Genomic DNA, 57671 nt, shown 5'->3' with positions numbered 1-57671 from the left:
GCGTATACCGGCCATAAAGCTCACCCGTACGTTGGTTTTTTACGGGTTGAGACAGAAAGGTATAGTCCATAAAGACAAAGGCATTTTTCAGGTTGCCTTCTTTAAAGCGGTACATGCCGCCTATTCTGGGCTCGTGGTAAACCACGCCGCCCGCAGTGATCTCTCCCAAATCGGTATCGGGCAGGGTCAGTTTTTCACCGAAAAGGTCAATCTGATAGCCCAGACGCACATAGGTTCGCATCACGGGCTCGTGTGCTTCCTCAGGCAGGGAAGAAGGGGGTTCAAGTACCAGCGGCTGAGGTTCAGAGCCATCAGAGGTTTCAACCTGCGCAAAAACAGGCTGAATCACAGCAAGAAAGCAAAAAACCAGACCCCAAAGCATTGCCTGTTTCAAGTTCACATCCTCAAATTAATCAGCAGTCTTGAATTACTATACAAGATTCCCCCTTAAGATTCAAAGCCTCAAATTCAAGAGCAAGATTTAGCCCAAACTTAAACAGCTTTGCCTGGAAAAATTCCCCTCAAATTTGCTATGAATAAACTATCGGTTCAAGGGGGAAGATTTCATGGCTGTACAGGAAGAGCAGATTTATCTGATTACCTATCTACAAAATGGCCTGCAGATGCGGGATCGTTTTTTTGAAGAAGCAGAACCTGCCCGGCAGCATTTTCACTTTCTCTCTCAGATGTTTCCTGAAGCGCAGGTCAAGCTGCACGAAATTTCACTGAAAAAAAGACTGAAACAAAACTGCTGCAGCGTCTGTTATTAAACCTCTCCAGCTTCTTTCGCATGATTGAAGCCGCCCCAAAGAAAAACACCCAGGGCCTTTCATCGGCTATACTGTAACTTCCTGATTCAATTCAAAAATTTACCTGGAAAATTGCATGCACCTTTTTCATCCTCACTTGGAAAGTTTTCAAACGCTCGACCCCCAAGCCCGTGAGCTGATGCGTAAAAGCATTGCTTTTTTTGAAAACAAAGGCCTTGCCAAAATCAAAGCCGATGATCGTGAGCGCGTGTGGTATGCAGATATTCTTGAATTTTTTAAGCAGGAACAGATTTTTGCAAACCTGCTCACACCAGAACCCTATGGCGAAAAGGGCGCCTGCTGGGATACCAACCGGATCTGCGCCTTTAACGAAATCTTGGGGTTTTACAGCACTTCCTATTGGTATACCTGGCAGGTCAGTATTCTCGGTTTGGGTCCGATTTGGATGAGCAGCAATGAGAAGGTCAAACGTCAAACAGCAAAATTCCTAAAAGCAGGCGGAATATTTGCCTTTGGGGTCTCCGAAAAAGAACACGGGGCAGATCTCTATGCCAGTGAAATGGCCCTGAGCCCAGACACACAGGGGCATTTTCTTGCCAATGGCCGCAAATATTATATTGGCAATGGCAACCAAGCCGCCTATGTATCCACTTTTGGCAAGCGAACAGACCAAAATGACTATGTATTTTTTGTAGCTGAAACCTCTCGACCTGAATATCTCTGCCATAAAAACCTGATCAATTCCCAAAATTTCATCGCTGAATTTGAACTAAAAAATTACCCTGTAAAGGCCGAAGAAATCCTCTCTTCCGGTGATGAAGCCTGGAATACAGTCTTGAACAGCATCAATATTGGCAAATTCAATTTGGGCTTTGCCGCCATCGGCATGTGTACCCATGCCTTTTATGAAGCCATCAACCACGCCTCGCACCGCCGCCTGTTTGACCACTGTGTCACTGATTTTGTGCATATCCGGCAATTGATGATGGATGCCTATTGCCGTCTGGTAGCCATGAAAGCCTTTTCCACCCGCAGCATTGATTATTTCAGAAACGCCTCAGCTGAGGATCGCCGTTACCTCTTGTATAACCCCATGGTCAAAATGAAAGTCACGACCCAGGGGGAAGAAGTCATGAATCTGCTTTGGGATGTGATTGCCGCCAAGGGATTTGAGAAAGAAACCTTTTTTGAAATGGCCGTCAGGGATATTCGCGGGCTGCCCAAACTTGAGGGCACGGTGCACGTCAATATGGCCTTGATTATCAAATTTATGAAAAATTATTTTTTTAATCCCCAGGCCTATCCTGAAATCAAGCCCGTGACCAGCCCCCGCAATGACGATTTTCTCTTTCAGCAGGGCAGCACCAAAGGCCTGAGTAAAATCCGCTTTCACGATTACCGTCAGACCTATGCCCGCAAAGATTTAGCCAATCTGCGTATTTTCAGAAAACAAATCAACAGGTTCCGGCAATGGTTGGTACTGGCTCCCCCCACACCTGAACAAATCAAAGATATAGATTTTCTCTTGATTGTGGGTGAATTGTTTACCCTGGTGGTCTACGGGCAATTGATTCTCGAAAACAGCCTGGGCTTAGAAGATGATCTCTTGGATCAGATTTTTGATTTTATGATTCGCGATTTTTCAAAATTTGCCCTGCAATTGTACAGCAAAACCAGCAGTACCAAACGTCAGCAATGGCTCAGCCTGCGCATGATTGCAAAACCCACGGTCAACCCGGAACGCTTCGAAAAGATCTGGAAAAACCAGGTCTTTGCCTTGAAAGACAGCTACACCATGCAAGGGGCCTAAACGCCCGCAGACCATTTAAACTTTTCGCCAGCGAAAGAGACTGGCTCCCAAACTGAGAAAAACCAGCGTCATGCTCAGCAAAAGCAGCAGAGTTCCTGAAACCTGCGCCAGGCCCGCGCCATCATTCATGACCTGGCGCATGCCACGAATCATATGGGTCAGGGGAAAGAGCAAAGCCAGCTTTTGCAGCCACTCAGGCGCACCCTCAAGTGAAAACCATACCTCAGAAAAAAACATCATCGGCCAGGTAAGTAGATTGATCAAGCCTCCGGCCAACTCTTCAGATTCCGTTCGCGCAGCCACCACCAAGCCCAGCGAAATCAGACTGGTCGACCCCAAAATAAACAGCAAAACCAAAGCCAACCACGAACCCCGCACTTCAAAATGAAACAAAAGCAGGGAGCCCCCGAACAGAATCAGGGTATTGCAGATTATTAAAAAGAGGCGAGAACTGAGTTGTGCCGCTAAAAACTCAAAGGCTGTCAGAGGTGTGGCGCTCAAACGTTTGAGCATGCCATTTTTTCGGTAGCGCACAATCACATAGCCCACCCCAAAAACCGCTGAGAACATGATATTCATGCCCAACATGCCTGGAAAAAACCAGTCAAGGTAGGGAACTTCCAAGCCTTTGAGGGTTTCTCGTCTGAAAAGTGGAGGGGGCGGCGGGCGCGCTTCCCGCACTTCCAATTCCCGAATCACGAGTTTTTCTGCCACGCTGCTTTTGGGCGAAGTTTCACTTAAAAAATAGACGGGGGGTTGAGGCGAAGTGTCTAAAACCAAATCCAGCTTGTGGTGCGCCAGCTTATCGCGGGCCTGCTCCAGATTTTCAATCAAAACCACCTCGATCAAGGGAAGGGTTTTGAGGGTGGCCTGCCATTGAACAGACTGGCTGCCCACCAGACCAATCTTGGCCTGGGCGGGGGGATGTTCACGATCAAAGGTAAAACTGAAACCCACCAGCATCAGAAAAGGAAAGAGAAAGCTCCAGGCCAAAGTGCCCCGATCGCGAATAAATTCGTAATTCCGGGCCACAAAGATACTCCAGAAACGCTCAAAGCTTTTGGAAAACTTATTCACGCAAACTCCGTCCTGTCAGCACCAAAAACACATCTTCGAGATTGGGCGTGTGAATGCTGATCTCGTTCAGGGCAATTTCTCTGCGCAAAAGTTCTTGGATACAGGCATTGGCCTCGGTTGCACGAATTTCAAGTCCCTGTTGGTGTTCCAGTACTGGCCAGGGAAAATCCTTCAGAGCCTGGGTCTGAGCGGGTAAAATCACCGAAACATAGGGGCAATGTTCTTGAATCAATTCACGGGGCGTTCCACTGGTTAAAATCAGGCCTTGATCCACAATCGCCACCCGATCACAGAGCAATTGGGCCTCATCCATATAATGGGTTGTCAAAACCAAGGTTTTTCCCCTGCGTTTGATTTCAAGCACTGCCTCCCAGAGATTGCGGCGGGCTTGCGGATCCATACCCGTGGTAGGCTCATCCAAAAAAACCAGATCGGGATCATTGAGCAGTGCCAAAGCCAATAAGAGACGCTGTTTTTGCCCCCCAGAAATTTTACGGTTATCGCGATCTAATAATTCTTTTAACTGACAGATTTCAATAATTTCGGCAAGTGGGGCCTGGCGTGTATACAAACGGTGAAAGGTTTTCAGGGTTTCACCCACGCTCAGATATTGGGGCAATTCTGTACTTTGAAATTGAATACCGACTTCTTCTTTAAAATGGGGGCCACGGGCAACGCCCTTATAGCGTATTTCCCCCGAACTGGGAGAGAGCGTATCTTCAATCATTTCAAGGGTCGTGGTTTTGCCCGCCCCGTTGGGGCCCAGCAAGCCCAAACACATGCCTTGCTCCAGCTCAAAACTGATGCCCCGCACGGCCTCCACCCCGCCAGGATAGACCTTGACCAAATTTCGAACCGAGAGCAGGGGCTCGCTCACACAGTTTCCTGCTGAAGTTTTCGGGCCTGGGCATCCTGTAAGAAAACAGCCAATTCCTGGCCGCCCAGCGAACTCTCAAACAGAAGATGTTTCTGTTGGCGCAAAGTTTGAATCCAGGCTTGGCGCAATTCAGGGTTTTGCGCCAGGGCCAGGGCCTGTGTGACATAGTCTTCAAGCGAAGTGGCCAGGCCCGTCTGTATGCCCAGGGTTTGATACAGGGCCTGTACCACCCGGCCCCTGAGAAATTCTCCTGGCCAGGAGACCATCGGCACCTCAGCCTGCAAAGCGAGATAGGCCGTGGTGCCCAAACCAAAGGGAAAAGGATCCAGAACCAGATCAAAATGGGGAAGCAATTCCTGAAAGCGCTCAGCACTTTGCCAGGGCAGAAGATGCATGCGTTCCGAATCTGGCCCCAAAAGCTCTTGCCAACGCGTCTTGAGAATGGCTGCAATCTCAGGCGATTGATCTTGAAAACAGAGGATTTGAGCCTCTGGATCTGCTGCGAGCAAGGCTGCAAAAACCTTGTCAAAACCGGGATGCAATTTAAACAGGGTGACAGGGCAGGCGTAAAGCCGGCCAGCGGGCAGACCTGTCTGAGCACGCTCGATCACAGGGTGCTGTGCTTGATTGGGGAAATTGACAAGGGGGTGATCTAAAAGTACAAGCGGCTCCTGGTAATGCTGCTGGGCATCAGGGCCTTCAAGCACTCGAGATGAAATAAAACCATCCAAACTCTTCAGACCCGAAGTCACAGGGTGACCCGGCAAGAGATACTGCAAGGGAGCCAGACGGTTCTGAGCCAATAAAAAGCCAAAGGGCTCCATGCCCAAATCTGTATAGATCAAGATATCCAGTTCTTGGGCCTGAATTTGTTCCTGGGCTTGAGCAAGTACTTCAGAAAGGGGCAAAACGGCAGCAATTGCTGCTTGAAATCTGCCCGGCATCAAGTCCTGACGCGAGCCTGGCACCTGAAACAAGAGATGAACAGTCCCTTTGGGAAAATTATTCAATACAGGCAAAAAGCACTGGGCAACTGAATGGGTATGAAAATAACGGGAAACCCAACCCACACGCAAATTTTTCTCGCGTGGGCGTTTTTCTTGCAAAGGGGAAAGCGCTGGCACATGGGGCTGAATCAAGCGGGCCAGACGCTGCATAATCTCGAGGTCGTTCTGGCCTTGATAGGCCAGGTAAAAAGGATACCAATCCATTTCATGCAGACGCCTGAAGCTCAAATTTGCCTGTTCGGCTTCAAGTGTCTCCAACTTGGCTGTCAATTGATCGCGCCATTGGTTCAATTCGGCTTCACTGCGATAGACCACAGGCAGATAAAAGGCACGCATCAAGGCAATGGTGCCATCCGGGTCGAGTTCATAGGCCTGATCAAGGCAGCCCAAGGCCTCACTGTCTCGCCCCAAACGCTGCAAACAGAAAGTCTTTTTGAGCAGGGCACTGACCCTCAAGGTGCCAGAATATTTTACAATCACAGAAAAAAGCGCTTCTGCTTGCGTAAAATCACCCTTAAGCAAAGCATTCATTCCGGTTTGAAAATAGGTTCTTTCCAGCGAAGCGTCAATGTTTAAAGCTTGAAGACAGTGATAGGCAAACAGATCATACTGCCCGAGCGGTAAAAACAGCTGACCGAGATTGAGATGGGCAGGGGCAAATTCGGAATTGATTTCAAGCGCCTTAAAAAAATAACCGCTGGCCAAATCTGGCAGCCCCTGCAGAGTGGCTATCACGCCCAAATTGTTATAGACCTCTTGAATAGCGGGGTCCAGCTCCAGCACATGGGTATAATGATCAATCGCGTTCTCGAAGTCTCCCCATTTTTGGCAGATTTCGCCCAAATGATACCAGGCTTCTTTACAGTCTGGATAATCGCGAACAATGGATTCAAAGGCCTGACGTGACGTCAGTATTTCGCCTGCTTGCAGCGACTTCAGAGCTTCAATAAACGAGGATTCCAAAGAGGGTATTTCAGATGCGTTCATGCAGGCATTATAACGCTATTTTCTCAATTGGTTTTTATGAAATTTGAACAGAAGGAAGGGAAATGCCTGCGGCACAATACAGAGGTTCAAAACTTTCACTTCAGTTTGAGGCCTTGATGACCCAAGAGATGAAAACAGCGTTGGTAACCAAGGCCTGTTCTGGATTTGGTTTTATACTGTCGAAAGGCACTTGAACAGAGGTTGGAGAATGGATCAACTCAATCGTCAAATTTTAGGCAAATTTTTAACGCAGTCAGAAAAAAACAGTCCTGAATCAAGCCTGACGTAACTCTTGAAGTGTCAGCAAGGCCTGCTTTTCTTCTCCCTGGAGTTGATAATCTCTGCTTGCAAGTTTTGCTTCCAGCAGGTTTTTCCACTCAATCGCCACTTGATTGCAGATCTTGAAGCGCTGCTCCAGCTCTGAATTGGGTTTGAGACTTGAACGCAAAAGATAACGACGGGAGAGCAGATACTCCCGCCAAAACTGGCGGTTTAAGACTTGCAGTGCTTCAGCCAAAACTGCAGCTTCACAATTTTCAGTGCGCAAGCGTGTCAACGCCACGATCAGGCCATTCCAATCACCGACTTCTCGCTTGGCCTGGGTCATGAAATCTGATTCCAATTCGGCCACATAGATACAGACATAGCCGATGGCCAAATACCCAGCCTGCAACATCAGCCCCCACCCCAAGGGACGGAGCAAAGGCAAAAAGCTCAAGCCGGCTCCCAGAACAAAATTCAGGATTAAAAAGGGTTTGAGCCAAGCAGGATACGCAATCTGCCTCATCGCCCTCCCCCAATAACACCCGCTGGCGGCTCCAGGTTTTTATCGTAAACCCAAAGCGTGTGCGGATATTTTTCAAAATAATTCCGCTCGTATTCCTTCATTTTGCCGGCCAAAATTCGGAAATTGAGATTGATCACATAAAAATACGAAGGGCCATAATCAGGCGTGGTTTTGGATACTCTGCCATCACAGAGGAAATGGCTTGAAAAGCCACAGCCATAATACAGACCCAAATAGAGTACCAAGGGCCAGAACTGGTGTTGGTAACAAGACATCCACAGGGCCCAGGGCAAGAGGGGAATGGAAACAAAGGAACCGAAAAAATGCATTCGCAAGACATCCTGATTGAGATGCAAATAGAGAAAATAGTCTTCAAAATTATCAAAATCGGCATAACTATAAGTATTGATATGTTTTTGCCGAAAAGCACGTGAGGTAGTGGCTTTCATTCTCCCTGCCTCACAGTTTGCAGCTCAGGGGCAATCCGCAACGCCGAAAAGCGGTAAAGCAAGGTAAACAAAGCGGCATTGCCCACTGAAAGTGCCCCATATAGCAGAGGGATCCAACTGATCTGTAGAACGGTTTCACGGGGAAGATTGAGGCTGATAATCGCAAAAGCCAAGGGTGCGTTTTGAATCCCTGTTTCAAAGGAGAGCGTGCGGGCAATCCGCTGCTCAAAGTGCAGGCCCCGACTGAGTAAATGCGCAAAGAAAATACCACTCAAACTCAAGAGCCCTGTCGCCACAAAGACACGCAGGTCTTCTTTTTGTAAAAGCTCAAGAATTTTGGGCCCCCAAATCACCAACATGATGCCAATCGAAACATAGCCGATCCAAGCTCCCACTCTTTCTGTTCGCTTTGCCCACCCTTCAGATTTTGCACGTATCAAATAGCCAATCCCAGCGGGCAGAAGAGCGGCAAAGAGGGTGACGATTAAATTAGGCAAAGGCAGCTGCAAAGAGCCCGAAATACCCAATGAACCTCCAAACAAGGCCAAGAGCAGAGGAGTCATGAAAAAAGCCAGGCAGGTGGTCAGAGAAGTCAGAAAAATACTCAAGCTGACATCTGCCTTGGCAAAATAGGTGAACATATTCGAAGTGGTTCCGCCAGGGCAAGTGGCAATCAGCAGCAAAGTGCCCGCAGCAAGTGGTGGCAGGTTCAAGGTCAAAATCCAGACACAGGCCAAACTGGGAAGCAAAAGATATTGCAGGCCCAAACCTGCCAGAATCGCTTTTTTGTCTTGCCACACGGCAAGAATATCTTTTTTTTCAATCGAAGCCCCAATGCCAACGCTCAAGCAGAAAAAAGATAAAAAAAGCAAAACCTGTTCAAGAGAACTGAGCATAAAATCCTATTTTTCATCACTTCTTGGAATGAACCAGTGTACACAGCTTTTATCAGGGGCGGCAAACCCTGAAATCTTCAAACGGCTTCTCAATGCAGATTTTTCAGAGCCGCCAAGGCCTGCGCATGATCTGGCTGCCAACTCAGCAATTGCTGAAAAATCTCTCGGGCTTGGGCCTCTTGATGCAGCGCAAGATATGACAACCCCAGATTATAGGCTGCATTGACATAAGCTGGCTTATTTTTTAAGGCTTTCTCAAGCAAAGGCATAGCTTTTCCAGGCTCCCCATTGGTCAAGAAGAGGGAACCTAAATTATAAAGCACGACAGGGTTATTGGGCTCAAGTTCCAAGGCTGTTTTGAAATGCTTTTGAGCCTCTTCTATCTCATAGGCCTGGAGCAAAACCTGCCCCAAGTCGTTGAGCAAGGCGACTGAATGGGGGGTTTTCAGCAATTCATTCCGCAGCCAAACCTGCTTATATTCCTGCTGAAAATAGGCATTCTTGCGTGAAAAGGGGTCAATTTGAAATAATTCCTGATAATAGTTTAAAAGCCGGGAGTACTCTTTCGAAGAAGTGTAATAGCCAATCAAAGCAATGAGTGCACTGCTCCGCTCAGCGGGGTAGCGATCATAAATCGCCTGAAAAAGAAGCAAAGCCTCATCGGCTTGCCCCATACTCATCTTTAGATTGCCCTTTTCAAACATCAGATAGGGTCTCATGCTCTGATAATCTTCACTTCTGTCAATCCAGGCCAGCCCCCTATCTAAAGCTTGTATGGCCTCTTTTGTTTTTTTCTGCTTTTCTAGAATTTTTGCGCGTTGGGTATAAATAGTGGGGTACTCAGGGGAGACTCTCTCTGCCTGATCCAAAGCTGCCAAGGCCTGCTCTGTTTGGCCCATTTGCTCCAAATCTTGGGCAAGCAAAACATGGTTAAGGGCTTTGTCCGGATATTTTTGAATCGTTTTCTGAATCACTTCGAGCGAGCGCTTTTGGATCTCAGCCATGCGTTCAGGCTGTTTCATACGACGATAGTAAGAGTATAGATTTTTGAAGTTGCTGTGAGCCATGATCGGAATCCAAGGACTGTCTGGGTCAATGCTCAAACCGAGTTCGATTTGTTGTCGCGCCAGTTCAGGTTGGTTTTGACGCACATAAATCTGCGCCAATTGCAAAGGGATCACGGGATTATCCGGCAAAGCCTGACCTGCCTGTTTTAAAAGTGCAAAGGCTTCGGCAAAATCTGGCTGATCTTGCTCAAACAATTCATAAAGCACGTGCATTCCCAAGGAAAAAGCGATTTCAGGAGCATTTTGCTCTGCTCCTAAACGCTGTAGCAAAGATTTTAATTCAGCAGATGAAATCATTCTGTTACTGATTTCAATCGAAGCTTGATCTCGCAAATTAATATAGCTCAAGACCAATTCAGTATTGCCAGGAAAAACCTCTAAGGCTTCTTTCAGAAGTGCTTCTGCCTGGGTGTCAAGCTTTTGAGCAATCAAAATATTGACCTTGACCAACCAGGCTTTGACAAGCTGAGGGTTATTCTGCAGAGCCACATTGATCCAATGCATTGCCTTTTCAAGTTCCTGGCTGTTTTTGCTGCGAACGCCACGCGCCAAAGACAACTCAGCCAGGCCTGTTTGAACCAGCGCATCCTGGGGAGCCAAGCGCAACGCTTCTTGGAAAAGTTTTTCTGCAGCCTGTCGATCTGCCGACGTATTTTTTTCAAGCAGATACTGGCCACGATAATAAAGCGAGTGGACTTCATTGGCAGAGGCCGAATGCGAAACAGCAGGTGCTGAAAAGGTTGAACCCTGAAAAGATTTGAGCAATTTTTGCGCAAGGTGATCCTGCAAATCAAGAATGTCACGGACCTGTCCTTCTACCTGAATCACCGACTCAGGCAAGATTTGACCCGTTTCCACAGCGATCATGCGCGCCTGAATGCGCAGACGCTCTCCCACTTTTTGAAAATTGCCAAGCACCATGCGCCGAGCACCTACCAATTTTCCCAAAGAAGGGGCCTGGGAACTATCTGCCAAGGCAGATTGCGAAAAGCTCTGTTCCTGCAGTATGCGTTTGATCTGGCTGCGTTCAATCACCTGCAGAGTAGGCAAGCGTGCCAACGAGCCCGCCAGACTTTCAGCCAAACTCAGCCCCATCCATTCATCTTCACTGAGACGGGTCAGGTTTTCAAAGGGCAAAACGGCGATAGAGAGCGCTTCTGAAAAATTTTCTTGGGTTTGCAATAGAACAGCTTTTACAGGTTCTGATAAAAAAGGCTGAAAAGGCAGCAGAAGCTGAAAAGCTGACAATACGATCAATCGGTGGATAACTTGCATTTTATTGTTTCTTTCTCAATCTCACCATTCTCAGACAGATCTGCCTGAGAATGGTATCATCACGATCTTTCTGCGAATTAATGCCCCAACCACTTGGAGGTCATAAAGGCACTGACCCCACCAGAGACAGCGCCTACGCCCCCTGAGATCAAAGCTGCAGGAAGATTTTTTGCCATGGCGCCCCCAGCAACAGCTCCAATACCGGCACCCGAAATCGCACCAAACAGCGTTGCTTTGAGCTTGGAATCGGTCAGATTGGCAACCACCCCCCCGCTGATAAAACCGGCAACTGCACCAAAGCCCCCGCCAAAAGCCGTGGCCTGTTTCACGCTTTGTGCACCGCCCAGGAACAAATCCCCGGCCCCCATTAACAAGCCTCCTGTTGCAGCCCCCACCAGACTGCCCGCAAAGGCACCGCCTGAAATGGTGATTATCGGACTGACAGAGCCTTTGCTTTGTAGCGTGACCTGATCCGTTCCCATACTTGCCAAAGGTTTATCTGCCTGACTTTGTTGAGATTCCGGTTTACGTGAAGCTTCCTGCGGTTTGCTGATCACTTGTGTCTGTTGAATTGCGGTAATGGCCATGGCTCAATTACTCCCGAGAATTGATAAGCTAGTTATCGTCTCTAAAGCACTCAGAATGCGCATCATGGCAAAAGCTTATTCTAAAATTAAAGTTTTAATTACCTGATATTTACTTTTGTCCGCAGACTTGCTAAAATAAAGGCATTCGGGCATCGTGCTCCCTATCCACCAGAACAAAATTCCCCCGATTCAACAGACCGAGGTCTGTAATTTACCCGTAATGACCTGAGAGGTAGTTCCATGCAAGTTTTGCGTAATTATATACATGGGGAATTTGTCCCCTCATCTTCCAGCGAAGTTCTGGATGTCATCAATCCCGCCACCGAAGAGGTTTTGGCCCAGGTTCCCCTGAGCAACCGAGCAGATCTGGATGCCGCCGTGGCTTCTGCCAAAGCCGCATTTCCCAGCTGGCGTCGAACCCCTCCTGCTGAGCGCGCGAAATATATCTTCCGTTTTAAAAATTTGATGGAAGAACATTTCGATGAAATCGCGACCCTGGTCACCCAGGAGCACGGAAAAACCTTTGCTGAAGCGCAAGGGGATGTGCGCCGCGGGATTGACAATCTGGATGTGGCCTGTGGGATTCCCAGCCTGATGCAGGGTGAAACCCTTGAAGACGTTGGCCGTGGTATTGACTGTGTATCCACCCGCCGCGCGATGGGTGTCTATGGCGCCATTACGCCCTTTAATTTCCCAGCCATGGTGCCCCTCTGGTTCATGCCCTATGCGATTGCCACGGGAAATACCTTTGTGCTGAAGCCCTCTGAACAAGTCCCCCTGACCCAACAGCGCATGTTTGAACTCTGGCACCAGACAGGCTTGCCCAAAGGTGTAATTCAAATGGTGCATGGCGCCAAAGAGATGGTCAATGGCCTGTGCGAGCATCCCGATATCGTTGGGGTTTCTTTCGTCGGTTCAACCCCTGTGGCCAAACATGTCTATGAAACAGGCACCCGCCACCACAAACGGGTTCAGGCTTTAGGCGGCGCCAAGAATTTCCTGGTTGTCATGCCCGATGCAGAACCTGAAATGACCACCCAAATTCTCTCCGATTCGTGCTTTGGTTGTGCGGGCGAACGCTGCCTGGCTGGAGCCACCCTGATTCTCGTCGGCCAGGCCTACGAAATTTTCAAAGATCGCCTGGTGGCAAAAGCCAAGGAAATCAAAGTCGGCAATGGTCTGGAAGAGGGCGTGCTGATGGGCCCCGTGATTTCAAAAGGCCACAAAGAACGCGTGATCGGCTATATCGAAAAAGGGGTTGCAGAAGGAGCAGAACTCTTGCTGGATGGCCGTATTGGCTATGAAAACAGCAAGGGATATTTCCTGGGGCCCACCGTTTTTGACAAAGTCACCCCCGAAATGACGATCGGCAAAGAGGAAGTCTTTGGCCCTGTGCTCTGCCTGATCAAGGCTGAGAGCCTGGATGAAGCCATTGCCATTATCGAGAAACATGAATTGGCAAATACCACTTCGATTTTTACCCAGAATGGGAAATGGGCCCGTGAATTCTGCTATAACGTTTCTCCCAGCATGATGGGTATCAATATTGGCGTGGCAGCGCCCATGTCCTTCTTCAATTTTGGAGGCACCAAGCAATCCTTCTTTGGTGATCTGAAAGCCCATGGCAAACACGGGATTGAATTCTATACAGAACGCAAAGTCGTGATCAGCCGCTGGCTCTAATCATTCTGATTCAAAAGCCCCTGCTGAAAATTCAGCAGGGGCTTTTTTAAGAATATTTAATGGATGTTTAAATCGGGGTCGTGGGCAAAGACCTCAAGCACTTCAGCAATGCCGCTGACTTTGTGAGCTACTTGATCGCGATCAAATTGCTTGTAGAGGGAACAGGTCAAAACCAAGTGGCGCCCAAAGCGATCTGCCAGTAAATCCTCAGGGGGGGGGAAAGACTTAATCACCATGCCAAACTCTTCTACCTGCATCATAATCAAAGAAGCACGAACAGACTTCATTTGTACGCCATCCATCAGTTCGATATGCAACTCCACCACTTCTTGCCCACTGGCTTGAGCGGTTTGGATCACCCGACGATCAGCCGCATTGTAAAAGGTTTGGATTTCTTCAACCTCATGCTGCACCAAGGTATCCTCATCACCTGCTACAGGGGGTTGAAAAACATCTTTGCCCAGGGTATACGACCAAACAGAGGCATTTTTAGGGCTCAGTTCCACCAGACGGGTATGGTTAAAAAATGAAACCAGCGTATTGCCATTTTCCAAACGCGCCAACCAGGTCGGGTTTAAACGGTTGCTGCGGGCATGCCCATAATACTCCCAAATTAATTTACCTTCTGGATTAATTTCTAAGACCCGATGGTGCCGCGTATCGGCAATCAGAAAATTCCCATTTTCAAGACGGGTCGCGTATCCAGGCCCAAAAAGACGATCCTGTTTTCCTGGCAATTGACCCTTGCCTTTGATGGGATTGCCATAAAACCATTTCACCAGACCCGAGCGGTGAATAATCGTCACCCGGTTCAAAAGGGCATCACAAAAGAGAATGCTACCATCGGGCAATTCTTCAGCATACTGCGGCGAGGCAATCAGCTCATCGCGCTTAAATCCCCAAACAGTCTGATTATCGGGTGTAATTTCAACCAAACGCTGATTGTATTGATCGGCGATTAAATAATTCCCATTCTTGAGCAGCATCGCCGATCGGGGATGATTCAAACGACGACTGACCGGCCCCTTGATTTCATTCAGAAGCTCTTTATCCAGGCGCGAAACTTCGATCACCCGGTTATTGCCCGTGTCTGCAATCACGAGCGAGTGAGAAGTGACCTGCAAAAATTGAGGACGCGAAAGTCTTTGCTCGAGATCATAACCAAAATGCCAAATCACACGGCCCTTGCGATCTATTCTGACAATCCCGTTGTGGCGCTGATCAATTAAATAGGGAGAATGTTCAGTCAGGCTTGCTCCCTCGCGGGTATAGACCACAGAATGATCAAAACTCTCCAAATGTGCCTTGGGTGCAGTTGGGCGTTGAATTAAAGCCTGAAGCCGTTCTTGGGCTGAAACTCTGCGAAACTTGGCCCCAGCATCTTTAGGGGCTGCGGGAGTTGGCACAAGCGGTTCAACTGCTGCCTGAACAGGAATTTCACGGGTTGGAGACTCTTGGCTCTGAAGGGGAGGGGCTTCTGCTGATTCAGGCTTATACTCCGATCGTTTGGCAGCTTCAAGCTGAAGTTTATCAAGGGTTGAAAACCAAATTAATTTTTTTTGCAGCGGCAAGATTTGTATCGCCTTGCGATCGTTATAGAGTATAAGATCTTGATTGGGCAAACGAATCAAGCGGGAGGGCTCGAGCAAGCGCAGCTCAGTGGGCATGCCTGTTTTATAGTAAGTAATCCGCTCTTTGACCACCCCCAAGGGATCCAATTCCAGAATCTGATAGGCTTCAGCATCGACAATCAACGTATGCCCATTCCAAAGACGTTGGGCGCAAACCGGTCGCAGCAAACCATAGGACTCGCGCTCAAAAATCTGTTCAAGTTCACCTTCTTCCCCCAATTCCAAAACCCTGCCATTGTTCGCATCGGTAATCAACCAGGTGCGATCAGGGGTAAATTGAAGATCCGTCGGAGAATCCAAATGCGCAGTATCGTCTCCTGACACGCCCTGTTCCCCAAAGCTCCAGCAAATCTGACTTTCATGATCAATTTCAAGTACGCGGTGATTGCCCTGATCCACAATCAAATAACGCAGCTCACCTGAGGAGGTACGCCGCCAACTGATTTTTACAGGATTTTTCAAGCGATGGGTTTCTGATTCAAAGGTTTTCATCGACCAATGAATTTTGCCCTTTAATCCCACTTCATAAATTTGATGGCGGTGGCTGTCTGCTACCAAAAGGCGTTCATCCGGCATACGCACTGCATCTCTGGGAAACTCACAGGAAAGCTGATCAGGATCCAATTGCCAGACAATTTCTTTGCGGGAATTCAGTTCAAGGATGCGCAAGCCCTGTGGATCGGGCAAAACAAAATTGCCATTTTCAAGTTCAGTCGTCGCCTCAGCAGAAGCAATCCGAGCCTTAAAACTGCGCAAGGCGTTTTCAAGCTCATAGCCACAGACCTGACATTCCCAATGATTCATCAGATTCTGCTGACAAAGCGGACATTGCAAAGGCACGATCGGATCAGGATGTTCTTTTAACCAGCTTTCCTGCTCCTGTCTGAGCACAACCGCCCTGCGGCGCAAGGTCATTTTCAGACTGCGCCCCTCATGCAGTTTCTCAAGTTCCACAGGCACATCAAAGGATTTTTCCAAAATCGGACGAATCCGGACAGCTTCTTCCTGCAGTAACTTCCAAGGACGGGGAAAGTCCATGATTTCCAGGCCCGTTTCCAGCTTAAAATATTCAGCCAAAAGTTTTGCGATCAGGCTTTCTGTTTCAGGGCCCAGGCTGATTTCTGAGGCACTGGGTTTTGACGGTGCCTTTACAGCTTCAGGCTCAGGCGGAGCAGGGGGAAGCGGCTCAGCTTGCGCGGGAGCCGGAGCAACGGGTCCAGGCATAGGCTTTCGGGCCACCACCGGGGGGCTCAGAACAGGCGGAGGCACAAATTCTTGGGGTTGATGCAAATCTGAAGGATGCAGTACAGGGGGCGGAATCATTTCAATTTCTGGCTGCTCTAGGGAGAACAAAGTCTGCTCATTGACCAACCCAGACTCTAAGAGCATTTGCTTGAGATTTTTTTGGGAATAGGATTGAAGTGGGTTGGGTCGGGCAAATAAAATCTGACAGGGTCTTGAACCGTCTTTCAAGGCATAGCGACGCAGTGTTTTCACCTGTGCTGTATCAATCACCGAGACAACAGGGGTGAGGGGATCAGGAGCATTTTGGAAAGTCATCACCAGCAAGAACCTTTGATTCGGAGAAAGCTGGAGTAAATCGCTGGGAACTTCACTTTGATTTCGAAAGAGATCTCCTTTCAATGGAATTCTTTTGCTGACAGACCAGGTCGAAATTTTTAAATAAAGCAATTCTTGAGCGGGCTTCAAAGTTAATAGATAGAGGTGTTCAAAATCAGGGGCCATGACCAGATTGCCCAACATGCCCAAACCCGGCTTGATCTGCTCAATTTGACCCGTGGCGATATTCCCCACATGCAAAACCGTTGAGGTATTGTCTGTCATGATCAAACGTTGATCACGCAAATCAAAGGCCACGTTCAGCCCTGAATGACTGCCCGCAGGCCGCACTTGAAAATGGGCAAGTTTATGATGGTTTTGAGTTGAAAAGACATCCACAGTCCCCGCGCCACGATCGGCCAAGGCAAAAAGTGAATCATCTGCAGCAAAGAATAAATCCCAAGGTCCTGTTTGATTTCTGTCGCGTAAGTTTCCCGGAAAAAGACTGCTACGACCATAACCAAGCCAATCTGCCTGCAGCCCTTCCTGGGTCAAAACCCAAGCGCCTTCACGCGACAGAACCAAACCAGCTGTCGCCTCTTTTTCAAGAGGAACAGAAAAAAGTTGAGTGCCATCGTCTTCTTTTACCAAGAGACGATGGGTTGCCCAGGGGGCCCACTGTGAACCCGTTAAACTTGCAGAAAGCGGATAAACAGCAAGCTCCTGTTTCGAAGCCAAATCACTGACCCGCAAAAGCCCTGTTTCTGGCTCCAATTGATAAAGCGTCCCTGACAAAGTACGGTGCGACTCTTCAAACGCTTTTTTCTGAGCCTCAAGCATGCCCACCAAAGTGGCACGTTCAACCAAGCCACGTTGAATTAACTTTTCGATCAATTTAAGGTCTTCAGGACTGGCTATCGACATTTAATTTAACGTTCTAAACCGCATTCTTCTGATAAGATAAGGCGTTTTCCCATCTTACTAGTATAGAATCCCTGCAAAGATTATGCAAAGAGCAGAGACAATGCGGATTTACTCCTCATCTAACCAATCCACATCCTCTTCGCTGCGGAAGAAGCGCGGAGCATGACTGGAATGAGGCGATTGTTTCGCCATTCTTGCCGCATAGGAGTCTTTTTGAGGATTCGCCACAGGCGCCTTTTCCTGGCGCACCGTTTGGCGGGAAAGCTCTGAAACTTGAGGAGAAAGATGTTTTGATTCTCCATAGGCAGAGCGCGGTTCTGCGGTTGAGGCGGAAGCCTGGGTATGGGCCGTCAAACGCGAAACAGACGTACGCTTCTGGGCGCGTTCAGAGGCCTGTCTGCGACGGTTCAATTCTTGAGCAGCAGGCCCCAAGGTCTGTGTCGAAACATTCTGCTCGACTTCTCTTTCAGATTTTACTGAAGGGGAAGGCTCTCTAAAATCGCTGGGTTCTGGTGTGCGTTTGGTGGGACGGGCCTTTTCAGCAAGGTTTTCTTTATGTTTTACCTGATCAACCACGGACAACTCAGCCTTTACAGGCTTGCGGAGGTGTTGAGCATTCCGGGACTTCTTGGCAGAAGCAGGTTTTGGAATCTGAGTTGAGGGCAAAAGAGCGGGTTCACTCGAGGTTTCAAGTAAAAGCTTGGGCTCTGATCCTGGATGCAATTTTTTATGCGTGTCACGCGCAGGTCCAGGTTTGAGTTTCTTTTGCGCTTCAGGATCCTTGCCCGCCTTTAATTGCCGAGCAGGGGCCTTCCCCGCTTCAATCAGTTTGGGTGTTTCAGGCTCTGCCTGAGGCACCTGTTTTTTTGAACGAGCTGCCGTGCTGTTTTTCTTCTCCTGAAGCGCTGCGCCCTCTTCAACAGTCGAGCGCTGAGATTTTGCTTTGCCCGTATTTTTGAGCGGTCTCTCTTTTTTAGGCGAAACAGACCTTGTTTCTTGCGCTTTTTGAGAAGGCTTGGTCTCTGCTGATTTTTTGTGAGTGGTTTTCCCGCGCTCACTTCCCTGACTAACGGTTTTTTCCGTTTCCAATTTTGGGGTTTCACGTTGGTCTGACCATTCAGGCAAGGTGCGATTGATCAGTTTTTCGATATTTTTCAGATGCCGGATTTCGGCAGGAGAAACAAAGGTATACGCCTCTCCTTTGGCCAGAGCGCGGCCTGTTCTGCCGACGCGGTGCACATAATCTTCAGGATGGGTCGGGGTATCAAAATTGACGACATGGGAAATATGCTCAATATCCAGACCTCGGGCCGCGATATCGGTAGCAACCAGGATTTCACACTCCCCACGCTTAAAACGTTCCAAGGCATTCTGGCGTTGAACCTGCGAAAGATTGGAGTGAATCGCCATGGCTGAAATACCCGCCTGTTCCAGACGTCGGCTCAGCTCGGCACACCCCAGCTTGGTACGGGTAAACACAATCGTAGACGTCATTTCGGGTTGTTTGAGCAGCGAAATCAAGAGTCTTTCTTTTTCGCGATCGCCCACTTTGCAAATCCACTGTGTCACCGTATCCGCTGAAGAACTGCGTTCGCCAATCACGATCATCTCTGCAGATTGGGTGCGGGTCACACGGCGTGCCAATTTTTCAATTTCAGGGGGCATGGTGGCAGAAAATAACAGGGTTTGCCGGGTGCGGGGAACATAGCTGACAATATTCTCCACATCGGGTATAAAGCCCATGTCCAGCATCCGATCCGCCTCATCTAAAATCAGAAAACGCACGTCGTAGAGGCGCAAGGAAGGTTTTTGCAGCAAATCCAACAAACGGCCAGGGGTCGCAACGACAATATCTACACCTTTTTTGAGTGCTGATTCCTGAGTTCGGGAAGGCACGCCCCCATACACAGCAACACAACGTACTGGCATGAAACGGGTATAGTCTTGAATGGCCTGAAAAATCTGTTCAGCCAACTCACGTGTCGGCGTAATAATCAAAGCCTGGGGATGCGCGCTGGCACCCGGTTTAATCTTTTGCAAAACAGGCAAGGCAAAAGCCGCAGTTTTACCGGTACCCGTTTGGGCACAACCAATGACATCACGGCCTTCAAGCAGCGTTGGAATCGTTTTTTCTTGAATGGGAGTGGGGCCTGTATAGCCCATTTCATCGAGTGCTTGAAGCAAGGGGGGGTGTAAATCAAAATCTGAAAATTTCATAGGGTTCCATGGAAGTTATTATTGTTAAAGCGCTAATGGCATGCTTAAAATCTGTTCCTTAATCGAGAGACAGAAAACGTCCCAGCGAGAGAATCCGTCTGGGGAGGGACAAGATAAACCCTGATTTGCGGGTTAAAGCTGAAAATATGAATAAAATGCATGCCCTTAAAGCATAGCACTCCTCTTATCCTGCTGACAATTAAGTAGGTTCAGACCGTGCCAAAACTTGAAGTACAAAAACCCAGTCCAAGCTTCTGAGCATGGGGTCAAGGCACCCCGAGCCCAGAAGCTTGTGAGCAAAAATTTACAGGTAGAAACGCCCTACCAGTCCCCTTCGCTCGAGTCGGTGGGAGAATTGGTAAGATTGCGCAAACCCGAACCATCCAGATTAATTTGGAACAAATCATATTGCGTGGAACTGCTTTGGCTCTTTGCACCTGAGAAAAGAATCCGTTTCATATCCCGTGAGAAAACCGGTCCAAATTTTGCAAGTTGATCGGTGGTGAGACGGCGAATTTTAGAGCCATCAGCCTGCATGATATAAATTTCATTGGAGTCTGCATCCCGACTGGAAGCAAAAGCAATCATGCTGCCATCAATTGACCAAGTGCCGCCGTAATCCTGTCCTTGATGACGGGTCAGGTTCTGAGCCCCTTTGCCATCAATGCCAATCGTGTACAACTCGTTATTGCCATCCCGATCAGAGACAAAGAGCAGGGTTTTGCCATCGGGCGACCAACGGGAAACAGCGTCTCCAGCAGGATGGTTGCTGATATTTTTTTGTTGAGACCCATCAACGTTCATGATATAAACCTCTTCATTGCCATCGCGTTCAGAGGTAAAGGTAATGTGTTTGCCATCAGGGGCAAAATCGGGATAGAGATCGCGATCGGGATGGTCGGTCAAACGACGCTGATTCTGGCCATTGGCATCCATGCTATAGATTTCTGGATTGCCATCGCGATCGGAAACAAAAACGATCTTGGAGCGATCCATTGACCAACGCGGCATGGTATCCGCAGCTGCATTTTTACTGAGATTGACCTTTCCACTGCCATCCGCATTCATCAGAAAGATCTCTTCATTGTTATCGACCACCTGGGTCAATAGAATTTTACCCATGAAAGGAGAATCATCTCCTGGATATTTTGGTGCACAGCCCATCAAGGCAGAGAAGAGGAGCGAAGCAGATAAACTCAAAGCAAAAATGCGTTTCAATTGAGGAAACTCCTTTAGCATAAACTGGCTGTATTATAACAGGGAACCCAAGCAAGGATTAACTCTCCTTATTTAGTTTTTTCACTTCCAGCCTGAAAAACCCTTACAAAAACGTCCAAGGCCTATTCAGCTGAAAATGGGCTGGAATAAGGATTTTTGCCATGGTATGATAGGGCGCATGGCCCTCAAAATACACCATCTCAATTGTGGCACCTTGTGCCCACTCAGCCAAAAACTTTTCAATGGCAGGGGTTCTCTCCTGAAACCTGGAATGCTGGTTTGCCATTGTCTCTTGCTTGAAACAGAAGCTGGATTGGTGCTGATCGATACAGGATTGGGACGGGAAGATTTACGCCTGGGTTTTGTCAGCCCTTTGCTGGATACCTTTTCTCCCCCACGCTACCACGCCCAGGAAACCGCCTTGGCTCAAATCAAGGCATTGGGTTTTGCACCTGAAGAGGTCAGACATATTGTGCTCACCCATCTGGATCTTGACCATGCCGGTGGCCTTGCTGACTTTCCGAAGGCCCGTGTTCATCTTCACCTTAACGAATACCAGGGAGCGGTCAGCCAGCCCTCTCTTGCTGAAATCTGGCGCTATTTGCCCCGCCAATGGAAACATGACGTGCAGTGGGAAACCTATGAGCCCCTAGGGGAGACGTGGAAAGGCCTCAATGCTGTACGCAGTTTACGGGGATTGCCAGAGGAAATTCTACTGATTCCGCTGCGTGGCCATACCCGCGGGCACAGTGGTATTGCGATTCAAACCCCAACAGGTTGGTTACTTCATGCCGGGGATGCTTTTTTTGAGAGGGGCCAATTGTCTTTTCCAGGAATAAACTGTTCCCCTGGCCTCTTGCTGCTACAGGTTCTCGAGCCTTGGAATGCCTTTGAATGGGGCAATACGCTCCTCAAATTGCAACTCTTGTCCCGTCAGCACCCCGACGTACAAATTCTGTGCTCACATGACCCACAGGCCTTTAAAGAGCAGGCAGGCCAACCTTGAGTAGTCTTTTGAAACAGGGACTTCGGCGCGTCAATGCTTTTGTGGGTGTACGTAGCAACGAATGGGGCCTGCTCTTGCTCATGCTGCTGCATTTTTCAGTCGCACTGTGTAACCAATCGCTGCAACGCAGTTTGAATACCGGCTTATTTTTAGGTGCCTTTGACTCCAGTTGGTACCCCTGGTATTTTCTAGCAGAATCGATTTTAACCTTTGTGCTCTCGGTGGTCTATTCCCGCTTTGTTTTGGGAAAAATTGACAGAAAATATGAAAGCATCGGTTTGGGCCTGATCTTTATTGGGATTCTGTTGAGCGGGCGTTTTCTCTTGCTCAGCAAAGCGGCTTGGATACGCTTTGTGCTGCCGATTTGCTGTGATACGTTTCTGGGTTTGACCTTGCTTCAAACCTGGAGCCTGTATGGGGATTGCCTCGACAGCCGCAAAGCCAAACGTCTTTTTCCGTTGATTGGCTTTGGCGGCACGATTGGCGCCATCAGTGGGGGTTGGATCAGCCTTTCACTGGCCAGCAGCTTAGGCACCGAAAATCTGCTGTTTATCTGTGTTCTTCTTTTGAGTGTCTTTTCAGGACTGAGCCTGATCCTGCAAAGATACAGCCTGACACATCCTGGAGCAAATGCAAGCACACAAAGTGCAGAACAAAACTCCTTGCAGGAACAACTGCAAGAATTCATGAAAGGCATCCTGGGAAATCGTTTGCTGCTCTTGATGATCTTGATTCTGATCAGCGTCAGAGCCTCTTCGACGATCGCAGATTATCATCTGCAGGTGCAATTGCGAGGGCATTTTAGTCAGAACGAAATTACCGCCTATATGGGCACTTATCTTGCGATCACCAATATCTGCGTGCTGATTATCCAAGCCCTTGTCGAAAACCGTCTGATCAACGCCTATGGCGTGGTATTCGGCATGGCCCTGACCCCTGTCGCTTTGAGCATGGGCATGGGTTATTTTATTTTCAGGCCTTCATTGTTTTCGATTACAGCCACCAAATTCTTTGAACAGATTACACGCAATTCAGTCTTTAAAACCGCCACAGAATTGGTCTATCTGCCTTTTGATTCCACTACCCGCCGCCAGCTCAAACTCACAGTCAATGGCATTCTGGGGCTGGCCACAGTCCCCTTGGTCAGCTTGGCCATTTTTGTCATGCAGGGCAATACGCTTGGCCTGGCAATTTTAAGCCTGACCTTTGCCCTCGCGGGCATTCTGATCAGTCTTGAACTGAAAAAACCCTATACCCAAAGCTTGCATGAATCCCTGATGCGCAAACGCCTTTTGGTAGATGAAGAAAGCAACGAGTCTCCCATTCAACTTTCCAGTGCCCGAATTGAAGAAAGCCTGGCCCAGGACAATCCAGAAATGGTGCTGTTTTCGCTCGAATTATTGAAAACCCATGCCTTGCGACTTCCTCAGGATCAACTTCTGCCTCTGATAGAACACGAAAATCCCTATGTACGCGAAACGGCCATGCATATTCTTCGCCATCAAGCCAATCCAGATCTGGTGGATATCGTTTTACACCTGCTGCGCCACGAGCGGGTGGGAAGGGTTCGCCAAGCCTGTTTTCAGGCCTTGCAGCATATGGGAGATGAGTCGATCAACGCCATCGCGATTGAACACCTCAAAGACACACATCTGGCGGTACAGGCTGAAGCTACCGTCTTTCTGTTTACACGGGGGGGCATTGAAGGCGTCCTGGCAGGAGCAGAACATTTAAAAAGTTTAATGGGCAGTCAAAAACAGGAAGAACTCTGTGCAGCAGCCAGTATTATGGGGGCGATCGGGATTCGCTATTTCCGCAAAGATTTTGCCGAACTGTTGGCTTCCGAAGCTGTTGAAATCAGGAAAGTGTGTTTAAACGCCGCAGGCCTCACCCCTGAACCCAAGCTCATGCCGCAACTCTTCAAAGCACTTGAAGATCGTCGCACCACCCGTGAAGCCTTGTACAGTCTGCAACACTTTCCCGCCGAATTGATCCTGCCCCAGGCCGTGAAAGAATTTAAAAAAAATACCAGCAGCCATGACTATCGCCAAGAACTCATCCGACTGCTGAGCAGTTTTGAAACGCCCCAGGCCATTGCCAGCCTGCTTGAAATTTTACAAGAACCCCATGTCCGACACAAATACCAAGCACTTAAAGCCTGCACAAACCTGCGCCGCAAGCTCATGTTTAATCTTTCAGAATACAACCACATTATTCATTACCAGATCCAACGTGAGTTTCGCTTTGGATATTCCTATTATTTTCTGCTTTCCCTGCTGCAGAGCAATCCCATCAACCGTGAGCGGGCCCCACTTTTACAGCAGGAACTCAAACAGCGCATCCTTTTTGTGCAGAATATGCTGTTTAAACTCTTTGCCCTGCTCTATAATCCCAATGAAATGTACAAGGCCTATCTGAACTTCAAAAGCCAGGCCCCCCACTACCGGGCCTTGAGTTTAGAGGTCTTAAACTATACCCTGAGCCGGGATCTGGTCGAACTGACCCTGCCGCTGATGGATGAAATTCCAATGGAAAAACGCTTGGCACTGGGCCGGGATCGTGATTTTATTGACGCTTATATTGGCCAGTCCTGGTGGAGCAGCACCCTGATTCAAGAGGATCTTTGGCTGAATCGAATCGCCACTTGGGTTCGCAACCCGGCCCCCAGTACTGAGGAGGAAAAAAACGTGTTTCAACTCTTAGACAAAGTCTTTTTATTAAAGAAAACCCAGCTCTTCAATCAGTTTCGCGCAGAAGAACTGACGCCCGTAGCCCATACTGCCGAAGAAATTTTATTGCCAGTCAATACCCGCGTCTTTAAACAGGGTTCACCCGGCGATGCCTTTTATGTCATCAACAAAGGCGAAGTCATCGTAGAACGCAATGGGCGCGAAGTCACCCGTCTGGGAACTGGAGAATGTTTCGGAGAAGTGGAAATTCTCAATGCCTCTCCCCGATTGGGAAGCGTCAGAACGCTCAGCAATTGCGAACTGCTTCGGATCGGAAGAGAAGATTTTATCGACGTGGTAGAAACCTATCCCGTTTTTGCGCGCAGTCTCTTGGAAATTCTGTCTAAACGATTGGGGGAAAATCTCACCCAAATGGAATCCTATCTTCCCAGTTCACAGCATACTTAAACCACTATCACGTGTGGGTCTGATATTTCCAAACAAAGTTTTGATTGGATCAAAGGATCTTCCAATCAAAAGAACCCGCTAAGCGCTGCTGAGAGTGCTTAGCGGGTTCACAATACCATTTTGGCTTTATTTGCCGCTCAAACGATAAATCGCAGCAGAGAGCGGGGGCACAGTGACCTGGATCGCTCCCCCCTGAATTTGAAGGGTTTCCTGCGGATTGAGCAGATTCACCAAGCGATTCTGGCTTGCCTTGTTCGGGCTTTCAGCACGCAGGGGAATTTGACGGGTTTGGGGCTGTTCGCTATTGTTGAAAACGGCAATCATCTCTTCAGCCGCATTTTCTGTCAGACGGGTAAAACCATAGACCTGTTCGTCTTTCCACATTTCGAGCTGACGACCGCGACGCATGGCCCGGTTTTGTTTGCGCAGATTGGTCATGAATTTCACATAATCCCGTAAACCACTGTCACGGTTAAAATCCATGTCCCGACGGTTGTCAGGATCAGGCCCACCCGGCAAGCCGACTTCAGTGCCGTAATAGAGCATGGGCAAGCCACGAATTGACATGATAAAAGCAATACTCAACATCAGGCGTTTGCGTTTATCACCCGAGGCTTCATGTACAAAGCGGGGCACATCATGGTTGTCGATAAAAGGCGAAAGCAAAGAAGCGTCGGGATAGACCCCGTCTTTATCAAAAATTTCACCCAAACGGCGCATGCTTTGGCCCCCACCCAAGGCGTCTTTGATGGCGTAATAAAGTGGGAAGTCAAAAGCAGAATGCATGCCCTCGCGTAGATAATCTGCCTGGAATTCAGGGTAGCCCGTGTAAATCTCACCCAAGAGCAGGAAGTCATTCCCAGCAAAGGCACGTATCTCACGGTTAAATTGTTGCCAGAAACTGCGGGGTACGTGTTTGACCGTATCAATCCGGAAACCATCCACACCCGACTGGGTAATCCACCATTTCATCGCATCAATGATATATCGGGCTGTTTCTGGGTTGCTTTGATTCAAGTCAGGCAATTCTGCCAGTTCGCCATTTTCAACCCACCACTGGTTGTTCCAGTCTTTGATCACACCGTTGTGGTTGAACCAATTATAGTATTTGCTGCCCTTGGCTTTGCCCTGCACTGCAAAAGGATGATCATAATCGGTATGGTTGGCGACAATATCCAAAAGGATTTTAATGCCCCGGCGATGCGCTTCAGCGACCAATTGTTTCAACTTGGCCATATCGCCCAAATGCTCATCTATCTTATAAAAGTCTTTAAACCAATAGCCGTGATAGCCCCAGATTTCCTGTTTGTGTCCTCCGCCAAAATCGGCGACAAAGCCATTGTCTCGATTGTCGATAATGGGCGTCAGCCAAATCGCTGTGGCCCCCAAATCCTTAATATAATCGAGCTTATTGATAACCCCTTGAAGATCCCCGCCATGGTAGGCCCAAGGATTGTTCTGAACATTGAAATCGTTGCTGCGATCGCCGTTGGAGAACCGATCGGTAAAGACGAAATAGATAATTTCGTCTTGCCAGATACGGCTGGCGCTGCGCAGATCAGTCGATTTACTCTGTGCGCGGACAGGCGCGGCATTGGCAGCCAGGCGGTTCAGGGGGGCAGGAGCAAGATTCTGTACACTCCGGGCATTGCCAGGCAGCATACTGCAACCTGAAAAGAGCAGAGCAGATGCCAAAGTGGTACTCAAAGCGGTTTTAAAGGGATGGATTTTTCGCATAGGACCTCCAGATTCGGTGAAAGACACACGGGACCACATGGATAATATCACGTGTTCTTAAGAAAAACTTTCTTAAAATTTAAATTATTTAACAATTCAATCGGCACTATCCTCTTCGCCAGGGCCGCTCAGAGAGTGTACTCAAGGTATGATATGATAAAAGCATCAAAAATGTAATAAAGGGGCCTGCGATGTCAGCTGAAAATTTTATCGTAGAATCGATTGAGTTTAAAATGAAAACCCAGGCCATGCTCAATTTCGCACCGATGATCTTTACGATCAAACAACCCCGTCGTCGCGATCTGGTTTTGACCGAAAAGGCTTTTTGGTCAGAAGATGCGCATAAACTTTTGGGGCCCAATTTTATCACGCTCGTCGATCAGGACGGCCTTTTGCGTCAGATCAAAATCAACCAGTTTCTCAAAGAATACAGCCGGATTCAATCCGCTTTTGAAGTTGATTCTCACATGATTCAGGATACCTTTACCGTTTTACAGGAAGGTCTGATGCGTGTGATTTTCACGGATATTATGCAAATGGCCTATAATAAATACGCCATGAACGCCAAAATGCGCAGCCGTTCAAGCATTTAGGTCTTTTAAGCTTTGCTCCAAAATCCAGCGATCTAAATCCAGGCTGGCAGCATTGCAATAATAGAGTTCATTCATTGGCAGATGGGCCAGCTCGGGCAAATTGGCATAGGCATAAATGCCAGGGGCATAGACAGGCAGTTGATTCACCCTTTCCCATCCTGCGGGGCCTTCTTCCTGCAATTGGTTGCCCACCAACCAAAGCTCGCCCTTCAGAACCGCCTCATACCAAGGCACCTTGTCCAATTGGTAATGGTAAAACCATTTTTCAGGCAGAGCTGGCTGTTTGCGCTGTTTAAACACCGGCAGCTCCAAGAGTTGGCCCTGGGCATTCGCATAAAATCGCTTGTTCTGAAAACGTGCAAAGCGTTCTAAAAAGGCATAGGCCTTGCGCCGATTGCGTAAAAAATTCTCTATCCAGTCTTTTTCCCAACTGAGTTTTTCTAAGCGTGCAGCGGGCTCCTGAAGTCGATTTTGCTGAGCCCACTCAATCTGCAAGCGCTCTCTTTGGCCGCTGGCAGGGTGAAGAATCTCTTGCCCAATCACAAACTTGCGTTGCAGATTCACGCCTTGCAAATAGCTGGGGCCAATCACCAAACATTCTTGAAGCTGGGTCTCATCTTCCACTCTGACGTGTCCGGTTAAAAGACTGCGTGAAACCTGCGCACCCGCTCCGAGAACCGTATCTGTTCCCAACCAAAGAGGCGAGCCCAGCTGCGCTTCAGTCTGAACATGAACATTTCTGCCTTTCCAGATTTTATCGGGCTCCTGCACCGCCTGAAGTTCAAAACGCTCAGCACGCCCCAGAATTTCAAGATTGATCTGAAGATAGGCAGCCAGACTGTGCAGCGGAATAACGGGAAAACGCACCTCGGGATGGTAGTCCAAAGGTACCTGGATCCAGGCATCAAAACGATTCTCACTCACCAAGGTATTCAGGAGTTGATGCGAAACCAAAAGAATATTGTCGGTGAGGTCCAAATGCCTTTGATTCAAACTGTAAATCCCCGTTTCACGGGGAAGTTGAAGGGTTTTCAGGGTCTGACGATCATAAAAGGGAAAAAGAGGGCCATCCACCACAAGCAAATCATCCTGAAGATGATGCTTTAAACGCTCTAAGGTTTCAGGCAAAACCTCGCCCGATAAACCTTCAATATAACTGAGCTGAATGCCCCAGGCAGCTCCCGTGCCATAGCGAGCAGAAATTTCTGGGGTCTGTAAATAATCGACAAGTAAAATCTCTGTCACCCCCAAATAGAGAAAAAGGTCAAAATAATACTCCAAAACCGGTTTCTCACAAACCGGAGCCAACCAAATCGGGAAAGGCAGGGATTGATCAAAGGGGGGATCAGGTAAACGGCAGTTGAGAAGGCCTTTCATGCGGGCGTGCTCCAGGTACTAACTTGCTTCTATTCTAACTGAGCCCAAGCGCTGACAAGGGTACATCTCTCACAGCCAAGGTCCAGCCCACTACAATTCAGAGCAACGCAAGCTTGTCGTGGGTCTTTCATCCGTGTCATTCTGAATTATCACGATTGATCCAGGAAAAAAAGATGTTTAAGTGGAGCGCAGCCCTTCTGGCCCTGACCCTGCTCACCCCGCTCAAAGCTGAGGCCCAAGCCATTCATATCGCCTGTGGCCAGAGCATGCCCTCAGAAATCTGCCAACGCATTGTCCAGCATTTCGAGAAAATTGAAGTGCCTGTTCAACTCAGGCTGGAGTTGGGAACCTCCCCAGCACCTGTTGATCTGGCTGAAGAAGAATTTTTATGGCAGGCCCAAAAGACCCCTGAAGGGCTCACACTTCAGGTCTGGGGCAAGGTAGAAAAAGACGATCCCACCAACCGGGGCCTGCTTTACGGAAGTTATGCCCTGCTCGAGCGTCTGGGTTTTCGTTTCAATCATCCTTTTCAGGTGCTCTCGCCCCCCCAGCTGAATCTGCCCTCAGCGGGAGAACAGCACAGAGAAAAACCTTTCTGGCCCCAAAGAGGTTTGGTGCATCACACCATGCATCCCCTGGAAATGACCCATGTTTTGAATGGCTGGGGCCCTGGTGGCCCCAGCGACCCCCAAGGTTGGGAAAGCCTGCGGGGGGAATGGGAAAGCTATTTGGAATGGTTGATCGCCAACCGCCAAAATGAAGTGGAATGGGTCTTGCTTGAAAAAGGGCCTTGGCAGGGATTTTCTCGCAGTACTTTGCGACAGAAACGCCTGAAAAGCTTGGTAGAACAGGCCCATCGCTGGGGCATCAAAGCCGGTATCGACGTCCCGCTGGCTTTGGGGCAGCAAAATGCCTGGAGGCTGGTGACCCGTTTTGGTGAACTGCGTCAGGAACAGGAACAGATTCGTGAAAATCTTGATTGGCTGATGGAAGCTGGCTTTGATTTTGTAAGCACAGAACTGGGCTTGAGTGAGTTTCACAATGCCGGAGATCAATTGATGCTGGATTGGCTCAATACGGCAACCGCCCACCTCGAAGACCAGTATCACAAACATTTCTATACCAAAATCCATATTTCAAGCGGCCAAGTCTCTGAGCGCTACCGGGATCCGCAAACGGGTGCCCCGCTCAATTTTAATTTTTTGCCCCATTACGCAGATCCCCGACTTGGCATCATGCCCCATACCGTTCAAATCTACAGTTTGGACGACCCGGCTCCCACCTATGGACACCAAGATTTTTCGCAGATGCATCAGTTTATCCGTCAGGAAGCTGGTAGACGCCCTTTGCTTTGGTTTCCTGAGAGCAGCTATTGGGTCAATTACGATATCAACCAGCCTTTGTTTTTACCGGTCTATGCCGCCAGACGCCTGCATGATATCTGGATCTTGGCAGGCTCTCGTCTGCCCGGCAACCCAGGGCCAGCCCTGGATATTCAGGGCCAAATGCTTTTTTCAAGTGGCTTTGAATGGGGCTATTGGCTGAATGACCGGATCAGCAGCCGTGCAGCTTGGAGCCCTGATTTTGGTAAAAGCTCAGAAGCCGAAGCCTTACATTTTCTCTTGTTTGATGCCCTGCAACCCGCTGGAGCAGGGCAAATGGCCTGGACTGAACTGCTCGAAAAAACCATTGCCAGCCAATACCGTTTGTTGGTCTTGGGCCAGCTTCAGGGAAAAAACCCCAGAGAAATTGAAAAACATACGGGCATGGCCTATCTGGCAGGTGTGGATGCCTGGAGCGAAATTGCCGCCTTGGCTCGAAAATCAGGGATTCTCAAAGGATTTCAAACCCAACCGGATCGGCTGGAACCCGAAGATCTGCGCAAACAGCCCCAGGCACTCCAGACTTATCTGCGTGAGATTCGCCCGCTCTTAGCGCAAATGCACAGCGAATTTAAAGCCTTGGCAAGAGAAGCCCAAAATTTGCAAAGACAGTATCCATCAGAATTTACGGCAGAATTCGTGGCGGGTCTTGAAATCAACGCCTTGCGTGCGGGCTTTAAACTTGCAGAGTATGAACATGCAGCCCTCAGTCAGGTCGGGCAAAAACAAGAGGCAGCCCATTGGCTGGCGTTCGCCAAAACCCAGCTCAACCGAGCACAAACAACCGTCAAACAGAGGGAAAGCCACTACCGTACCGATCCTGAGCGCATCGCAGGTTGGGGACTCAACCCAACAGCCTATCGCTATGGCTATCTTTGGCAGGCACGGGCCCTCAGCTTTTGGAAACGGGATTTGCTTGCGATGGAAACAGGCAATACCCACCCCTGCCGTTTGAATACCATCGATCCTCTGGAAGTGGCCCTGCCCGATCCTGATTGGGACAGCCGGGCGCTCCTGGCGCGGGATCTGGGTAAATTCTTGCCAGGCTGGAGAGACTGTCTCTTTCCTGGTGAAAATGAACCCGACTGGGCCCGATAGTGTGAACGATTTGATCGGTCTTGCTTTCAAACCAAACAGTTCGTGTATACTGTCAAAAATGGAATCACCACAAGGAAACTGGCATGTCTTCTGAAATCCTGATCCCAATTTTTCCACTGGGAATCGTTCCCCTGCCTGGAGAACCTGTTCCTCTGCATATCTTCGAACCCCGCTACAAGCAAATGATCGCCGACTGCGCACCGGTCGCAGGCAGCAATCAGTACCTTCCGATCGGCATCAATTTCGCCCATCCTCAGAAATTACACGAAACAGGCTGTACGGTGATTGTGCATCAAATCTTGCACAAGTACGCAGATGGTCAACTGGATATCATGACCCAGGGCAGTCAGCGTTTTCATGTCTTGGAATTGGATCATTCCCGCTCTTATCTTCAGGCAAAAATTCGCTATTTTGAAGATCTGAATCCCAGCGAAATACCGGATCCCGACTTAAAAACAAAATTGCTTGAAAATTACCAAACCTTTCTCAGTCTGATTGGCTCTGACGCAGAATGGAGTCTTGACACCGATGCGATCAGTTTCCAACTGGCCGCCCTGCTCAGTCTGGAAACTGAAATCAAATTGGAACTTTTGGAAAGTCGCAGCGAAAACGAACGCTTAGAACGTCTCTGTAACTATTTTAAAGAACTCCTGCCCCGTTTAGAAAAGGCCAAAGAGTTTCAGCGCAGGGTCCGCTCAAATGGTCACTTTTAAATGTAGGCCAGAGGATTGAACGGCTTGCAGACGGGAAGCCATTTGAGTGTGTATCCGGCCATTGCTGGCAAGAATTTCGCCAGAAAAAGGATCGAGCGTCCCTTCCTGGTAATTGCTGATTTTTCCACCGGCTTCCTGAACTAAAACAGCTCCCGCACAAATATCCCAGGCATTGAGATGACGTTCCCAAAAGCCATCAAAACGCCCGCAGGCTACATAGGCCAAATCCAAAGCGGCAGAACCCGGGCGACGGATATCCTGAACCTGATCAGCCAAATAGCAGAACTCAGCGTAATTATTGTCTTCGAGACTGGCTTTGCGATAGGGAAAACCTGTCGCCAGAAAGCTTTGTGAAAGGGTCTCAACAGGTGAGACCTGAAAGATATCCCCATTCAGGGTGGCTCCCCCGCCCTGATAAGCGGCAAAGGTTTCGGCCAGCACGGGAGCGTAAATGACTCCCAATACGGGCTTTTGCTGATAAAGCAGGCCCAGTGAGACACAGAAAAAAGGCAAATTGTGGGCATAATTCAGCGTGCCATCCAGAGGATCAATCGCCCAAAGCCAATCACTGCCAGTTTCCTGACGACCTGATTCTTCGGCGAGCAGGGCATGTTGCGGCAGATTTTGCTTCAGATAGTCTAAAATAGTGGCTTCAGAAGCCTCATCTGCTTCCGTCACCAAATCACCACTGCTGCTTTTGCTGCGAATTTTAGACAGGTGGCCCCGGTAATCAAGCAACTGAGAGCCGCCCAATCGGGCGGCTTCAAGTGCGAACTCTAGATAAGTACTTAACTCAGTCTGCAATGCTTAACCCTTTGTAAATCTTACGATTTGAGATTCCTTATAGCTTGCACCAGAATCAGCGACGAAAACCGTGCCGCTGGAATCTACAAAGAGGGATTTGGGAGCGGAGAAGTCACCAGAGCCAAAACTGCCGAGGGATTCACCGCTGGATTTAAAGTATTTCACACCATCGGTTTCGAGTACGAAAATGGTTCCTTCACTGTCAACACTGACATCCAGGGGAGAGGTCAAGCCACTCACCACCTGTGAAGCATTGCCACTGCTGTCAATTTTCTGAATGGCATTGTTAGAAACCACGTAGAGATTGCCCTGGCTGTCATGGCCTACGCCGCCAGAGGGAATCACAGTGCTGAAAGCAGAACCTGCAGAGAGAGAAGCATCAAATTTTTGAATTCCACTGGTGGTCGCTACGAAAATATTGCCACCGGCGGTGGTAAGATCCAGCGCATCTGAGAGAGCGGCATCTACAGCCGTGGTGCTGTATTTAGCGGCGGCATCCATGCGATAAAGTTTGCTTTGCGCGTCTGTCACAATCAGATTGCCAGAGTCATCGAGGGTGGCTGCTTGAATGGTTTTGGGCATTTTATAACCAGCTGCGCCCAAGGTAAAGGTTGAAAGCAGGGATTTGCCCAGGTCTTTCCAACTGCCACCTGAGGTATCCATTTGAATCACCGTGCCTTTGGTCGGTGTTTTCACATCAACGGCAGCCACATAGATCGAAGAACCATCAGAAACAACACTGACGGGCTGCCACTGATTAAATGTGTCCTGATCGACCTTATAATTGCCATCAGCAATATAACCAGCACCGCCCCCCAGGCTGCTGCCAGAAGGCACATAAGGGGAACCCAAATCCATATCAGGAATTTCATCCAGATTTTGAGCGGCATCTGCAGCAGGCACTTCAGCTTCAGTTTGTTCGAGAGCGGGTGCAGTAGTGTCTACAGCAGGAGCTTCTTCAAGAGGCGCATCAAGAGCAGGTGCTTCTTCAGCAAGAGGGGCAGCCAATTCAGGAGCTGCAGCTTGTTCAATTGGGGCAACAGCAGAACTGCTGTCATCCAGACTTTCGATGGGGGTAATACCTGAGCTGCCAGCATCACTTAAAGAGGATAAGGAGGAGGCCCCCAAGGAGCCAACGGTAGCAGAGCCAGGAGAATTCACGCTGCCACCACAGGCGGTCAAGCTCAGGGTCAAGGTCAGGGCAGCTAAAATTTGATGACGTTTCATTTTCTAATATTCCTCTCTCTTCGCGATCTCTCTCGATAGTTTGTTTGTAGAAGACAAGTGTGAAAAGCTGACGTTATCAAGTTAAAGCAAAGGTTAATCTCATTGTAATTCTGGATTAAATCTTAAAATTTATAGAGCGATTGCCCGATACGCATTTAAAAAATGAAAAGCTATAATGGGGACAGGTCACTAAATAAATTGAATCAGAAAGATTGAGAAAGATGCTCGATCTACAGGCCCTGCGTGAAACCCAAAGCAAAATAAAATCCAGCCGCACAGAGCATATACAGGATCTGTGCTTGATGGGATACCAGATTTTGGCCGAGGTCTGGAACTCTCAGTTTGAACAGAAAGACCAGCTCAAGCAAGCGCTTGAATGTTTTGTGCGCGCTGTAAAAACGCAAAGAAATTCAGCAGAAGCCTTCGTCGGTTTGGCCTATCTGTTGATGCTCATTCAAGAAAATGAACAGGCCAAACCGTATTTGCGCGAAGCACTCAGACTCAACCCCCGACAGGCAGATGCTCAGAAACTCTTAAAAGCCCTCTATCTCCCTCCGACCCAAGTAGTTTCCCGCTCAAATCCCCCCCCCTCTGTGCCAGCGCCCCTTCCAAGTTCTCCCCTTCCGGTAAACAGCCTGACACCCGAACAACTCTTGCTTGATATTCAAAGAGCTTGCCAAGCGGCTCAGGAAAAAGTACTGCCCTTGCCTTCTGGCAGAGCAGACGATCTTGAAAATTTAACCCAAACACTTGAGCAATTCAATCTCAGCTATCGTGATTTAAAAGCCGAGCTGAAAATGCTTGAAGCAGAAGAAGACTGCACCGCTCTTGAAATCGCACTTTACCCCTTTGAAAAAATCATCAGGGAATGGAAAAAAAATTTAGCAGTCAATGAAGCCTTCCAAAGTTTGCTCCAAAAAATTGCCAAACAAACCCAACAAAGCCAGAAAGCGATCTTCACGCTTAAAAGCTCCCAAGGATTCAAACAGATAGAGATTTATGAATCCCGCCTGGAATTTTTATTAGATAGTTGCGATCGTTTTGCCGATGAAATTGATCTGTTTCAGGAACAGGGATTTGCAACCCACGAACTCGAAAACTGCTATGCTCAATTATTGGAAACGGTGGAAAGCTTTCGTGAAGCGCTCGATGAAGCGCAAGGAAACCCAGAGGCTTAAGCCCAACTGATTAAGTCCCTTCAGGATTGGGAATAAAAAAATATGAATACTGAAAGTTTAATAAAACCTGTTGCGCTTGTGGATGCTAAACCCTATCTACGCCTGAAATATTCCTTGGATTTTTGCTTTGCACTGTTGATGCTGCTCTGTATGGCTCCCCTTTTACTGTGCGTGGCCCTGCTGATACGCCTCGAAAGCAAGGGGCCCATTTTTTACCTTCAAACCCGTGTGGGCTTGAATGAGACCCCCTTTCAAATTTATAAATTTCGTACCATGGTGGCTGGCGCAGATAAAATCGGCCCCCTTTTAACCGAAACCAATGATCCCCGCATCACCCGCTTCGGCAAGCTTCTACGCCGCACCAGTATCGATGAACTGCCTCAACTCTTGAATATTCTGAAGGGTGAAATGAGTTTTATTGGCCCTCGGCCTGAAGTGCCACCCATCGTTGCTGATTATACTGAACGTCAGCGGGGTGTTTTTCAGGTGCGCCCCGGTTTAAGTGGCTGGGCCCAAGTCAATGGTCGGGACGAATTGGATATCCCCACCAAACTCAATCTAGATCTCGAGTATATTGCAAATCTTTCTTTGGGAATGGATTTTAAAATCCTCTGCCTGACCCCACTGGCCGTCTTGTCAAAACGCGGGGTCAATTAAACACTGCTTCAGACAAAAAATGTAAAAAACCGGTCGCGCTAAGCAACCGGTTTTTTAGCGGAGGGAACAGGATTCGAACCCGCAACCCCAAAGGGGCCACTGTTTTCAAGACAGCTTCCTCACCACCCGGACTCCCTCCAAAAGTGGACAAACCCAGAATAACATACGCCCCCCCCTGATGTGAATCAGACTGATAAAAACTGCCACTATTTCTTACCCGGTCGCCACCAGTTCCAACGCCCCAAAAGCATCATAAAACTGGGAACAAGTAAAAGTCTGACTACGGTGGCATCCAATAAAATAGCCGCTGATATTCCCAAACAAATCTCCTGGGTTTGCGGCGAACTCGAAAAAATGCCAGGAATAAATACCCCCAATAAAATAAACACAGCCCCTGTAATCACAGAACCACTTCGGGCCAAACCTTCAACAATGGCCTCACGAACTTGCCCATGGCGGTGATAATTTTCGCTGATTCGGCTCAGAATGAGCACCTCGTAATCCATACTCAGACCAAAAATAATACAGAAAAGCACCAGGGGCACAATATTCGTAACCGCACCATTGACAGGGGTATGTAGAACCGAACTGAACCAACCGTCTTGAAAAACCAAGGTCAGCAAGCCAAAGGCTGAAAGTATCGGCAAGAAGTTCATGATTGCAGCCTTGATCGGCAAGATCAAGGTTCGCATGGCAGCAAAGAGCAAGAGGTAAATACTCCCAAAAACCAAGCCTAAAATCAGAGGCGTTTGGCGATACAACTCATGGGTAAAGTCCTGCACCCGCGCAACGACCCCCCCAGATAAAAGTTTTAATTCTGGATGCTCTTGGGCATAGTTTCGGGTAAAATTTAATATTTTGCGGGTATCGTCAAGCTCCATCGGATCCTTGGGCAAGACCTGAATCAGCGTCAAGTGATTGCCTGAACTCTGATTCACCAAAGATGCAAAGCGCGGATCAGGGCGGCTCAAGAGGCCGAAGGCCCCCAGGGTATTGTAAAGTGCCAGATAATCCCGAGATTCAAATCCCGGACTCCAGCTCATCAAACCTTTTACTTCAGAGACGAAGGGTTGTGCCAGCAGATCTTGGCTCAAACGATCCAAAGCCAGCAGCACAGCAGGATCAAATACAGTCTTTCCAGGAGGCGCTTTGAGAACCAGGATCACGGGTAAAATCTCGCCTCCCCAGCCATCGGCCTGCAAACGCAGATAGCCTTCCATCGATTCTGAATTCCTCGGCGCAACGGCCTGAACGGGCTCCCAAAGTTTCATGCGGGTCACGGGCCAGGCAAAAATACCTAAAAGCAACAAAGAAAGCATAAAATAGCGGCCTGGATGTGCAGTAATCTGCTCTGAAAATTTTTTCCAAAAGGGATAGCTGTCGATTTTGGCTATCCAGCGGGAGAGAAAACGGGGGCGATCGAGATAGGGTTCCCCCAGGGCCAGCAAGGCCGGTAAAACCAGCAGGGCATTGCCCAATGAGATCAGAATCACCAACAGAATTCCCTGCATCACAGCCCGGCTGAGGCTGACATCGGGAATCAAAAGCACAGCGATGCTACAAAACATGATCAAGGCCGAAAAAAGAATCGTTTCCCCAGCCAGTGCCAGGGTAATACGCAAAGATTCCTCAATCGTATGCCCGGCCTGTCTTTCTTCTCGAAATCGACTGACGAGAAAGAGAGAATAATCAATCGCCAGGGCCAAACCGACCAAGCCCGTTAAGATCCGCGAAACGGGATTAACTGAAAATCCCGGTAATTTCAAGAGACTGTTCAAAAGGATCAGGGTCGAAGCCCCCATCAACAAAGGCAAAAAAGCAGCGGTTAAGGCCCCAAAATTGAGCACCAGGATCAAAAAAGACAGCAAAAGGGCAATACTTTCGCCCCGGTGTGAGTCCTTGCGCCCTTCCTGATGCGCGTCATACTGAAAAGCAGTATTGCCCGTCAACCAAATTTTACCGGAATGCCGTTTCGACCAGTCAGCAAGATACTTGCGTAAGGGGCCGGTTTGGGCCTGAGCTTCAGGCAAGCGCAAATCGGGTCGAAACTCAAGCAAAAAAAGTCGGTACTGGTGTTTTTTGCGACTTGAAATTTCTTTTACACGGCTGAGTAAGGGAAAATGGGCTTTAAGATCTTGGGCTAAAGTCTCTGCAAAGACTGAGTTTTCGAGCACCAAAGCCGCCGAGCTTCCCAAACGGGAAGCAAACTCAGTACGCAGAATTTTTACGACTTCTGCGGCCTCGGTTCCGCTTGCGCCGGAAAGTTCAGTTTCTTCATTCTGATGCGGGTTAAGACCTAAATTCAAAATCGCCAGCAGGATCAGCCCCAGCCAGAGCAAGACGATCCATTTTCTTTGCGCAAACAAAAACTGACTGAAGTGTTCGAGAATCGTATTCAAGCGTTTTCCCTTCGGCGTTCAGGTCACAAACTCTGAAATTTTTTAGTTGAAGCTATAAAATAGAGGCTTTCGTTTGCATGCAACTGGTTTCAATCCCAGGGGTATGGTATGATTCTGCATGTATTTTACCAGTATTTGACAGTCCTGAATGTCAGGGTTGGCAGCTCTTTATATCAGCCGAATCCGATCGGCATTATCCTTGCGCGGAAAGGGACATATGATGGAATCTGAAACTCACAAGGAACAGGAAAACTGGGAAAAGCTCACCCGTGTTGAGCGTCTCGGTGAAATGCTGGTCCGGATCAATGCGTTGAAACTCTCACAATTGACGGATCTCATGCAGGAACAGGAACGCACGGGCAAGCGCCTGGGTGAACTCGCTGTTGAAAAGGGTTTTATTACCCAAGATGCCCTTGTCGATTATTTGATCGCCCAAATCCGGGGCAGCCAATCGGTTGATGACAGCCTGCGAGAACTGGGTCGCATGACCAACGAAGAAAAATGGGAACGTCTTTCTCAGCATGAACGCTTGGGAGAAATCTTGATCAAACGTCAGGTCATTCGCCTTTCACAATTGGTTGAAGCCATTGAATTCCAAAAAGAACACCCCGAAAAACATTTGGGTGAAGTGCTAACCGAAAAAGGCCTGATTTCAGAGGAAGATCTCAATGAAGCCCTGAAAATGCAGTTTCAACAAAACGAAACCCTGCGTCACACGCTTGAAGAGGTTCAAACCCCGCATCACCATCCAGGCGAAAAGCATTAATCCCATTCAGAACCCAGCACTCAAAACAGCGCTTGAAACCAGGTGCTGTTTTTGATTTTTTTGAATGCGAGCATTTTGTCAGCTGCCCGACAGAAAAGATCCCTGTCTTCTGAGATACTCCCTTTATCACTGAAAGCAGAGGGAAGACATGTCTGAACTTAAAACAGCAAAGCGCCATGCATTCAAAAAATGGGCAAAGCCCGCTGTTTTTTTGGCAGTTTTGGTTTTGCTTTTTATCAGCGCCCGCTTCTTGGGTTTGGATAAAAAATTAGCAGAACTTCAAACCTGGATTCAATCGCTGGGTACGCTTGGGCCGATTGTCTTTGTTGCGCTCTATGCGCTTGCCACTGTTTTAGCGATTCCAGGCTCGGCCTTGACCCTTGCCGGAGGAGCCTTGTTTGGCTCCAGCACAGGTTTGATTTGCGTCAGTTTGGGCTCTACCCTGGGAGCCGCACTTTGCTTCTTGATCGCCCGTTATCTTGCCAGAAACACCCTTGAACAAAGCTTTGAGAACAATCCGCTCTTTCAAAAATTAGACGCTCTGACCGAAAAACAAGGCGCGATGATTGTGGCGATTACCCGCCTGGTGCCCCTGTTTCCATTTAATTTACTCAATTACGGTTTTGGCCTGACCAAGGTTCCCTTTTTGACCTATCTGTTCTGGTCCTGGCTCTGTATGCTTCCCGGTACCTTGCTCTATGTCGTGGGTTCAGACGCCCTGACCCAGGCCCTGGCCAAGGGTCAAATTCCCTGGCCCTTGGTCGGTCTTGTCATTTTGATGTTGATGCTCATCAGTTTGATCGCACGAAAAGCACAAAAGAAATTAGAGGAAGCATCGTCCTGAACATTTCCAGGTAAATTTTGGGCTAAACTTTGAGCTGGGGACGACAGTTTCTTTGCCTCTCTGGGTATATGAATAGCTAAGAAGATTATAATGACAGGATGCTGCTGTGCTGATTACGAACAACCCTCTCTTTTCTCTGCCTGCGCCAAAAGCCGCTTCACCCGCACTGGGTCTGGGTCAGAGCCGTCAAAGTCTGGATCAGATGCTCGAAAGCATTTGCACCCAGAAAGATATCTGTAACGCTCCTGCGGCACCCCAGGGCTCAGCCAACCAGAGAGTGGATTTTATCTCCGATCATCCCCAAACCCAGGCGTTTTACCTGAATGGCATTCGCACGCCTGAAAAAAGTGCAGAAGAGGCCCGCAAAGCCCTGGAAGGCAAAACCGGACTCGATATTCAGATGCTGTATAACCCTACGGATGGCTTGCTTGCAGATACCGCTGAATCCCTCATGAATATGTCAGGAATGGACACCAAGGTTTCACGACGCGCGGAAAAAGCTTTCGCCCAGGCCTTGGAGAAGGGCGATAAGGTGCAAATTTTTGCGCACAGCCAAGGGGCGGCCATTGCAGCGGACGCCCTGCGCAAACTTGAAAAAGACTGGCAAGCCAAAGGGGTCAGCGAGCCTGAGATCCGGGAGCGCCTCAGCCGGGTTCAAATCACAGGATTTGGAGGCTTTGCCACCGAAGATCATTTTCCCAGAGATGTAAAGGTTGAACTCTTCCGACACCCCAATGACTATATTCCCAAATTTGCCTTGGCAGTTTCAGATTTGGGCAAATCAACCCAAACCCAAGCCCAGGATTTTATGCCCAGCTTGAAAAGATTTGGAGATACCCTCGGCAGTTTTGTAGCCTTCAATACGAATCAAGCCCTCAATTTTATTGCCAGCCGTCCTGAAACCCTAAGCAAATGCACAGGGGGAAGCCTGGATGATTTGGGCACAGCCTGTGCAACGATTGGGCAGGTCATTGAAAGCGATCATGATATGATTGTCAAAAACGACTTCGCCCGTTCACATTACAGTTCAGGCTATGTCGAAATGTTTGCCAAGGAACAAGAACTCAAAGACCGTCTGGCCTAGCCCCCTTAAACATTCTCCCCAAAAGATCTGCGCTGATATTGCTCCTCAGTTCTGAAACTCCAAAGCGTAATCACCATGCGTCAGCAAATGGCCCTGCGGATGGGGAAAGAAATAAACCCAGGCTAAAACTTCAAGCCCCGTGTCCAATTGAACGGGGACCTTTTCGCGCACATAGACAAAGGGATGTTCTTCAAGATCATCAAGTTTTGAAAGCGTGTCCTGGTTCACCCGATAGACTTCAACACGAATTGGCGAAACAGGTTCGTGCTTATCAACACAGGGATAATCGGCAAGATACAGCGCATAGGCTTCCTGGGTCCAGCCGACCCCGAGCATGGGGCTGTCTGAAAGCAGAAAATGCCATTTGCGGCCCTGCCGCAGGGAGCCGTAAACGGCCACCAATTCACAGCATTCACAGGCTGGAATCAGGCAAATTTTCTGGTAATAGGCTTCAGATAAGACATCCTGGCCTGCCCAAAAATGTTTGAGATCGCGACAGGCGGGCCGCCCTTCTGCGATCCAGTCTTCAGGGGCGGTATAAACCCAAGCCTGAAGACTATCCCCGTCTGGCGTACGTACCGTCAAGTATTGCCGCTGGGCACAGACAGGCACGCTTTCTGCACAATCCAGCGCTTCCAGGGCATCTTCGCGCAGCAAATACAGTGCCCCCTCCACATGTGCTCCTTTTTGAGGTCGAAGATTGGCATCGGCCTGACCTTCTCCGGCCCCACTGCGACGTGAAAAAACCAATTCCCAATCCTCTAAAAGTGCGGGTTCACGACTTTCCCATGCGCCAACACGCTGGGCCATCAAGACAGGGTCGAGATCTCCGGCATAGGCAAAATAGTAAACCTTTTCCATTAGCCATCACGCAATTTATCAAGAATCGAGGCGTCTTCAAGCGTTGAGGTATCTCCGCTTGCTGCGCGGCCTGCCGCAATATCGCGCAAAAGTCGGCGCATAATTTTGCCGCTGCGCGTTTTGGGCAGGGTGTCTGTAAAAATAATTTCTTCAGGTCTGGCAATCGCACCAATTTCTTTGACCACATGCTGGCGCAGGGTCTCTTTCAGCTCATCACTGGCCGTATAACTGGATTCAAGCGTGACAAAAGCAACAACCGCCTCGCCACGGATTTCATCAGGTTTGCCCACCACTGCCGCTTCAGCAACTGCCTCATGGCTGACCAAAGCGCTTTCCACTTCCATGGTGCCCAAACGGTGGCCTGAAACATTGAGAACATCATCCACCCGACCCATAATCCAGAAATAGCCATCGGCATCCTGACGGGCCCCATCTCCGGTAAAATAAAGACCCGGATAGCGTGACCAATAGTTCTGAACATAGCGGTCAGGATCGCCGTAAACCGTGCGCAGCATGGAGGGCCAGGGCTTGGTAATCACAAGATAGCCCCCTTGGTTGGCACCTACGGGATTGCCCTCACGATCCACCACTTCAGGAAAGATACCCGGCAGGGGCAAGGTCGCTGTCCCCGGTTTCAGCGGTGTGGCCCCCGGCAAAGGCGCGATCATCATCGCCCCCGTTTCAGTCTGCCACCAGGTATCGACAATCGGACAGCGGTTCTTGCCGATCACTGAGTGATACCACATCCAGGCCTCTGGATTGATCGGCTCACCCACCGTTCCCAAAAGACGCAAAGAAGACAGGTCATGGCGCAAGGGCCATTTCTCACCCCATTTGATAAAGGCCCGTATCGCAGTGGGGGCCGTATAAAATATACTGACCTGGTATTTGTCGATGATTTGCCAGAAACGATCTGGATCGGGGGTATTGGGGGCGCCCTCATACATTACGGTGGTCGCCCCATTGGCCAGCATGCCATAAACCACATAGCTGTGCCCGGTGATCCAGCCAATATCTGCCGTACACCAATAGGTATCGTCTTCTTTGAGATCAAAGACCAGCTTGCTGGAATAGGCGGCACCCAAGAGATAACCAGCGGTGGAATGCACCACCCCTTTGGGTTTGCCCGTTGTACCTGAGGTATAGAGAATAAACAGCGGGTGTTCACTGTCGAGTGCTTCAGCAGGGCAATGGGCATCGACACAGTCCATTATATCGTCCCACCAATGGTCACGTCCGGGATGAAAACCCACCTGTTGTCCGGTACGTTTGACCACCACCACCTGCTCCACACAGCCGACCCCCTCGAGCGCCTGATCGACCCAATCCTTGAGGGGAACAATCTGGCCTCTGCGCCAGCCCCCATCGGCAGTCACCACCATTTTGGCCTGGGCATCCTCGATCCGGTCACGCAGCGCTTCTGCACTGAAGCCCCCAAAGACAATGCTGTGCACAGCCCCGATACGGGCACAGGCCAGCATGGCAATAGCGAGTTCGGGAATCATGGGCATATACAGGGCCACCCGATCCCCTTTGTGAATGCCTAATTTCTTTAAGACATTGGCAAAGCGGCAGACTTCGCGGTGCAATTGTTGATAAGTCAGGGTACGGCTGTCACCAGGCTCCCCTTCCCAAATCAAAGCCGCCTTGTTGCGACGAAACGTGCTCAGATGACGATCCAAACAATTGGCAGAAAGGTTGAGCTGCCCCCCCAAAAACCACTTCGCAAAGGGCGGCTGCCAATCTAAAACCTGCTCAAAAGGGGTGATCCAATCCAGATATTCAAGGGCCTGACGGGCCCAGAAGGCTTCGGAATCTTGATGGGCTTCTTCGCACAGGGCATGGTATTGCTCCATGGAATAAATTTCTGCTTGATCAGAAAAATGGACAGGGGGTTGAAAAACCCGCTCTTCTTTCAGGACGGAAGTCAGGTTCTGGTCGTTCATACCGGCCTCCAGGCTGTGTGGTAAACCTACCATACCGCTCGTTTGAGGCGAAGTCAATCAAATTCCTCTGAATCAAACGCGACTTCACCGCCCTGTGGCTCAATCTGCTAAAATACGCTCTGCCCACTCCATTACAACCTGCGCAGAGAAGAGAAAGAATGAATCCTTGATGTTATTTCAGTTTGACGACTATTTCCAAGCCCCAACAGAACGCCCCCTCTTAAGTCAGCATGAAATACAGGCGCTGGTCATGCATTTGAGCCGGGGCACCGAAATTCTCGCGATTGAGCCGCTCAGCGGGGGCTTTCGCAATCAAAACTACCGCATTGAACATCCCCAGGGCCAAGCTGTTTTACGGGTGGCATCGGAGACCCAATCCGCTCTGAAAGAGCTGAATCTAATGCAAAGGCTTTCTCAGTTTCTGCCTGTACCCAAGGTCTTGGCTGAACGCCAGACATCGGCCCATGTGTTTGCCTTGCTTGAATTTATCGAAGGTCAACGGGCCGATACCCTGCCGCACAATCTATCTGAAGCCAGTTTACTTTCCTTGGGGGCTGCCATAGGCGCGACTTTGGCGAAGATCCATCAAATCCAATTTCCGGCTACAGGTTTTTTAGATTCCGAACTGAAAATCCCCGACCCACTCACGCATCTGGGAGACAGCTGGCTGGCCTATATGCGCGAGGTTCTACACGGCAAGCGCGCAGAGCAGCGCCTGGGCCGGGAAACCTGCCAGGAAAGCCTGCAAATGTTAAACCGCAACGAATATCTGCTCAGAGATCTCGAGCCCGTTCAACGCCTGGTGCATTCAGATTTTAATCTGAAGAATCTTTTGGTGCGCGAGAAAGATGGCTATTGGCAGGTACGGGCTGTATTAGACTGGGAATTCGCCCATTCGGGCTCCCCCTTGGTGGATTTTGGCAATTTTTTCCGCTTTGAAAAAGAACTCCCACAGGCGCTCTTTGAGGGCTTTTTACACGCCTATCAGGAACTGAATGGCCCCCTGGGGCCCCTGTGGCGCAAACAAGCAAAATTACTCGATCTTACCTCCATGTGCAATTTTTTGGATGCGCCTGAAGAACGACCCATCACCCTCAAAACTGTCAGGAAGATCTTTGCGGAAACGCTTGAAAGCCTGGCTTAAGCCTTTAAATAATCCGCATGCCAGTGCAGGTGCTCCCCGATAAAGGTTGAAATAAAGAAATAGCTGTGATCATAGCCTTCGCGGTATTGCAGCTCAATCGGATAGCCCGCCTCATGGGCCGCCTGCTCCAACAATTCGGGCTTCAACTGCTCTGCCAGAAACTGATCTGCACTGCCCTGATCAATCTTGGTGGGCACATGAATTTCGGCTTTGCGAATCAAGAGATGGGCATCATAGGCTTCCCAGGTTTTGGGATCTGAGCCCAGGTAACAGCTGAAAGCCTTATAGCCCCAGGCACATTGACTGGGTGCGCAGATCGGCGCAAACGCCGAAACTGACGTATAGCGCTCTGGGTTGCGCAGAGCCAGAACCAAGGCTCCATGTCCCCCCATCGAGTGCCCCGCAATAGCCGCCTTGCCGGAGGTCAGAAATTCAGCTTCTATCACGGCAGGCAACTCCTTCAGCACATAGTCATACATGCGGTAGTGACGGTTCCAGGGTTCTTCGGTGGCATTGAGATAAAAGCCTGCCCCGGTGCCGAAATCCCAGCTATCGTCTTCGCCGGGTAAATGCGCTCCACGGGGGCTGGTATCTGGCGAAACCAGAATCAGACCCAATTCAGAGGCATAGCGCTGGGCGCCGGCTTTAAGAATAAAATTTTCTTCTGTACAGGTCAGCCCAGACAGCCAGTAGACGACTGGGCAGGGTTTATCATCGGCCTGGGGCGGCAGATAAACGCCAAACTTCATTGAAGTGCCTGTGGATTCTGAACTGTGAAGCCAGGTTTCCTGCCAGCCGCCAAAGGCTTTGACCCGGCTCAGACGGGCCAGATCAGACCCGGTATGAAATTCAGACATCGTGAAGCACCACCGAACGGATCGCCTTGCCCTGGTGCATCAAATCAAAGGCCTGGTTGATTTCAGCCAGGGGCAGGGTATAGGTAATCATTTCATCGACTTTGATTTCACCGGCCAGGTATTTTTCTACATACCCCGGCAATTGGCTCCGCCCTTTGACGCCGCCAAAAGCACTGCCGCGCCAAACTCTGCCGGTCACCAGCTGAAAAGGGCGGGTAGAAATTTCTTGGCCGGCTCCTGCCACGCCAATGATCGTCGATTCCCCCCAACCCTTGTGACAGCATTCAAGGGCAGCACGCATGACGTGGACATTGCCAATACATTCAAAGGAATAATCCACGCCCCCGTCCGTCAATTCCACAATCACCTCTTGAATCGGCGCACTGTAATCTTTGGGATTGACGCAATCGGTTGCTCCCAATTGGCGGGCAAACTCAAACTTATCGGGATTGGTATCAACGGCAATAATGCGGCCCGCTTGGGCCATCACCGCACCCTGAATCACGCTCAGGCCAATTCCGCCCAAACCAAATACAGCCACGCTTGAGCCTGGGGTCACTTTGGCGGTATTCAAAACAGCGCCAATGCCTGTGGTAATGCCACAGCCCAAGAGACAGACTTTTTCCAAAGGGGCTGCAGGGTTAATTTTCGCCAGGGCAATTTCGGGCAAAACCGTATGACGGGCAAAGGTAGAAGTGCCCATATAGTGATGAATCATGCGCCCTTGGTAGGAAAAACGGGAGCTGCCGTCAGGCATCAAGCCTTTGCCTTGGGTGCTGCGAATCGCCTGGCAGAGATTGGTCTTGCCTGAAGTGCAAAATTTGCACTCCCCACATTCCGGGGTATAGAGGGGAATCACGTGATCTCCTGGTTGAACAGAGGTCACACCCGCGCCTACCGCTTCAACAATGCCGCCTCCTTCATGCCCCAAAATCACAGGAAACAAGCCCTCTGGGTCATCACCCGAGAGGGTATAGGCATCGGTATGGCAGACGCCACTGGCCACAATCCGCACCAGCACCTCACCGGCCTGGGGTTCCTGCAAATCAATCTCAACAATTTCAAGGGGTTTACCCGCTTCAAAAGCAACAGCAGCAATCGTTTTCACGCGTTCACAACTCCGATTTATCCAAATAAAATTCCAAACTCAAAAAAACAGCACCGATCTTTTCAGAACAGTGCTTAATCAAAGCGGGCGACGAGATTCGAACTCGCGACATTCAGCTTGGGAAGCTGACACTCTACCAACTGAGTTACACCCGCAGGATTTGAATACTTAGGCATTATATCACAGCCCCCTGTTCAGAAAGGAACAGTTTGTCTCTCCTCTTAAAACAGATCCCTTGATATACTGAAGCACCATGCAAAGTTTACTGCCCCAACTTAAAGTGCTCATTGCCGAACCCCATGCCCTGCTTTGCAGTGCATTAAAAGCCTGCCTGCGTTCAGAGTCGACTTACCAGGTCAAAGCGCTTGCAGACAGTGTCCCTGAGTTGCTTAAAGCACTCTCACAAGCAAAGGTAGATTTCGTTATCCTGCACGCCCCCTGGGCCACCCCTGAAAATCTTCAAAAAATTGCAGACTCAGGTTCCCCAGCGGTTTTGGTGCTCGCAAACAACAAACAGGCCTTTGAAAATTTAAGGTTCTCAGGAGTACAGGGGGTTATTTCACTCGAAACAGGCATGCGTACCCTTTTGCCAGCGCTTCATTGTCTTTCTCAAGGCCAGGCCTACGCCTGGGATCATTCCGTGGAACTTCCCCCCCAAGTATCCGTCCAAAGGCTCAAACAACCCAATCGACTCACTCCCCGCGAAAATGAAGTGACAGCCCTTTCCGCCCGTGGCCTCAGCCCTGAAGCAATTGCTTCAGAACTGAAGATTCAAACGGCAACCGTCAAACGCACCTTAAAACGCATTGCTGAAAAAAACAGCAAAATCCAGAACCCGGCTTAAGACCTGCCAAGCCTGGCTTTGCTTTGGTTTTCAAATTGAGTTTAGCCTGTTCACTTGCTCTGGGGTATGTCAAAATGAGAAAGAATATTTTGGCGATAAACAGGTAAGAACAATGCTTCCAGATAATCTATTTGTACATGACCATCCTCTGATTCAAAGGGATATGACCCTTCTCAGAGATAAAAATACCCCTTCTCCAATTTTCCGGGCCATGATCAAAAATCTGGCCCGGTATATTGTATATGAGGCCTCCAGCAAACTTGAACTGGCACCTCAAGAAGTAGAAACTCCGCTTGGCCCCTGTCTGGGCAAGCGCATCAAATGCTCCCATATTGTTCTGGCTCCGATTCTTCGGGCCGGTTTGTGTATGATTGATGGAGCCTTCGAAGTGTTTCCCTTTGCACAGGTGCGCCATATTGGTCTCTACCGCAATGAAGAAACGCTTCTGCCCGTTGAGTACTATGTAAAAATCCCAGAAGAACTGGCAGCTGACACCCTGGTCTTTATTCTCGATCCCATGTTGGCAACAGGAGGTTCAGCGATTGCGGCCGTAGATATTCTGAAAAAACGTAAGGTGACGAATATTCACTTTTGTTGCCTGATTGCTTCACCCGAAGGCATTCAAAAACTCTCAGAAGCCCATCCTGATATCAAAATACACACAACCTCCGTTGATCAGGGACTCAACGAAATTGGTTATATTCTGCCAGGTCTCGGAGATGCTGGTGACAGGGCTTTTAATACTTGATGAATTCCCTGACAGCAGCAAAAATTCTGCTGATTGAAGACGAAGCCCAAATCTCGCGGTTCATTGAACTTGAATTGAAATGCGAAGGCTATCAAGTTGAATGCGCCAATAACGGGATTTCAGGGCTGACTCTGGCCAGAGAAAAAATTTTTGATCTGATTATTCTAGATCGCATGTTGCCTGGCATTGATGGCATGGAAATCTGTCGACGTTTACGCCGGGACTCTCAGATTCCCATTCTCATGCTCACGGCACGCAGTGAAGTTCAAGACAGGGTAGAGGGTTTGGATTCAGGGGCCAATGACTACCTGACCAAACCCTTTCACCTGGAAGAACTTTTGGCACGTATCCGTCTGCAATTGCGCTTAAACCAGAACAAAAACGAAGATGAACTGGCCTTTGAGCATTTACGTTTGAACCTGCGTAGCCGTGAAGTATTTTCAGGAGAAATCCCCCTTCATCTGGCCCCAAGAGAATTTGAACTGCTGGCACTTTTGATGCAAAACCCTCGTACCGTTTTAACCCGCTCGCATATCTTAAGCTCTGTCTGGGGCTGGGGAAACGATGTACAGGAAAGCGTGCTGGATGTGTATATCCATGCTTTGCGCGAAAAAACGGAACAAACCCATCAACCCCGTCTAATTCAAACCGTGCGGGGAATAGGCTATATTCTCAAAGAATCCCCATGACGCTTCGAAAAAGACTTTTCCTCTTCTTTTTCATTTTGGCGGTTTTAATCCTCGTCATTCCCAATCTTTTAATTGGTTGGGCCATGCAACAGCATTTTTTAATGCTGGCACAACGCGAAGGAGAAGAAATCACCCAGAGGATTCAAAGTTTTATAGATTTTTTGGCGCTCAAAAATCCAGAAATAAGTTTAGATTTACACAATCCTGATAAAGTACAAGAAATATTGGATAATACCAGCCGTTACCTCTTAAATAAAGAGGGGCTAGAAATAGAAAGTGGTTTTTTCTTAGAAATCAGAGGCCCCCAAGGGGATTTAATTGCTGCTTCGGCCAACCTCAAAAACGAAACCTTGCCCCAATCTAACGAAAAAATCACCCAATATCTCAAAATAAAAGATTTTAAAGCTATTCCCGTTCTCATTCAGGAAAGCCAGCTCCAGGTGAGGAATCAAAATCTAGGCACTGTGCGGGTCGCTGTTTCACTGCTTGAAAATAATTATTTTATTAAACAATTGCTTGTATTTTGGCTTGTCAGTCTGATGCTTACCCTGATACTTACCTTTTTTCTTGCCAATCTTTTTTCCCAACAGGCACTTAAACCCTTGGTATCTCTGAGCAGTGCCGTCGATCAGATGATCTCGACAGGCACCCTGACAGATCTTAAAACCCAGGGCTTGCCACCCGACCCGATTGGTATGCTGGCTCGGAGTTTCAATGCTCTTTTGCACAAAATCCAGGAGCTACTGATCAAACAACAGGATTTCCTGGCCGATGCTTCGCATGAATTGCGTTCCCCCTTAACAGCCATTCAAGGCCATGCCGAATTGCTTTTAAAACGGGGGGCCACACATCCTGAAATACTCGAAGAAGGGTTGGGAATTATACGTCAGGAATCTGAAAGGCTTTCAGCCTTGGTAGAAGACATGTTGCTTTTGGCTAAAACACGCCAAACAGCCCCTCATCAAGAAGAGCTGGAAATCAACAAACTTTTGCAGGAAGTCTATGAGGCGCGCCAAATGCTGCATCCCCAACTGGTATTTTTGCCCAGTCACGAGGAGCTTTGGGTCAAAGGTGAAAAAGCGGCACTGCAACGGGTCTTTATTAATTTAATCGATAATGCGCTGCGCTACAGCCCCCCAGAAAAAGAAGTCAAAATCATTTCCTATGCTCAAGATCAGCAAGCCCATATTGAAATTCAAGATCAAGGGCCCGGCATCCCAGAAGACAAACTCCCGCATATCTTCGAACGATTTTATCGTCTTGAGCCCGATCGCAACCGCAGCCAAGGAGGAACAGGTTTGGGACTGCCAATCGTGAAAGAAGTTTTAAATTGGCATGCGGGAGAAATCAAAGTTTTTAGCCAGTTGCTTGCGGGCTCTTGTTTTAGAGTCAGCTTACCGAGCGTAAATTTTGAAGCCCTGGCTCTGCAGGAAACAAAGTTAGATTCAGATTTCTGAGCGCCAATTCATCTTCTGCCAAATACCCAGCAAAGACCTCCATTTGATAGGTCAAGTGCAATAAACTCTCTTCCCATTTCTGCAGGCAGATTTCATCTGCAAGGAATGATTTCTCTTGGAGATCCTTTGCCAGAGCGCAGAGAAAGCCTTCCTCCGCTAAGGAAAAGGCAGATTCCAATTGATGCAGGTCTGAACCAACGCCACTCACACAATACAGACCGGGTAAAATAGAGGCTTCAAAGCGCATCCAGGAGCGATTTAAGGCCTGGGTTTCTTTTCGTTTCGTGTCTGCCATTAAAATTTCATGGCGAAATTGTGAGGACTCTTTGTGTAAAGCAATTTCCAATTGATCGCATAAATTACCCAAGTGAATCCGATAATGCGCAAGAATATCGTCCTCCAATAAGGAGATTCCCCCAAAATACCAATTTACAACGTCCAGAGATGAAACGGTCAGCATGCTGAGCATCTCCTGATAACCCATAAACTGAAAACTGCCAAGATTTTTATATTTCTCGAGTAGCGGCCGCAGGCTTCTCAAATGTGAAACACTTGCGTCATAAAGCAAAACAAGATACTTATCCTTTTCTACGGATTCGCCAGGTCGAATATAGACAGAGACCAATTCAGCCCCTAAACTTTCAAGCAATTCTTTTTGTACCCGTTTCATACTTGCAGATATAGATTTCATGTGCATTTACCCCTGAGTTTGTATTTTTCAGACTCAATATTTTCTCAGTTTAAGCAAGCTTATCTAAATTTTGCATGAAAAGAATCTTAGGATTTCTTAAGATTCCCCCCTGTTCAAATTTCCACCTGGGTCTTGTATGGGATAGCTCGTGGTATAATATTAAGTAGTGTTTAAGTAAAGGAAAACGGTCATGAAAAACCAGCTCATTAAGATCAGTGCTCTGATGATAACGCTCAGTCCCCTGGTGGCTTGTACCCGTGTTCCTGTTGGCGCATTTGGCGTCAGTGGTTCAGATGGCGCCAATGCCATCAGCGTAGATGCCGGTGCCAATACCCTGGAAGAAAAAAAATTAACCCGCCTTAAGCAAATTGATCAAAAAATTCAGGAAAGCGCTGATAAACTCAATGCCGTTCTGGATCCCAACAAGGTTTCAGAACCTGCCAATTTGGATAAATTGGTGATTGGTGATGAACTGGATCCTTCCTTAAGCTATGATCGCCGCTTCAGTGCCAATCAAAAAATTGAGCAAAAAATGGATCAAAAAGCCCAGGACTTAATTTCTGGCGAAGCCAGTGCCACATCAACCAGTACCTTAACTCCTACAGACAGTTCCTTGCTCAATGACCGCAGTCTGAGAAACCAGGCCTCGATTGATCAAAATCTGAATGAAAAAGCGGCCAACCCTGGCGGCGATTCAAGTGTTGAAACAGCCAGCAGCCCAGCTCCATCAGCTGAAACAGACAGCGATACAAGCCTTGAAAAAAAATCTGAAACCAGTTCTGATCAAAGCACAAATACAGACAATAAAACCCCCGCTTTTTAAGTTAATTCTTCATGCAAATTATTTTGGCATCGGCCTCTCCTCGTCGCAAAGAACTCTTAAGTCAAGTGATTTCTGAGTTTCAGGTTCAGCCCGCAGATATTGAAGAGAGCTTCGATTCCAAGCTTGAAAGTCTTACTGCCCAAGTTGAAGACTTGGCTCTGCGCAAAGCACGTTTAATCGCTCAAAATTGTACTTCACCCACTCAAATTCTCGGTTCAGATACGGTTGTCGTCATTCAGCAGGAGGTTTTGGGAAAACCAGCCGATGCAGAAGACGCCGCCCGTATGTTAGGCAAACTCAGCGGACAATGGCATGAGGTGATTACAGCTGTCGCCTTAATCCAGACAGGTGAAGCTCCCAAAGAGCTCAGTAACCATGCCATCAGCCGCGTCAAAATGAAAGACCTGAGCCCAGACGAAATTCAAAATTATATCGCCAGTGGTGAACCCTTGGACAAAGCGGGAGCCTATGCCATTCAGGGATTGGCTGGGGTCTTTGTAGAAAAAATTGAAGGTTCTTGGGATACCATTGTCGGTTTGCCCTTAGAAAATGTCAAAGCACTTCTGTCTGCTGTAAAGGCTTAAAACGGGTTTCTTTCCTGAAGTCTTTTTCGCTGGCGTTGGTATTGGTCAACAGCCACCTGCAACCTCTGCACCAAAAATTTGGCTTTGACCTGCTGATGAGAAATCGGAAGCCGCGATTTACAGAGCATGGGATGATCCGTTGGATGATGCCGGATCCGAACCTGAAGACGATTATGAACCATGGTCTGATCTAAAGAAAAAGCTTCAATGGCCTGTAGGGGCAAAGTCATGTTCTCAATAGGTTCCGTTCCACCAAATTGGCTGTCTTTCCAGGAACGCAACTCCAAGCCCTGCATAGAAAGTTCAATGCGCATATGGGTGCGCAAACCTTCGCTGCGATGAATGGCGACAAAAATGCCACTGGCAGCCAATAAACTGATCACCAGCAAAGGCCCCAAGCCAGGTATTGCACTGAAAAACATACCACCAACCAAATCCACCCCCAGCAAAACTGCCATCAAGGTTTTGTAATCATGGTAAGTGGGCATCAGATGCATCACCAATTTTTCAGGGGTATCTTCCACCTCTATCGCGGGATCGGGTTTAAAGGGAAAATACGCCTGCACGCCCCGCTCAAAACGCATGGTGTCAATTTCAGCTAATTTTTTACGGGCCTCGCGCGCTGAGTGAAAGCGATCTGATACTTGAGGGGCCACCATTTTACTCAGCCACCACTGTAAACCTTCTGAGCATTGAATATAGCCTTTAAAGTCAAGCCCCAAACCTTCTGCTTTCTGCATTTCATTGGGGGTACGCCCTGAGAGAATATGCAAAAGGGTAACACCCAAACCATAGAGATCACTTTGAGGGGTTGCCTGCCCCCAAAATTGCTCAGGGGCCATATAGCCATAGGTTCCAATAATCGTAGAACCTCCTCCGCCCTCTTCCCTTAATATCTCCTGAACTGCACCAAAATCAACAAGTGCAGGATGATCCTGCTCATCAATCAGGATATTCGAAGGTTTGATATCCCGATGAATGATCTGCGGCTCGCGCTCATGCAAATCGATTAGAATATCCAACATTTGATCTGCCAATTGACGCAGACGATTTTCAGAGGGGCGCCAGCCACTGCGAAGCCTTTGTGGCAAGGGCATGCCCGGCAAAAGCGTGGTCACCAGATAAAAACAATGGCGTTCTGCCTGCTGAATTTCAAAAAAATCCAAGAGACGCGGCGTGCGCGCATGCCGCATTCGCTCAAGGATTCTCATTTCACGTTCAAAGAGTTCATAGCCTTTCCAATGTTCCATGCGGTTAAAATGAAGTTCTTTGACAATGACTGGGGTCTGGACCGAAAGTTTATGGGCACGATAGGTCACAGAAGAAGAGCCTGTGCTCAGAACTTTATCAATCTGGTAGAGATCATTGAGGACTTCTCCCACCGACAAAACCCAGTTCTGAACGGGCAAAAGACGCTCTTCATTCGAATTTTTTTCTGGCAAGCGATCTTTCAATTCTTGTCGATCAATCGCCTGAGAGGTTGCTTTTTGGATGGCAGGTAAAGACAAGGTTCGGGTATAGACTGGTAAAATAGCTTGCAAAACTTCCAAGGCCTCATCAGCACTGAAAAAACGTTGCTCCAGAGAAGGCAGAATCAATTGCTCAATCCAGTTTGAGAAACGCTCAGAACACTCTACAAAAGGGCGAAAATCCAATAACATCTCAGGATTCGGGATTTGCTGCGGTTCAAGCCCTGAAAGCAGATAGATCAAGGTCACCCCCAACCCGTAGAGATCAGTTTGAGGCACAGAACGCCCACTGTACTGTTCTGGCGCCATATAGCCAAAGGTTCCTATAATCGTAGATCCCCCTCCTCCTTCAGGGTGAAGGAGTTCCTGAACCCCGCCAAAATCAATCAAATAGACACAACCTGCCTCATCGAGCAACAGATTGGAAGGCTTAAGATCCCGGTGAACAACAGGGGGGTGTAAATGGTGTAAATAACTGAGAATCTGCAAAACCTGTACAGCAATTAAATAAACAAATTCCTCACTTAGCCCCAGACCTTCTTGTATCTTTTGATTCAAAGGAATTCCTGGCACTTTTTCGGTTACCAGGTAGACTGATTGAGAATCACCCTCACCTTCAAAATAATCAAGCAAAGCGGGGATTTGAGGGTGCTCCAAATTGGCGAGTGTTCGTGCTTCTCGCCGAAAAAGTTCGAGTCTTTTCCAACGTTCCAATTGCCCTAAACGCAACTCTTTGACAATACAAGAGGACTCCGTTTCCTGGTTGAATGCCAAAAACGTTGCTGAATCACTGCCTTGGGCCAAACATTGATCGAGTCGGTAATGGCCTTGAATAATCAGAGGCTGTGCATTTTCATTCATAGTTTTTCAGAAACATCTTACCACGTTCAGCCCTTTCAAAGCAGAAAAGAAAGAAGCTCACGTAAAACAACGATCTATTTGTAAGTAAATTACTTACGCATGTTTTTACTATTTTAAAATATATATACGTAAATAGAATATATATTCAAAATTATTGTCACATAATTGTAAATTCTTGTAACATAACTGATTTCAGACTCAATAGATTAGATTAAGATAGAACTCATAAAAGCTTGAATTGAATCAAGTTCTTAAATGCTGAAAGCGAATCTTTTGTTTCGAATAAGTTCTAATTTAACAATTTCATTTTTCTACGATATTTAGTGAGCAATACATCCAGAGCGAAGATGTTTTTTTAGTGAAAAGCCAAACTGAAGGGAGCAGTTCAAGGGCTGAAATACAAAGCGGACTTTGTTTTTTCTTAAAATTTGAGGAGGGAAGTCAACGCAAGCGTTGATTAAAAGTAAAAATGTCAAAAAGTGTTTTATTGGTAGACAGTGCGCTGAATTGTATGACTCTCAGTTCCATGCTAATGAAAGAGCGAGCACTTAAAATTGTTGGGGTCTCGAATTCATTTCAAGCAGCTCAAGAAAAACTCAAACAAAGTCATCCTGAATACATGATTCTGGATCCTCAGATTCTTTCCGAAGAAGAGCTTTCAACTCTGGTTCGGGATTCTCAGGCCCAGGATGTTAAAATTATCGTCTTTTCAAAAACCAATACCCACCCCCTGCTCAGATTGGCCAAATATATCAAAAAACCTGAAACCAATATTTCACGGGACACCTTCTCGATTCAAACCCTGTTGCATGCAGTCAATGCAGAAACAGAAATGATTCCTGTCAATTCCATTTCTACGCTCTCCAGTGAACCGCGAAGTGAAGCTGATCCCCTCAGAATCATGTTGATCGATGATTCAGCTCTAATGAAGCTGGTACTCAGCAACCTTTTAAAAACAGACCCCAGTTTACGTCTGATTTGCGATGCAAAAAATGGCCAAGAAGGACTGGAACTCTTGCAGTCCTATACGCCAGACGTGATTCTATTGGATATTGAAATGCCCGTCATGGATGGTCTGAGCTTTCTCAAACACGCCCGCCATTTAACCAAAGCCAAGATTATTATACTTTCTTCAATTGCTAGCCAGAAAGCCGATGAAATCAGAGCGCTTGGGGCTGATGCCATGATCGAGAAGCCCGATGGTTCTGTCTCGATGGATTTTGCAATTAAGTCTGGGGCAAAACTGCTTCAGCTGATTCACAAACTCATCCCCTAATTCCAATTTACCTTTTCTAATCTACTGTAAAATCTATTTTTACTTTCTAAGAATTTGCGAAATATTTCAGATAGGAAGACAGAGATATATGGATGAATTCGACTTGTATGAAGATGATGATATTAATATTGGTGATACTTATTTAACTTTTTCAATTGATCATGAAGAATATGCAATCTGCGTAAGTTATGTCACCGAAATTGTCAGACTTCAAAAAATAATTGAAGTTCCCGATGTTCCAAACTATATCAAAGGTGTCATCAATTTACGTGGAAAAATTATCCCTGTCATGGATATCCGCAGCCGCTTCAATTTACAGACTGTCGATTATTCAGATCGCACAGTCATCATTGTCTTGGAGCTGGGGGATGTTTTAACCGGTATTGCGGTAGACAAGGTCAACGATGTGACTGAGCTTCCCCCTCATTGTATCGATCCTCCTCCCCAATATTCGCGTGGAGGAGAAAACCAATCGGTGATTAAAGGCATTGGTAAAAACGGGGATCATGTCTATATTCTTTTGGATACAGACTGTCTCATACATAACAAAGAAATTCATCATGCCCTACTTGAAGTCTCTTAAACTTCAAGTTTTCCACATTCTGGCTTAAACATAAATAATTAAACTCATCAAGTGAAAGAGAGAACGTCTCCATGGTAAATATCGATTGTGCCCTTACCCAAAATGAAAAGAAAACTTTAGTCACCCAACTCAAAAAAGTCGGACAAAGTATTGAAAAAAATGAGGGTGAATTCTTGGCACTTGATCCAGCCAAGTTCTCAGAACCAGCCCAGGATATCGTGATTGAGTTTAACAAAGTCATTGAAACAGCCCAACTCCTTGTTCAATCTCAAGAAGAAACCGGTGGGGTTTCATCTCAAATGACCCACGCTGCACTTGAAAGCGTTTCGACCAATATTATGATAGCCAATTCTAATTTTGAAATTGTGTATATGAACCCAGCCATCGTTCAAATGTTTAAAGATGCACAGCACGAAATTCGCGAGGTTTTTAAGAATTTTGACCCTGAAAATCTAATGGGCACGAATATCGACATTTTTCACAAAAATCCTGCCCATCAACGTAAAGTTTTAAAAGGTTTGACGGGAATTTTTCGCTCCAGAATCAGCATTGGCAGCAGAACCTTTGACCTGGTTGCAGCCAAAGCAGAAAACAGCGAAAAAGAAATTTTAGGCTATGTGGTGGAATGGACAGATGTTTCAAATCTTTTGATTGCAGAAAAAGAAAAAGAAGTTCTCTTGATGGACACCTTGCGCATTAAGGCCGGCCTTGACTGTGTAAGTACCAATATCATGATCGCAGATCCTCAATTTCAGATTGTGTATATGAATCCTGCCATTTATCAAATGTTTCGTGTAGCACAGCACGAAATTCGCGAAGTCTTTAAGGATTTTAATTCTGAAAAGCTGATTGGAATGAATATCGATGTCTTTCATAAAAATCCAGCCCACCAGCGCAAAGTCCTTG

At 48.1% G+C, this 57671-nt stretch carries 46 protein-coding genes and 2 tRNA genes (1 of these 48 running past the window's edge); 23 read left to right on the top strand and 25 right to left on the bottom strand.

The genetic code is table 11. From position 1 onward, the window contains the following. Positions 1-394: the start of a hypothetical protein gene (locus COW20_01835; protein PIW50668.1), read on the bottom strand. 467 nt of this gene lie to the left of the window's left edge; only the first 394 of its 861 coding nucleotides appear in the window; the start codon lies at positions 392-394; its stop codon lies off the left edge, out of view. Positions 395-566: 172 nt separating this feature from the next. Here COW20_01835 and COW20_01830 point away from each other — a divergent pair, with 172 nt between their 5' ends. Together COW20_01830 and COW20_01825 are read left to right on the top strand one after the other, a co-directional pair. Continuing rightward, positions 567-770 (top strand): hypothetical protein, encoded by a 204-nt coding sequence (locus COW20_01830; protein ID PIW50667.1) that lies wholly within the window; start codon positions 567-569, stop codon positions 768-770. A 115-nt stretch (positions 771-885) separates the two neighbouring features. After that, on the top strand, positions 886-2580 hold the full coding sequence (locus COW20_01825; GenBank protein PIW50666.1) for an acyl-CoA dehydrogenase: 1695 nt from the start codon (positions 886-888) through the stop codon (positions 2578-2580). Positions 2581-2595: 15 nt separating this feature from the next. On the opposite strand, the gene COW20_01820 is transcribed toward COW20_01825, so the two are convergent. The 8 genes from COW20_01820 to COW20_01785 all read right to left on the bottom strand — a co-directional run bounded on the left by COW20_01820 (position 2596) and on the right by COW20_01785 (position 11589). Then, positions 2596-3657: an ABC transporter permease gene (locus tag COW20_01820; GenBank protein ID PIW50665.1), complete on the bottom strand. Its 1062-nt coding sequence runs from the start codon at positions 3655-3657 to the stop codon at positions 2596-2598. After that, positions 3650-4588: an ABC transporter ATP-binding protein gene (locus tag COW20_01815; protein ID PIW50664.1), complete on the bottom strand. Its 939-nt coding sequence runs from the start codon at positions 4586-4588 to the stop codon at positions 3650-3652. The genes COW20_01820 and COW20_01815 overlap by 8 nt, the downstream gene beginning before the upstream one ends. Then, positions 4531-6528 carry a hypothetical protein gene (locus COW20_01810; protein PIW50663.1) on the bottom strand — a complete coding sequence of 666 codons (1998 nt, stop codon included), beginning with the start codon at positions 6526-6528 and terminating at the stop codon, positions 4531-4533. The genes COW20_01815 and COW20_01810 overlap by 58 nt, the downstream gene beginning before the upstream one ends. Before the next feature lie 274 nt (positions 6529-6802). Next, entirely contained in the window at positions 6803-7315 is a 513-nt protein-coding gene (locus COW20_01805; GenBank protein PIW50662.1) for a hypothetical protein, read from the bottom strand. Next, positions 7312-7764 (bottom strand): hypothetical protein, encoded by a 453-nt coding sequence (locus tag COW20_01800; GenBank protein PIW50661.1) that lies wholly within the window; start codon positions 7762-7764, stop codon positions 7312-7314. Before COW20_01800 ends, COW20_01805 begins: the two co-directional genes overlap by 4 nt. Then, positions 7761-8660, bottom strand: a complete 900-nt coding sequence (locus COW20_01795; GenBank protein PIW50660.1) for a hypothetical protein — start codon at positions 8658-8660, stop codon at positions 7761-7763. Before COW20_01795 ends, COW20_01800 begins: the two co-directional genes overlap by 4 nt. An 89-nt stretch (positions 8661-8749) precedes the next feature. Beyond that, on the bottom strand, positions 8750-11002 hold the full coding sequence (locus COW20_01790; protein PIW50659.1) for a hypothetical protein: 2253 nt from the start codon (positions 11000-11002) through the stop codon (positions 8750-8752). Positions 11003-11079: 77 nt separating this feature from the next. Then, positions 11080-11589, bottom strand: coding sequence for a hypothetical protein (locus COW20_01785; protein PIW50658.1), 510 nt, complete (start codon positions 11587-11589; stop codon positions 11080-11082). Between the two features lie 240 nt (positions 11590-11829). Here COW20_01785 and mmsA point away from each other — a divergent pair, with 240 nt between their 5' ends. Beyond that, a complete protein-coding gene (gene mmsA / locus COW20_01780) occupies positions 11830-13272 on the top strand; it encodes a methylmalonate-semialdehyde dehydrogenase (CoA acylating) (GenBank protein PIW50657.1) in 1443 nt (480 codons plus the stop codon). A 56-nt stretch (positions 13273-13328) separates the two neighbouring features. Here the strand turns inward: mmsA and COW20_01775 are convergent, their stop codons facing one another. From COW20_01775 to COW20_01765, 3 genes are all read right to left on the bottom strand, one after another. Then, positions 13329-17387 (bottom strand): hypothetical protein, encoded by a 4059-nt coding sequence (locus tag COW20_01775; protein PIW50656.1) that lies wholly within the window; start codon positions 17385-17387, stop codon positions 13329-13331. Between the two features lie 108 nt (positions 17388-17495). Then, complete coding sequence (locus COW20_01770) at positions 17496-19604, bottom strand: DEAD/DEAH box helicase (protein ID PIW50655.1); 2109 nt, start codon at positions 19602-19604, stop codon at positions 17496-17498. Positions 19605-19925: 321 nt separating this feature from the next. Next, a complete protein-coding gene (locus COW20_01765; GenBank protein PIW50654.1) occupies positions 19926-20843 on the bottom strand; it encodes a hypothetical protein in 918 nt (305 codons plus the stop codon). 157 nt (positions 20844-21000) lie between these two features. Between COW20_01765 and COW20_01760 the strand changes: the two genes are divergently transcribed. Both COW20_01760 and COW20_01755 read left to right on the top strand, forming a co-directional pair. Next, positions 21001-21828, top strand: a complete 828-nt coding sequence (locus COW20_01760) for an MBL fold metallo-hydrolase (protein PIW50653.1) — start codon at positions 21001-21003, stop codon at positions 21826-21828. Beyond that, positions 21825-24965: a hypothetical protein gene (locus COW20_01755; GenBank protein ID PIW50652.1), complete on the top strand. Its 3141-nt coding sequence runs from the start codon at positions 21825-21827 to the stop codon at positions 24963-24965. The genes COW20_01760 and COW20_01755 overlap by 4 nt, the downstream gene beginning before the upstream one ends. A gap of 126 nt (positions 24966-25091) precedes the next feature. Here COW20_01755 and COW20_01750 read toward each other — a convergent pair whose 3' ends face one another. Next, complete coding sequence (locus COW20_01750) at positions 25092-26741, bottom strand: alpha-amlyase (protein PIW50651.1); 1650 nt, start codon at positions 26739-26741, stop codon at positions 25092-25094. A 152-nt stretch (positions 26742-26893) separates the two neighbouring features. Between COW20_01750 and COW20_01745 the strand changes: the two genes are divergently transcribed. After that, a complete protein-coding gene (locus COW20_01745; protein PIW50650.1) occupies positions 26894-27295 on the top strand; it encodes a hypothetical protein in 402 nt (133 codons plus the stop codon). On the opposite strand, the gene COW20_01740 is transcribed toward COW20_01745, so the two are convergent. Next, entirely contained in the window at positions 27284-28672 is a 1389-nt protein-coding gene (locus COW20_01740; protein ID PIW50649.1) for a hypothetical protein, read from the bottom strand. The two genes, COW20_01745 and COW20_01740, sit on opposite strands and share 12 nt — an antisense overlap. A 173-nt stretch (positions 28673-28845) precedes the next feature. Here COW20_01740 and COW20_01735 point away from each other — a divergent pair, with 173 nt between their 5' ends. Further along, positions 28846-31152, top strand: coding sequence for a hypothetical protein (locus COW20_01735; GenBank protein PIW50648.1), 2307 nt, complete (start codon positions 28846-28848; stop codon positions 31150-31152). Positions 31153-31235: 83 nt separating this feature from the next. Then, on the top strand, positions 31236-31865 hold the full coding sequence (locus COW20_01730; protein ID PIW50647.1) for a hypothetical protein: 630 nt from the start codon (positions 31236-31238) through the stop codon (positions 31863-31865). Here COW20_01730 and COW20_01725 read toward each other — a convergent pair. Further along, positions 31848-32669 carry an inositol monophosphatase gene (locus COW20_01725; protein PIW50646.1) on the bottom strand — a complete coding sequence of 274 codons (822 nt, stop codon included), beginning with the start codon at positions 32667-32669 and terminating at the stop codon, positions 31848-31850. The two genes, COW20_01730 and COW20_01725, sit on opposite strands and share 18 nt — an antisense overlap. Positions 32670-32672: 3 nt before the next feature. After that, positions 32673-33896 carry a hypothetical protein gene (locus tag COW20_01720; GenBank protein PIW50645.1) on the bottom strand — a complete coding sequence of 408 codons (1224 nt, stop codon included), beginning with the start codon at positions 33894-33896 and terminating at the stop codon, positions 32673-32675. A 221-nt stretch (positions 33897-34117) separates the two neighbouring features. Here COW20_01720 and COW20_01715 point away from each other — a divergent pair, with 221 nt between their 5' ends. Continuing rightward, a complete protein-coding gene (locus tag COW20_01715) occupies positions 34118-35074 on the top strand; it encodes a hypothetical protein (protein PIW50644.1) in 957 nt (318 codons plus the stop codon). Positions 35075-35116: 42 nt separating this feature from the next. After that, positions 35117-35731, top strand: a complete 615-nt coding sequence (locus tag COW20_01710) for a sugar transferase (protein PIW50643.1) — start codon at positions 35117-35119, stop codon at positions 35729-35731. 55 nt (positions 35732-35786) lie between these two features. On the opposite strand, the gene COW20_01705 is transcribed toward COW20_01710, so the two are convergent. Next, positions 35787-35870 (bottom strand) — tRNA-Ser (locus COW20_01705). Positions 35871-35937: 67 nt separating this feature from the next. After that, positions 35938-38130, bottom strand: coding sequence for a hypothetical protein (locus tag COW20_01700; protein PIW50642.1), 2193 nt, complete (start codon positions 38128-38130; stop codon positions 35938-35940). Positions 38131-38350: 220 nt separating this feature from the next. Between COW20_01700 and COW20_01695 the strand changes: the two genes are divergently transcribed. From COW20_01695 to COW20_01685, 3 genes are all read left to right on the top strand, one after another. Further along, positions 38351-38896 (top strand): hypothetical protein, encoded by a 546-nt coding sequence (locus COW20_01695; protein ID PIW50641.1) that lies wholly within the window; start codon positions 38351-38353, stop codon positions 38894-38896. Positions 38897-39044: 148 nt separating this feature from the next. After that, positions 39045-39740 (top strand): hypothetical protein, encoded by a 696-nt coding sequence (locus COW20_01690; protein ID PIW50640.1) that lies wholly within the window; start codon positions 39045-39047, stop codon positions 39738-39740. 106 nt (positions 39741-39846) lie between these two features. Beyond that, a complete protein-coding gene (locus COW20_01685) occupies positions 39847-40824 on the top strand; it encodes a hypothetical protein (GenBank protein PIW50639.1) in 978 nt (325 codons plus the stop codon). 45 nt (positions 40825-40869) lie between these two features. On the opposite strand, the gene COW20_01680 is transcribed toward COW20_01685, so the two are convergent. After that, positions 40870-41685, bottom strand: a complete 816-nt coding sequence (locus tag COW20_01680; protein PIW50638.1) for a hypothetical protein — start codon at positions 41683-41685, stop codon at positions 40870-40872. Then, positions 41685-43631 carry an acetate--CoA ligase gene (gene acs, locus COW20_01675; GenBank protein ID PIW50637.1) on the bottom strand — a complete coding sequence of 649 codons (1947 nt, stop codon included), beginning with the start codon at positions 43629-43631 and terminating at the stop codon, positions 41685-41687. Before acs ends, COW20_01680 begins: the two co-directional genes overlap by 1 nt. A 169-nt stretch (positions 43632-43800) precedes the next feature. Here acs and COW20_01670 point away from each other — a divergent pair, with 169 nt between their 5' ends. Further along, positions 43801-44775: a hypothetical protein gene (locus COW20_01670; GenBank protein PIW50636.1), complete on the top strand. Its 975-nt coding sequence runs from the start codon at positions 43801-43803 to the stop codon at positions 44773-44775. Here the strand turns inward: COW20_01670 and fghA are convergent. The 3 genes from fghA to COW20_01655 all read right to left on the bottom strand — a co-directional run bounded on the left by fghA (position 44772) and on the right by COW20_01655 (position 46895). After that, on the bottom strand, positions 44772-45632 hold the full coding sequence (fghA, locus tag COW20_01665) for an S-formylglutathione hydrolase (protein PIW50635.1): 861 nt from the start codon (positions 45630-45632) through the stop codon (positions 44772-44774). The genes COW20_01670 and fghA overlap by 4 nt on opposite strands. Beyond that, positions 45625-46740 (bottom strand): S-(hydroxymethyl)glutathione dehydrogenase/class III alcohol dehydrogenase, encoded by a 1116-nt coding sequence (locus tag COW20_01660; GenBank protein PIW50634.1) that lies wholly within the window; start codon positions 46738-46740, stop codon positions 45625-45627. Before COW20_01660 ends, fghA begins: the two co-directional genes overlap by 8 nt. A gap of 82 nt (positions 46741-46822) precedes the next feature. Further along, positions 46823-46895 (bottom strand) — tRNA-Gly (locus tag COW20_01655). Positions 46896-46993: 98 nt separating this feature from the next. Between COW20_01655 and COW20_01650 the strand changes: the two genes are divergently transcribed. The 4 genes from COW20_01650 (at position 46994) to COW20_01635 (ending at position 50478) form a co-directional block, all read left to right on the top strand. Next, the gene (locus COW20_01650; GenBank protein ID PIW50633.1) at positions 46994-47584 is read left to right on the top strand and encodes a hypothetical protein; all 591 of its coding nucleotides are present in this window, start codon (positions 46994-46996) and stop codon (positions 47582-47584) included. Positions 47585-47696: 112 nt separating this feature from the next. Continuing rightward, positions 47697-48332 (top strand): uracil phosphoribosyltransferase, encoded by a 636-nt coding sequence (locus COW20_01645; GenBank protein ID PIW50632.1) that lies wholly within the window; start codon positions 47697-47699, stop codon positions 48330-48332. Then, a complete protein-coding gene (locus COW20_01640; GenBank protein PIW50631.1) occupies positions 48332-49021 on the top strand; it encodes a DNA-binding response regulator in 690 nt (229 codons plus the stop codon). Before COW20_01645 ends, COW20_01640 begins: the two co-directional genes overlap by 1 nt. Further along, complete coding sequence (locus COW20_01635; GenBank protein PIW50630.1) at positions 49018-50478, top strand: hypothetical protein; 1461 nt, start codon at positions 49018-49020, stop codon at positions 50476-50478. Before COW20_01640 ends, COW20_01635 begins: the two co-directional genes overlap by 4 nt. On the opposite strand, the gene COW20_01630 is transcribed toward COW20_01635, so the two are convergent. Further along, a complete protein-coding gene (locus COW20_01630; GenBank protein ID PIW50629.1) occupies positions 50411-51148 on the bottom strand; it encodes a hypothetical protein in 738 nt (245 codons plus the stop codon). The genes COW20_01635 and COW20_01630 overlap by 68 nt on opposite strands. Before the next feature lie 211 nt (positions 51149-51359). On the opposite strand from COW20_01630, the gene COW20_01625 reads away from it, so the two are divergent. Continuing rightward, complete coding sequence (locus COW20_01625) at positions 51360-51992, top strand: hypothetical protein (GenBank protein PIW50628.1); 633 nt, start codon at positions 51360-51362, stop codon at positions 51990-51992. 11 nt (positions 51993-52003) lie between these two features. Then, positions 52004-52576: a hypothetical protein gene (locus tag COW20_01620; protein ID PIW50627.1), complete on the top strand. Its 573-nt coding sequence runs from the start codon at positions 52004-52006 to the stop codon at positions 52574-52576. Here COW20_01620 and COW20_01615 read toward each other — a convergent pair. Then, positions 52573-54906, bottom strand: coding sequence for a hypothetical protein (locus COW20_01615; GenBank protein PIW50626.1), 2334 nt, complete (start codon positions 54904-54906; stop codon positions 52573-52575). The genes COW20_01620 and COW20_01615 overlap by 4 nt on opposite strands. 469 nt (positions 54907-55375) lie before the next feature. On the opposite strand from COW20_01615, the gene COW20_01610 reads away from it, so the two are divergent. The 3 genes from COW20_01610 to COW20_01600 form a co-directional block, all read left to right on the top strand. After that, positions 55376-56182 (top strand): hypothetical protein, encoded by an 807-nt coding sequence (locus COW20_01610; protein PIW50625.1) that lies wholly within the window; start codon positions 55376-55378, stop codon positions 56180-56182. Between the two features lie 88 nt (positions 56183-56270). Then, on the top strand, positions 56271-56765 hold the full coding sequence (locus COW20_01605) for a chemotaxis protein CheW (protein PIW50624.1): 495 nt from the start codon (positions 56271-56273) through the stop codon (positions 56763-56765). Positions 56766-56836: 71 nt separating this feature from the next. Beyond that, positions 56837-57671, top strand: an 835-nt coding sequence (locus COW20_01600) for a hypothetical protein (GenBank protein ID PIW50623.1), incomplete at its 3' end; no start/stop codon positions are given.

The sequence above is a fragment of the bacterium (Candidatus Blackallbacteria) CG13_big_fil_rev_8_21_14_2_50_49_14 genome (genome assembly GCA_002783405.1).
GTDB lineage: Bacteria > Cyanobacteriota > Sericytochromatia > UBA7694 > UBA7694.
The sequence above is the reverse complement of the archived record's forward strand: the minus strand, read 5'-3'. Positions and strand labels throughout refer to the sequence as shown.

Bases quoted from the DNA above. Each gene is read 5' to 3' on its own strand.
- COW20_01620 (PIW50627.1), top strand. From the start codon at position 52,004: ATGCAAATTATTTTGGCATCGGCCTCTCCTCGTCGCAAAGAACTCTTA.
- COW20_01805 (PIW50662.1), bottom strand. From the start codon at position 7,315: ATGAGGCAGATTGCGTATCCTGCTTGGCTCAAACCCTTTTTAATCCTG.
- COW20_01605 (PIW50624.1), top strand. From the start codon at position 56,271: ATGGATGAATTCGACTTGTATGAAGATGATGATATTAATATTGGTGAT.
- COW20_01625 (PIW50628.1), top strand. From the start codon at position 51,360: ATGAAAAACCAGCTCATTAAGATCAGTGCTCTGATGATAACGCTCAGT.
- COW20_01615 (PIW50626.1), bottom strand. From the start codon at position 54,906: ATGAATGAAAATGCACAGCCTCTGATTATTCAAGGCCATTACCGACTC.
- COW20_01670 (PIW50636.1), top strand. From the start codon at position 43,801: ATGTTATTTCAGTTTGACGACTATTTCCAAGCCCCAACAGAACGCCCC.
- COW20_01825 (PIW50666.1), top strand. From the start codon at position 886: ATGCACCTTTTTCATCCTCACTTGGAAAGTTTTCAAACGCTCGACCCC.
- COW20_01720 (PIW50645.1), bottom strand. From the start codon at position 33,896: ATGAAACGTCATCAAATTTTAGCTGCCCTGACCTTGACCCTGAGCTTG.
- COW20_01740 (PIW50649.1), bottom strand. From the start codon at position 28,672: ATGAAAGGCCTTCTCAACTGCCGTTTACCTGATCCCCCCTTTGATCAA.
- COW20_01745 (PIW50650.1), top strand. From the start codon at position 26,894: ATGTCAGCTGAAAATTTTATCGTAGAATCGATTGAGTTTAAAATGAAA.
- acs (PIW50637.1), bottom strand. From the start codon at position 43,631: ATGAACGACCAGAACCTGACTTCCGTCCTGAAAGAAGAGCGGGTTTTT.
- COW20_01790 (PIW50659.1), bottom strand. From the start codon at position 11,002: ATGCAAGTTATCCACCGATTGATCGTATTGTCAGCTTTTCAGCTTCTG.
- COW20_01695 (PIW50641.1), top strand. From the start codon at position 38,351: ATGGAATCTGAAACTCACAAGGAACAGGAAAACTGGGAAAAGCTCACC.
- COW20_01795 (PIW50660.1), bottom strand. From the start codon at position 8,660: ATGCTCAGTTCTCTTGAACAGGTTTTGCTTTTTTTATCTTTTTTCTGC.
- COW20_01750 (PIW50651.1), bottom strand. From the start codon at position 26,741: ATGTGGTCCCGTGTGTCTTTCACCGAATCTGGAGGTCCTATGCGAAAA.
- COW20_01730 (PIW50647.1), top strand. From the start codon at position 31,236: ATGTCTTCTGAAATCCTGATCCCAATTTTTCCACTGGGAATCGTTCCC.
- COW20_01650 (PIW50633.1), top strand. From the start codon at position 46,994: ATGCAAAGTTTACTGCCCCAACTTAAAGTGCTCATTGCCGAACCCCAT.
- COW20_01830 (PIW50667.1), top strand. From the start codon at position 567: ATGGCTGTACAGGAAGAGCAGATTTATCTGATTACCTATCTACAAAAT.
- COW20_01765 (PIW50654.1), bottom strand. From the start codon at position 20,843: ATGCTAAAGGAGTTTCCTCAATTGAAACGCATTTTTGCTTTGAGTTTA.
- COW20_01770 (PIW50655.1), bottom strand. From the start codon at position 19,604: ATGAAATTTTCAGATTTTGATTTACACCCCCCCTTGCTTCAAGCACTC.
- mmsA (PIW50657.1), top strand. From the start codon at position 11,830: ATGCAAGTTTTGCGTAATTATATACATGGGGAATTTGTCCCCTCATCT.
- COW20_01800 (PIW50661.1), bottom strand. From the start codon at position 7,764: ATGAAAGCCACTACCTCACGTGCTTTTCGGCAAAAACATATCAATACT.
- COW20_01785 (PIW50658.1), bottom strand. From the start codon at position 11,589: ATGGCCATTACCGCAATTCAACAGACACAAGTGATCAGCAAACCGCAG.
- COW20_01735 (PIW50648.1), top strand. From the start codon at position 28,846: ATGTTTAAGTGGAGCGCAGCCCTTCTGGCCCTGACCCTGCTCACCCCG.
- COW20_01760 (PIW50653.1), top strand. From the start codon at position 21,001: ATGGCCCTCAAAATACACCATCTCAATTGTGGCACCTTGTGCCCACTC.
- COW20_01710 (PIW50643.1), top strand. From the start codon at position 35,117: ATGAATACTGAAAGTTTAATAAAACCTGTTGCGCTTGTGGATGCTAAA.
- COW20_01630 (PIW50629.1), bottom strand. From the start codon at position 51,148: ATGAAACGGGTACAAAAAGAATTGCTTGAAAGTTTAGGGGCTGAATTG.
- COW20_01775 (PIW50656.1), bottom strand. From the start codon at position 17,387: ATGTCGATAGCCAGTCCTGAAGACCTTAAATTGATCGAAAAGTTAATT.
- COW20_01715 (PIW50644.1), top strand. From the start codon at position 34,118: ATGCTCGATCTACAGGCCCTGCGTGAAACCCAAAGCAAAATAAAATCC.
- COW20_01810 (PIW50663.1), bottom strand. From the start codon at position 6,528: ATGAACGCATCTGAAATACCCTCTTTGGAATCCTCGTTTATTGAAGCT.
- COW20_01690 (PIW50640.1), top strand. From the start codon at position 39,045: ATGTCTGAACTTAAAACAGCAAAGCGCCATGCATTCAAAAAATGGGCA.
- COW20_01640 (PIW50631.1), top strand. From the start codon at position 48,332: ATGAATTCCCTGACAGCAGCAAAAATTCTGCTGATTGAAGACGAAGCC.
- fghA (PIW50635.1), bottom strand. From the start codon at position 45,632: ATGTCTGAATTTCATACCGGGTCTGATCTGGCCCGTCTGAGCCGGGTC.
- COW20_01635 (PIW50630.1), top strand. From the start codon at position 49,018: ATGACGCTTCGAAAAAGACTTTTCCTCTTCTTTTTCATTTTGGCGGTT.
- COW20_01680 (PIW50638.1), bottom strand. From the start codon at position 41,685: ATGGAAAAGGTTTACTATTTTGCCTATGCCGGAGATCTCGACCCTGTC.
- COW20_01610 (PIW50625.1), top strand. From the start codon at position 55,376: ATGTCAAAAAGTGTTTTATTGGTAGACAGTGCGCTGAATTGTATGACT.
- COW20_01645 (PIW50632.1), top strand. From the start codon at position 47,697: ATGCTTCCAGATAATCTATTTGTACATGACCATCCTCTGATTCAAAGG.